We start from the raw sequence: 57086 nt of genomic DNA, 5'->3' as shown, positions 1-57086 counted from the left end.
GATCCGCCAGAAAGATGGGTTCGTCCGTCATCGAGCCTTGAGGAAAGGCGAATGTCCACTCGCCGAGCCAGTCGTCGGTGCCCGTGACACTGATGGCCGGGACTTTGAAGTGCTCCTCGATCGCTTCCCGTAGCGGCACACAGTTGTCGGTGATGTTGGGTCCGAACACCACCAGAGCTCCCTCGTCCACGAGTTCGCCGTAGGCGTCGATCACCGCCTTCACCGTGCCCTTCGGCAGCCCTTCCACCTCGCGGTAGATCATCTGCACCGGCCGGTCCATCAATCCTTGCTCTACGGCCTCCTCGAACACCAGGTCAAAGGTCTGCGTGAATGAAGCCCGTAGCTCGTCCGGAAAGCCTGGCGGCAATGTGAAGTCCATCAGGTAACCGACCTTGATGGGCTCCGCGGTGCTCTCGTATGACATCTGACCTCCATGGTACGGGCGTTCGTCGCAGGAACTCGGGGTCGACCTAATATTTGTTCTGAACGTAACCGGGGTGGTGCACTGCGTCAATCACCAGGTGCCGATCCGCCCAGGTAGACGTCGATCAACTCGTGCAGACCACGGCCCACCGCGACGTCATCGGTCAGCGGTCCGGCGATCGCAACCCTGGCGGCCATGGCAATGGACAGACCCTCGACGACCAAGCGCCCGGCCGCGATCAGCACGCGGGTCGACGCGACTTCGCGCAGGCCACCGGTCTCCAGGCGCCGGATCGCCTGCCCGAAGCGCACCAACTCGGCAGCGGTGGAATGACCCACTCCCGCCTCGTGCGCGATGATGCCCTCTTCGAGTTCGGGGGCCGGAAAACCGAACTCGATGGCCACCATCCGCTGGCGCGTCGAGTCCTTGAGGTCTTTGAGAACGCTTTGGTAGCCGGGGTTGTAGGACACAACCAGACCGAACCCCGGCGCCGCGTCCAGCGTGACACCGAGGCGCTCGATCGGCAGCTGGCGGCGATGGTCGGCGAGGGGGTGCAACACCACAGTGGTGTCTTGGCGGGCTTCGACCACCTCGTCGAGGTAACAGATCGCGCCCTCACGCACCGCGCGGGTCAGCGGGCCGTCCACCCAGACCGTCTCGTCGCCCTGCAGCAGAAACCGACCGACAAGGTCGGCGGTGGTGAGGTCGTCGTGGCAAGCGACGGTGATCAGCGGCCGGCCCAGGTCGTGCGCCATCGCCTCCACGAAGCGCGTCTTGCCGCACCCTGTCGGACCCTTCAAAAGCAGTGAAAGGCCTTGGCGGTAGGCCGCCTTGAACACCTCCTCTTCCTTGCCGACCGGCACGTAGTAGGGCCGGTCCGTAACGACCTGGGACTGCGTGCCGTCCTGACATGCGAGCCCGAGTGCAGACACTGTTTCGCTGGCCACGGCTTCCCTTCCTCGCCCCGCTCCGCAGCGGATATCGTTCATCAATTGCGTTCTGTGACAACGCATCTTCAGCAAACGTCAGGCCACCCTCCGCCGAACCTCAGCTGCCCGCAGAGCCGAACGAAACAGCGGGCCGATCACACCCGCAAGTTGGTCGGGGTGGCCGATCATCGCGTGTGCCGCGCTGCCGAACACTCTTCGCATGGCGGTGACGTCGGTGCTCGCACCCACAGTCAGGCACACGCAGCCGATTCCCCGGCGCCGTGCCTCGGCCAATGCGCGGCGGGCGTCCGCGGCGCCGTAGGACCGCTCGTAACCGTGGTCGTAGGCCAGCCCGTCGGATACCACCACCAGGAGCCGGCGGGAGGTACCGCCGCCGGACTCCAACACCGCCGAGCCGTGGCGAATTGCAGCGCCCAGCCGCGAGTAGGCCCCGGGCTCGAGGCTGTTGAGCTTCATGATCACCCGGGCGTCCAGGCGATCGTCAAATCGCTTGACGGGCACCATGCTCACGGCCTTGCGCCCCTGCGAGAAGTAGGCGTACAGCCCGACCCGGTCACCAAGGTCGTGTAACGCCACAGTCAGGTTGGCCACCGCATCCCGCTGCTGCTGATGCACGGTGCGCCCGAGGGTGCCCGGCTCGCCGGCGGAACCAGAGACGTCGAGCAACACCAGCACCGAAAGGTCGCGGCGGCGACGCAGGCTGTCAAGGTAGACGGCCTCGTCCGGCACCGTCCGCGCCCTCGCTTCTACCCGCGCCTCGATGGCGGCATCGATGTCGATGTCGTCTCCTTGCGACTGGCGATGGCGACGGTGCAGGCCCATGCCGAGGCGCGCGAGCGCCCGTCGTACTCCGATGGCGGTGTCGACGGCCTGCGAAGTCGACGCTTTCACCCGCGGCGCAACCTCCCGCACCGTGCACCAGTCCGGCCGGTAACTCTTGCGATTGACGTCCCACTCGGGATAGGTGACGCCATCGGTTTCGATGTCGGCTCCGTACTTTCCATCCTCGGCCTCAGCGGAAGCCAACGACGACACCGCGTTTGCGCCGCTCTTGGCCCGGTTGACGTGATGTGTCGGTGAGTCGGCGCCGGGTGGCCCACCACCGCTGCCGGTCTTCCGCACCGAGGACAACATCTTCTTCAGCCATTTTCCGATGGCACCGCCCCCTCCGACAGGGCTGGTGAACAGGTCGGGTTCGTCGGTGTCGTCGACCTCGCCGTCGTCAAGCTCGGCAAGTGCCCACTTGCTGTCGCGTCGTCGCGGGACATGGCCGGCCGTCTCGTGGTCTGCCTGGCGGACGGCACGACTGCTGGCAGCCAGCACTTTCTTCGGCCGGATGACGCCGAACACCGCGGGTGGATCGTCGAGCGCTTCCTTGCCCGAGGCGGTGGCCAACGAGCTTGTGGCCGAATCACTTCGACCGCCGATGGCGTGGTCGGCCAGCGCGCCGAGGCTACCCGGCAGCAGCGCGTCGTTCGCCACGAGTGCCCGGTGCCCCTCGACGGCCAGATAGCGCTTCGCCAACCGGGGACGGCGAACCATGGCGCCGACCACCGCCGGGGCCAGGCTGCCCGCAGCGATCAACGACGCCTGGATGGCCACTGATTCGAGTTGCCTGCGCGCCGGCACGGAAGTGTCGAGGAAGATGGTTTCGCCATCGGTCCACGGCGGGGCTCCCGTCTCGGCCGTAGCCACCGCAACTGGGCGGCCTGCGAGCGCGGACGCCAGCATGCCCAGACCGGAGAACCGGTCACCATTGCCGCTATCCGACACCCGACCACCTCCGGACCCACCAGATGACTCTTTGACCAAATATCTGTTCCACCGTAGAGTTCGCCGCGACCGGAGTCAATCAAACGCGATGCGAATCAACGAGGAGTGCAACATGATCGACTTCACCGGCCGGGTTGCCGTGGTGACGGGAGCCGGACGCGGACTGGGCAGGCTCTACGCCAGTGATCTGGCTCGCCGTGGCGCGTCGGTGGTCGTCAACGATATCGGCGGCACCATGCACGGCGTGGGGTCGGACACCGGTGTCGCCGACCGGGTGGTCGAGGAGATAACGAAAGCCGGCGGCCGGGCGGTCGCATCGTACGACTCGGTGGACAGTGCGGCAGGCGGCCAGGCAATCGTCGACTCGGCAATCGAGAACTTCGGCCGACTCGACGCCGTGGTCAGCAACGCAGGCATCTTCAACAGCATTCCGTTCGAGCAACTCAGCGCCGACGACTGGCGACACATGCTGCGAGTCCATCTCGACGGCGGCTTCTATCTGAGCCAGCCCGCATACAAAGTGATGCAGGAACAGGCTTACGGGCGGTTCGTTTTCATCTCCTCGTCGGCGGGTAATTTCGGCCAGCCGATGGAAGCCCACTACGCCGCCGCGAAAACCGGGCTCGTCGGCCTCTCCAATGTCATCGCCATCGAAGGCGCCGCACATGGCATCAGCTCCAATACCGTATTGCCCACAGGCTTTTCGCGGATGGTTACCGAGACCGTCGGAGACGAGAATTTCCTGGCCGAGTCCGGCTTCATGCGCGCCATACGCCCCGAGCTGGTCGTACCGCTGGTGACGTTCCTGGCAAGCAGCAGTTGCACGTTCACTCACCGCAATTACTCGGCGTGCGCCGGGCGCTACGCCCGCGTCTTCGTCGGGCTGAGCGACGGCTGGTTGGCCGACGCGGACAGCGAACCCGCGGCCGAAGACATCGAGAGTCATCTGGATGAACTGTCCTCCACTGACAGGTTCATCGTGCCGGACTCCATCGTCGACGAGGTCCTGCAGGTTTGTGATCGACGCGGGATCAGTGCCATGCCAGACAACGCCGATGTCACGTTCCCGGAGCACCGCAGCACGGTTGCCGATCGGTAAGATCGGTTTCCGGTCCCGCACCGACGCAGACGAAGGAGGAGCACAGTGCACCGATCATCGCACCTGCTCGGCTCGCCCCGTCTGCTCGCTCAGCGAAGCGTGTCTTAACGATGGCCGCCGACACTGTGGCGGGGAACGGTAAACGCGGCCGTCCTGCGGCCAAGAAGAGTCAGAGCGCGACCAAGCTGACCGACGCATCTGACTCATCTCCGGTCGATGCCACGCGGCGCACCGAGATTCTGAGGACCGCAAACTCCGTCATCGCCTCCACCGGGCTGCGCAGCTCACTGCAACAGATCGCCGATGCGGCAGGCATTCTCGCGGGCAGCCTCTATCACCACTTCGAATCGAAGGAAGCCATCCTTGTCGAGCTGATCCGGCTCTACCATGCTGACCTGGATCGCATCGGCGAAAGCGCTTTGCAACTCCTCGACGAGCCTGACGCCGGCCCCGCAGCCGAACAGATCACCGCGCTTGGATGTGCGATCGCTCGGTGCGCGGTCGAGCATCGGGCCGCCCTGCAGATGTCGTTCTTCGAGGGCCCCAGCAGCGATCCCGAACTCATCGAATTGACTGCCCGCCAACCGTCGAAGATCCAGGCCGCAATGTTGCAGGCGCTGCGTGCCGGCCGCTGGAGCGGTGACATTCGGTCCGATCTCGACCTTCCCACACTGGCAGACCGGCTGTGCCAGAGCATGCTTCATGTCGGCCTCGACGTCATCCGGCACAACGCCTCGACCGACCAAGTGGCTACGCTGAAGTGCCGGCTGGCTCTGCAAGGTCTCGCCGCAGCTCCGCCCTCGGACATAGATCTCGACCGGTCGGAAGCCTTCGCTGCGGCGCAAGCCGTCATCAACAGTTGGGACGAATCCGAGGACGACAGCGACCTCAAGGCCGCGCACCTGCGTGCGGTGGCGCGCACGGAATTCGGTCGACGCGGCTATGAGATGACGACGATCCGGGACATCGCGGCCGCCGCGGGATTGGGTACTGGGACCGTGTACCGCATCATCGGCTCGAAAGACGAGCTGCTGATGTCGATCATGTTGGAGTTCGGCCGCAAGGTCGGCGGCGCCTGGGGCGCCATCGTGCGGACGGACTCCACGACTGTTGAAAAGCTCGATGCGTTGAGCTGGTTGAACATCAACGCACTCGACCAGTTTCCCGACGAGTTTCGCATCCAACTGGCGTGGCTGCGTCAATCCCCACCGGATTCGGCAAATCCCGCATGGTCATTCACCACACGTATTCGCCAGATGAAAGCGCTTCTGTCCGAAGGGATTCGTGCCGGCGAGATCCGTATCGACAGCCCTACCGCCGACATGTTGACCCGCTGCATCATCGGAGAGCAGTGGATACCGGAGAACATCCTCCAGGAGATCGGCACGCGAAACGCGCTCATCCTGGCGCGCGACACCGTGCTGCGGGGGATCGCCGTCCGGGGTTCCTGACGTCGCGCGAGCAGACGCAAAACTGCCCATTTTCCAGAGAAAATGGGCAGTTTTGCGTCTGCTCGCGGAAGGAACTAGCGGCGCGGCAACCCCAGCACCTGGGTGGCGATGATGTTGCGCTGAATCTCGGAGGTTCCGCCGGCGATGGTGCCACCGAAGCTTCTGGCATAGCGCTCGAACCAGCTCGCGAAGTAGTGGTCGAGGTTCATGTGCTCATACGGACCCGAGGTGGTCGGGTGGATCAACCCATCGGGACCGGCCGCTGTCAGCGCGTTCTCGAACGCGTTGCGCTCAGCTTCGGATCCGAACAGCTTGAGCACCGACACCGAGGCGGTGTCGGCTTCGCCGCGTGAGGCCTTGGCCAGCGCGGCCGAGCCCATGGCCCGCAGGGCCTGGTAATCCATGATCGTGGTGGCGTACTGGTCACGCTCCAGCTCGGTCTTCGGCTGAAAGTCCGCCAGCATGTTGTCGATCCGATCGGCGAAGCCCAGCCACATCATGGTGCGCTCGTGACCGAGCGACCCGTTGGCCACACCCCAGCCGCCGTTGAGCGGGCCGACCAGGTTCTCGGCCGGTACGCGGGCATCGGTGAAGAAGACCTCGTTGAAGTCCAGGTTCTCCTCGCCGGTCATGTCGGCGAACGGCCGGCACACGACACCAGGGGTGTCGGTCGGGATGATCAGCACGCTGATTCCCTTGTGCTTGGGCGCATTCGGATCGGTCCGCACGAAGGTCAGCAGGAAGTCGGCATCGTGCGCGCCCGAGGTCCACACCTTCTGGCCGTTGACGACGAAGTAGGGCTCATCTGTATCCGAAACAAACTCAGCGCGCGTACGCAACGATGCCAAGTCCGAACCGGCGCTCGGCTCGCTCATACCCAGTGAGGCGGTCTTCTCACCGCGCAGCACCGGCACGGCCCAGCGGTGCTTCTGTTCCTCGGAACCGAACGTGAGCAGCGATGCCGCGATGATGTTGACGCCCTGGGGATTGAAGCTGTGATAGATCCGGCGGCGGCACAGCTCGTCGAGATGGACGAAGGTCTGCACCACAGTGGCATTGCGGCCGCCGAACTCAGGCGGCTGGGCCGGCAGCAGCCAACCGTTGTCGAAGAGCAGTCGCTGCCAGTCGCGGGCCCACTGAGGCATGTGCGACACCGAACGGGGTCGCTCCAGCGTGTCGGCCTCAGAAGGCAGATTGGCGTCAAGGAATGCGGAGAACTCGGCGCGGAACTCCTCGACATCGGCATCGTATGTCAGCTGCATGTCACAGTCCCCTGTAGTTCGTGCGGTACTCGGCGGCAATCACGGCTCGGTGCTCGGCGGCGCCGCCCAGGAGCAGCTCGCCGGCCTTGGCTCGCTTCAGCGCGAACTGCACGTCGTTCTCCCAGGTGAACCCCATCCCACCGAACAACTGCACGCCGTGGCGGAACACCACGGTCTGGCACTCCCCCGCCGCCGCCTTGGCCATCCTCGCCGCCAGTCGGCGCCGCGGATCGTCGGCGGCGATCGTCAGCGCAGCGAAATAGGCCAGCGCACGGGCTCTTTCGATGGCCACGTGCATGTCGACGGCCTTGTGCTGCACCGCTTGGAACGTCCCGATCGCCACGCCGAACTGCTGGCGCTGCTTCACATGTTCGAGGACGAGATCCAGCGCCCGCTGGCAGGCACCAACCATGGTGATCGCCAAACCGGTCAGGGCTAGATGGTGCGCCTTCTCTGTGTCCGCGTGGACCCGGTTGTCGTCGGAGATGTGCACGTCGTCGAACGACACCTCGGCCACGTGCAGCACCGGATCGAAGATCGGGCTGCGATGCACGACTGATTTGGCGACGTCGACCAGGAACACACCGCCGTCGGTCACAACGGCCAGGTTCTGTGCCCGGTCACCGTCGAGGACGTGATGCGCCGTTCCGGACAGTACCCAACCGGTGGCATCCCGGTTGGCCGACACACCGCTGTACACCGCGGTGCCCGCCTTGGCCGCATCGAACCGGTCCCCGGCCAGCGGCGCGTACTGCGTCATGGTCGCGAGGTAGGGCGTCAGGTCCGTCGCCCGACCGAGTTCCTCCAGCACGATGGCCAGTTCCACCGCGTTCTCGGAGTCGGTGAGCTCCGTCCAGCCCTGGTCGATATAGCTCTGCCACAGCGGTGTCGGGTCGACACCCTGTTCGGCCACTTCACGGACCAGCGTGGCCGGGCACTGCTTGGTCACCGCATCGCGCACGGTTTCCTGCCATAGCCGCTGATCGGCATCGAATTCGAGTAGCACCCGCCGCCTCCTGCTGCACTGTTGCGTCGTCAGGAGAATAGCATTCTCTTTCTATGGCGCACCCTTCTCCTCGGACAAGTACCGGTTCTCCAAAGCAGTGCGCTGTGCGACTGATCAGCACTGCCGCTTACCTGCGATAAAGGACGGAAGCGTTCTGAGAACTATGTTCTTGCCATAGAAGAATATGGATCTAGACTGGCTGTAAGGTCCGGCGTAACAAGCACGCCGTCGTAAGGGCGTGCACAGCTCGTTTCCGGACGGACATCGGAGGATAGCCTTGGCCATGAAAGACCCCGCGCAACCCGGCAGTGCGGGAACGCCCCTCATCGATGCGAGCGTGCACGTCTTCTGCGGTTCGAACAAAGACCTGCGCCAGAATTTCCTCAAGGAACCGTTCGCCAGCCGCGGCTTCCCCGACTACGAGATGAACTGGTACGGCGCACCCGGCGGCGAGTACGCCAAGAACACCAAGGGGCCCGACCGCCAGTACCCCGGCTCCGATCCCGATATCGCCGCGCAGCACCTGTTCACCGATCGCGGCGTCGACATCGCGATCCTCCACCCGATGACCCGCGGCATCATGCCCGACCGTCACCTCGGTACCGCACTGGCCGCGGCGCACAACGACATGATGGTGAGCCGCTGGCTCGAGCATGACGAACACGGTGAGCGGTTCCGCGGCACCATCCGGGTCAACCCGGACGACATCGTCGGCGCCCTGCGCGAGATCGACAAGTACAAGGACCACCCGCGCGTGGTGCAGATCGGCATTCCGATGCAGTCGCGCGAACTCTATGGCAAGCCACAGTTCTGGCCGTTGTGGGAGGCGGCCGCCCAGGCGGGACTGCCGGTGGCCGTCCACATCGAGGGCGGATCGGGCATCCAGTTCGCGCCGACGCCCTCAGGCAAGACCCGGACCTACGAGCAGTACCTGGGCTTCATGGCGCTCAACTACATCTATCACCTCATGAACATGATCGCCGAGGGCGTGTTCGAGCGGACGCCCACACTGAAATTCGTCTGGGCGGACGGCGCCGCGGACATGTTGACCCCGTTCATGTGGCGGATGGATTGCTTCGGCCGGCCCCACCTCGAGCAGACGCCGTGGGCGCCCAAGATGCCCAGCGACTATCTCCCCGGACACGTCTATTTCGTCCAGGGCACCCTCGACGGCCCAGGTGACACCGAGTTCGCCGGCGAGTGGTTGAGCTTCACCGGCAAGGAGGACATGGTGATGTTCGGCTCCAGCTACCCGCACTGGCAACTGAACGAACCGGAGATTCCTAGTGCGTTCAGCACCGAACAACGCGAGAAGTTGTTGTGGCGCAACGCTGCCAAGTTGTACGGCCTGGAGAACGAGTTCGCAGGCTCGGCCTCGTCGTCCGCGGTTGCGGCGCAGTAGGTATCGGAGGGAGACCGTCATGACCATCACGACCAACCCACGGGTGCCTGCGGCCGAGCGGATCGCGGTTCGGTGCGTCGACTCCGACGTCCACCCCATGCCGCGGCGCGGCGAGCTGATCGAGTACATCCCTGAACCGTGGCGCAGCAAGTACTTTCTGAGCCACAAGGTCGGCGAGCAGATCTACTACGATGCACCGGATTACGCACATGCCTACGCCATGCGCGTGGACGCGTTCCCGCCGGATGGCGAATTCGCCTGCAGCGACCCTGATATGGCGCTGCGTCAGCTCGTCATGGAGGCCGGCTCCGATATCGCCATCCTGGAACCGACCCACACCGAGAGCCGCCTCGGCGAAGCCACTGCCGCCTACTGCACGGCGGTCAACCATTGGTTGGCCGACAAATGGTTGGACTCCCACAACAACTGGCATGAACGGTGGCGGGGGTCCATCTGTGTAGCCATCGAAGAGCCGCAGACCGCGGTGGCCGAAATCGAGCAGTGGGCTGAACACCCTTACATGGCACAGGTTCTGATGAAGGCCGAGCCGCGGCCGTCATGGGGTGATCCGAAGTACGACCCGATCTGGGCCGCGGCCACCAAGCACGACATCACGGTGAGCTGTCACCTGTCCCGTGGAGAGTACGAGACGCTACCCACTCCCCCGGTCGGGCTGCCCAGCTACAACCACGATTTCATGGTCAGCTACTCGTTGCTGGCGGCCAACCAGGTGATGAGCCTGATCTTCGACGGGGTCTTCGACCGGTTCCCGACACTGCGCATCGTGTTCGTCGAGCACGCCTTCACCTGGATCCTGCCGTTGATGTGGCGGATGGATGCCATCTATGAGAAGCGCAAGAGCTGGATGGACATCAAGCGCAAGCCGAGCGAGTACGTCAAAGACCACATCAAGTTCACCACCCAGCCGCTGGACTACCCCGAGGACAAGACCGAACTGTCCCGCGCCCTCGAGTGGATGGAATGCGACAAGATCCTGCTGTACTCCAGCGATTACCCGCATTGGACGTTCGACGACCCTCGCTGGCTGGTCAAGCACCTACCTGAGCACGCACGTGAGGCGATCATGTTCCGCAACGGCATCGAAACCTACAAGCTGCCCGAGACGGTACCGGTCCTCGAGGGACAGGTGCGGGTCTTCTGATGAGCGAGCCAGACAAGCGCCCCCGGCTCGCGCAGGGGCGTGAGCACGTCGTCGCCACCGTGGACGAAATCCCGCCCGGCACACACAAGCTGGTGCCGATCGGCAGGCACGGCGTCGGCGTGTACAACGTCAACGGCACGTTCTACGCGATCGCGAACTATTGCCCGCACGAGGGCGGTCCGCTGTGTTCGGGCCGCGCGCGCGGCCGCACCGTGGTGGACGACAAGGTGCCCGGCGACGCGGTGATGGTGCGCGACAAAGAGTTCATCTACTGCCCCTGGCACCAATGGGGTTTCGAGTTGGCAACCGGCACCACCGCGGTGAAGCCGGAATGGAGCATCCGTACCTATCCGGTCCGTGTGGTTGGAGATGATGTGTTGGTGATGGCGTGATGAGCGAGCTTGCGAGCGAATCAACGGTTCTGGCCGCGGTTCCCGAACTCAAGCCGGGCGAGAAGACCATCGAGATCAACGGTGGCAATGTCGTCTACGAAATCCTCGGCGAAAAAGGCGATTTCATCGCACTGACGCCCGGCGGCCGCTTCAGCAAGGACATCCCGGGGCTGCGGCCGCTGGCAGAGGCCCTTGTCGAGGGCGGCTACCGGGTGCTGCTGTGGGACCGGCCCAACTGCGGGAAGTCCGACGTGCAGTTCTACGGCCAGAGTGAGTCGCACATGCGAGCCGAGACGCTCTACCGGCTGATCACCGACCTTGAGCTCGGCCCGTGCTACATCCTCGGCGGCTCGGGCGGCGCACGGGACTCGATGCTGACCACCATGCTCTATCCGGAGATCGTGCGAAAGCTGGTGGTGTGGAACATCGTCGGCGGTGTGTACGGCTCGTTCGTGCTCGGCGGCCATTACGTGACGCCGAGCATCCTGGCGGTACGCGGACTGGGTATCGAGGGCCTGCTGAAGGTGCCGGAATGGCGCGAGAGGATCGCGGAGAACCCGGCGAACCGCCAGCGCCTCCTCGATCTCGATGCCGACCAGTTCCTCAAGGTCATGCTGCGCTGGCTCAACGCATTCGTGTCGAAACCCGGCCAGACCATTCCCGGGGTGCCCGACGAGATGTTCGACAACATCACCGTGCCCACCCTGATCATCCGCGGCGGCGAGAACGACTGGGATCACCCCAAACGTACGTCGCTCGAAGTCAGCTGCCTGATCAAGGGCTCCAAGCTGATCGATCCGCCGTGGCCCGAAGATGCGTGGGAACGCGCCGGGGAGAAGTTCGCCCAGAGCGGTGGTAAGACGTTCTGCCTGTTCGACACCTGGGTGCAGGCCGCCCCGGCGATCATCGACTTCCTGAGGACAGCGTGACGTCCGGGACGGCCGGCGCCGCCTCACACCGTCCGGATGTGCACCTCGCAGTTCAGCGAAGCCTCCAGGGCGGTGTGGATGCGGCTTTCGGGGATACGTGCCAGGTCGGCCTTGTCCAGGGTCACCGTCACAATGTCGTATCCCAACCCATCCGTCTCTACGTCGACCGTCCGGTTGATCTCGCCGGTCAGTCCGAACCCGGCCAGCACACCGCGAACGTCCTCATCGGTGCCGCGGCTGACGAAGGTGACCACCCCGGGGGTGGGCGACGTGCCAAAAGCCTTGGCACACAATTGCATTGCGATGGTCTGCAGCTCTGGCGCGTCGTTGCCGGCGATCAGCACCTCGACCTCGCGGCGATGCGCGGGCAGTCCGGCGAGCTGGTTGTCCAGCACCTCGGCCCCACGTTCACCCAGCAACTCACGGAGCGTTGCCATGCCGTCGGATAGCTCCTGCGCCCCGAGCTCACCAGCCGGATCCACTCCGACGCGCACCACCGCAGTTCTCATGCCGGTAAGCCTAACCGGGGACGGGATGTGACCATGACAGCCGAACTGACGGTCGCGGCATGGCCGGGGATCACCCCGCGCCTGCTGCTCGACGGACCGGAAGGCCTTGCCGACTATCAGCGGGCCGGGGGCTATGGCGCCCTTACGGATCCGGATCAGCTGCTGTCCGAGGTCCAGGCAAGCGGGCTGCTCGGGCGCGGCGGTGCGGCCTTCCCGATGGCGGTGAAGCTGCGCACTGTGCGCGACAACGGGCAGCAGGGCGGCGGAGCCCCGATCGGCTCAGTGGTGATCGCCAACGGCGAAGAGGGCGAGCCGGCATCCATCAAAGACCGGTGGTTGCTACGCAACCGCCCACATGCGGTACTCGACGGCTTACGGCTGGCGGCCCGGATCGTGGATGCCGACCGTGCCGTGGTGTACGTATCCGACGCCCGGGCCGCCGAGAGCGTCGAGCATGCGATTGCTGAACTCCCCAAGGACCGGGACGCGGTGGCGGTCGAATTGCTCACCGTCACGCCGGGTTACGTCGCGGGTGAGGAGACGGCCGCTGTCCACGTGGTCAACGGCGGACCGGCCAAACCCACCGACAAGCCTCCTCGTCCGTTCGAGGAGGGCGTGGACGGGAAGCCGACGCTGATCAGCAATGTCGAGACCCTGGCACAGCTGGCCTACCTGCATCAGCACGGCGCACAGGCTTTTCGGGAACTGGGCACCGAGGGCTCACCCGGCACCTTCCTGGCCACGATCACAGGTGCCGGACGTCCGCCGGCACTGTACGAGCTGCCGCACGGCATCGCTTTCGCCGATCTGCTGACCCTGCACGGGGTGTCCGCGGAAAACGTTCGCGGTGCACTGATGGGCGGTTACTTCGCCGGGTTGGTCAACCACGACATCCTCGGCGCCACACTGGATCACGAATCCGTGCGCGCCTTGGGAAGCGGGTTGGGTTGCGGCGCGATCGGCATCCTCACCGATGAGTGTCCGGTGGCGGTCGCAGCGTCGGTGCTGGCGTACTTCGACCGGGAGAACGCAGGCCAGTGCGGTTCGTGCTTCAACGGCACCGCCGCGATGGCGGCGGCGGCGATCGGGCTGCGCGACGGTCTGGCCACCCAGGAGGATCTCGAACGGCTCAAGCGATGGTCGGTGGTGCTGCGCGGACGCGGCGCCTGCGCCACGCTCGACGGCGCGGCCAACGTGGCGGCCAGCCTGCTGAGCCAGTTCCCCGACCTGGTGCGGCGCCACCTGGAAAATGGTTGTCAGACCTGCCTTTCCGGTGCTTTCACCGCCGCGCGGCCGTACGAAGTGGAGTCTGTGGAGGCGGTGGTGGCGGTATGAAGGTCAAGCTTGATCGCACATTGTGCGATGGCTTCGGGTTGTGCACCAAGCACGCTCCCGAGTATTTCCCGCTGGACGACTGGGGTTACGCCTCACTTCACGGTGACGGCAACATCCCTGCGGCCGATGAGGAAGCCGTGCGGCGCGCCCTCTTGGACTGCCCGGTGCACGCGATCATCGAGTTGAAGGACAGCCGGGCGCAGCGCGAGGCGGGTTGAGCCCGCCTCCGACCTCAAGGTGCTGGATCACCCATCCCGGAAACTGGTAACGTGATTCTCCGCACAGAATAATTCGCTTACCACCGGAGTCGAGTTGTCAGAGATACCGGGGCGTCCGCTCCCGACGGTCACCGCGCTCAACGAGTACTTCTGGACCGCGGGCGCCGATGGGGTGCTGCGAATCCAGGAGTGCCGAGACTGCAGCGCACTCATCCATCCGCCCCAGCCGGTCTGCCGCTACTGCCGCAGCCACAACATGGGCGTGCGCGACGTATCCGGGCGCGCATCACTGGCCGGGTTCACGGTCAACCACCGGTTCGGATTTCCCGATCTCCCGCCGCCGTACGTGGTGGCCGAAGTGGCCATCGCCGAGGATCCCCGGGTCCGGCTGACGACCAACATCGTCGACTGCGAATCCGAGGACCTCAAACTCGGCATGCCGGTGGAGGTCGCGTTCCAACACATCGAGGACGTCTGGCTGCCGGTGTTCAAGCCGTCGACGGACACCACCTCCACCCCGCCAGTTGCCGAACCGATCGCACCTCAGGATGTCGGCAAGTACGTCCGGCCGATGCTGACCAAGGAGAAGTTCGAGGACCACTCGGCCATCACCGGCATCGGGATGTCCACCATCGGCCGGCGATTGATGGTGCCGCCGCTGTCACTGACCATCGAGGCCGCCGAAAAAGCCGTCGCCGATGCAGGTTTGACGTTCGACGACATCGACGGCCTGTCCACCTATCCGGGCCTCGACATCGCCGGCATGGGCGAAGGCGGCGTGAGCGCGCTCGAAGGTGCACTCGGGCTGCGGCCGACGTGGATCAACGGCGGCATGGACACGTTCGGTCCCGGCGGCTCGGTGATCGCGGCCATGATGGCCGTCGCCACCGGGATGGCCCGCCATGTGCTGTGCTTCCGCACCCTGTGGGAGGCGACATTCGGCCAGCTGGTCAAGGAGGGCAAGATGTCCCCTCCGATGGGCGGCCGCACCAACAGCTGGCAACAGCCGTTCGGATCCACCTCGGCGGCACATACGCTGGCTCAAAATGCCGGTCGGCACTTCGACAGGTACGGCACCACCCGGGAGACACTGGGCTGGATCGCACTGAACCAGCGGGCCAATGCCGCGCTGAACCCGACAGCCATCTACCGCGATCCGATGACCATGGACGACTACCTGTCGGCCCGCATGATCACGACTCCGTTCGGCCTCTACGACTGCGACGTTCCGTGTGACGGCGCGGTGGCCGTCATCGTCTCGGCCGTCGACGTGGCCCGCGATCTGCCCAAACCACCGATCCTGTTCGAGGCCGTCGGTACCCAGATCGTCGAGCGGCTCGACTGGGACCAGACCACGCTCACCCACGAGCCGCAGGTACTTGGCCAAAGCGCACACATGTGGTCGCGAACGTCGTTGCGCCCCAGCGATGTCGATGTCGCCGAGTTGTATGACGGGTTCAGCTTCAACTGTCTGTCGTGGCTGGAGGGGCTCGGCTTCTGCGGAATAGGCGAAGCCAAGGACTTCCTCGACGGCGGTCACAACATCGCCCGTGACGGCGTCATCCCGCTCAACACCCACGGCGGGCAGCTCTCGCACGGCCGCACTCACGGGATGGGCCTGATCCACGAGGCCGTCACCCAGCTGCGCGGTGAGGCCGGCGAACGCCAGGTCAAGGACGCTCGCGTGGCGGTGGCCAGCAGTGGAGGTCTGACACCGAGCGGTGTGCTGCTGATGCGCAGGGACGACTGAACCATGCGCACCCGATGAGTACGGCTCCGCACCCCAGAGTGGTGATGGTCGACGGCGTCCCGATGTCGGCGTTGGTCGCGGAGTCCCCCGACCCCCGCGCAGTTGTGGTCGCGCTGCACGGAGGGGCCACCACGTCGGCGTACTTCGACTGTCCCGGTCACCCGGAATTGTCGTTGCTGCGCAGCGCGGTCGACCACGGGTACACCGCGATCGCGCTGGATCGTCCCGGCTATGGCGCGTCGGCGGCCTACCCGGACGCCATGGCACGCGCCGAGCAGCGGGTCGCACTGGCGTTCGGCGCGGTCGAGCGCATCGCCGGTTCGGCGGACCTGTTCCTACTGGGCCATTCGATGGGCTGTGAGCTGGCCTTGCACCTGGCCGTGGCGCGCCCGGAGGTGCTCGGCGTGTCACTGGCCGGCACCGGCCGCCGCTATCACCCGGCCGCACAGCAGCTGCTCAAAGACGCGTCACCGGTGAACCGGCCACGCGGCCTGCGCGAGCTGTTGTGGGAGCCCGCCCGGCTCTACCCCTCCGATGTGATCGGCGCGGGATTGTCCGCAGGCGGCACGGCATACGAGGGCGACGTCATCAAAAGCTGGTCGCGACAGGACTTTCCGGAGCTGGCAGGACAGACGAAGGTTCCCGTGCAGTTCCTCGCCGGCGAGTTCGAGAACGTCTGGGAGTCAGATCCCGAGGCACTGGCAGGGATCGCGGCGATGTTCACCGCCTCACCGCGGGTGCAGACCGGTGAACTCGCCGACAGCGGCCACAACCTCAGTGTGGGGCTGACCGCTGCCGGTTATCACCGGTCGGTGCTGTCGTTCGCCGATGAGTGTGTGGCCGGCCGCGGCCTCGGGCCCGTGAAAGGCGCTGTGGAAACCGAAGTGGAAGTGGAGGCACGTTGATGCGAGTCGGATTTATCGGGCTGGGTAGCCAGGGGGCGCCGATGGCCCGGCGCATTGTCGAGGGCGGCTTCGAGACCACCTTGTGGGCGCGGCGGCCGGCATCCTTGGAACCCTTCGCCGATACCGGGGCCAAGACCGCCGGCTCCCCCGCCGAACTGGCCGCTGCAAGCGACCTGGTCTGCCTGTGTGTGGTCGGTGACGACGACGTCCGCCAGGTGCTCGACGGTGAGACCGGTGTGCTGGCCGGGCTAGCCCCGGGCAGCATCATCGCCATCCACTCGACAGTGCACCCGGACACCTGCCGAGAGCTCGCAGAAAAGGCTGCTGCCCAGGGCGTTTCGCTTGTCGACGCGCCGGTGAGCGGTGGTGAGCCCGCTGCCTCGGCCGGAACGCTGCTGGTGATGGTCGGCGGTGACGAGGAGGTCGTCGAGCGGGTGCGTCCCGTGTTCGCCACGTACGCCGACCCGATCGTGCACCTTGGTGGCGTCGGCGCCGGCCAGGTCGCCAAGATCCTGAACAACCTGCTGTTCAGCGCCAATCTGGGGGCCGCCATGAGTGCGCTGGAACTCGGTGAGGCGCTGGGGGTTCCGCGGCAGGCATTGTGCGAGGTGATCACGCGCGGTTCGGCTACGAGCAAGGCGCTCAACAGCATCGCGATGTTCGGCGGGACTCTGGAAAACCTGGCCCCGATCGCCGGTGCGCTGCTGCAGAAGGACTGCCGGCACGCGGCCAGCCTCGCCGACGACGCCTCCGCCCCACAGGGGGCAGTGTTTGATGCCGCCGACAATGCCCTGGCCATCATGAACCATCCCCGCTGATGCGCGTAGGTTTCATCGGGGCCGGCCGGATGGGCGCGCCGATGGTCCGTCGCCTGACAGAGGCCGGACACCAGGTTCGGTCGCTGGGGCGCGACGATGAAAAGCGCGCCGCATTGGCCGAACTCGGTGCAGAGCCGGTGGATTCCGCGAGCGCTGCCGTCGCAGGCGCCGACGTGACGATCGTGTGCGTGTTCACCGACGAGCAGGTGCGCGATCTCTGCCCGAAGCTGATCGACGAGATGCCGGAGGGTTCGGTGCTCGTGCTGCACACCACGGGCAGCCCCCGCACCGCTGAGGCGCTCGCCGAGCGGGGGGCGGCACGCGGCATCGCGGTCGTCGACGCTCCGGTCAGCGGCGGACCGCACGACATCGCGGCCGGGACCGTCACGGTGTTCGCGGGAGGCGATGACGATGCGGTGGCCCGCGCCCGCGAAGTGATCACCTCGTACGCCGATCCGATGTTGCACGTCGGTCCGGTCGGAGCCGGGCAGCGGGTGAAGCTGGTCAACAACGCATTGTTCGCCGCGCAGATCGGCGCGGTGGCCGAAGGTGTCCGGCTGGGCGATCGGCTCGGTATCGACGAGACCACGTTGCTGACCGCGCTCACCCACGGCAGCGCCGCAAGCCGGGCGCTCGGCGGGATCGCCGCCACCGGTTCGGCGGACGCCTTCATCGCGCGGGTCGGTGAGTTCATCGGCAAGGACGTGGCCGTCGTCCGCAGAACAGCCTCTGAACTGGACAGTGACCTCGGCCGACTCGAGGGTCTACTCGACGCCGCGCTCCAGTGATCCCGCTGGACATCCTGACCTGATCAGCACGCATTTCGCGCTTTTCAAACGATCTCAAACGGACTACTGTTAGCGTTACAGTTCCACAGTTTCCCGTAACGTGTCACAACACTTCCGGCCCAGCCCGCCGCGAAGGAGGAGCCCGCCAATGACCAAGGCCCAGGTGGTTTTCGATCCGTTCTCCGAGGAGTTCTTCAACAACCCGTTCGACATGTACCGGCAGATGCGCGAGGAGGCCCCGCTGTTCTACAGCGAGGAGCAGGACTTCTACGCCCTCACCCGGCATGAGGACGTTGCGGCGGCGTTGAAGGACCATGAGGCCTTCTCCTCGTCGCGCGGCTGCGATCTGGCCATGGTGCAGAGCGACGAGCCGCCGCAGAAGTCCATCATCTTCATGGACCCGCCCGATCACCGGCACATGCGCAGCCTGCTGAACAAGGCGTTCACCCCACGCATGATCCAGTCTCAGCGGGACACCGTCGTCGAGCAGATCGACCATCACCTCCGGTTGATCGACTCCGACGAATTCGATGTGGTGCAAGACTTTTCCGGTCCGTTCCCGGTCGAGGTGATCACCCGCATGGCCGGCGTCGAGCCCGAGTACCGCCAGCAGGTCCGGCACTGGATCGACACCAGCCTGTCCCGTGAGCCCGGACAGATGGTCACCTCTGAGGCCGGGATGCAGGCCAACATCGACACCGGCATCTACTACTACGGGCTGGTGCAGAAGCGTCGCGAAAACCCTCAGGACGACATGATCAGCCGGCTCATCGCCGCGGAGATCCCCGGCGAGGACGGCCAGATGCGCCGTCTCGACGATATCGAGATCACGGGGTTCGCCACGCTGCTCGGCGGGGCGGGCGCCGAGACCGTGACCAAACTCGTCGGCACCGCGATGGTGTTGTTCGCGCGCAACCCTGAGCAGTGGCAGAAACTGCTCGACGACCGGGACAAGGTCCCGGCCGCTGTGGAGGAATTGCTGCGCTACGAGGGGCCGGTGCAGTACAACGTGCGGTACACCCTCAAGGAAGCCCACGTGCCCAGCGGCACCATTCCGGCAGGCAAGGCGGTGTTTCTGATCAGCGCGGCGGCCAACCGCGATCCCGACGCGTTCACCGACGCCGACTCGTTCGACATCGACCGTGATCGCACCGAGGCGCAGAACCTGGGCCTGGGTTACGGCATCCACAGTTGTCTGGGGGCGGCGCTCGCCCGGATGGAGAGCACCGTCGCCATCGAGAAGCTGCTCGACTTCATGCCGCGTTACGAAGTGAAATGGGATCAGCTGAAGCGCGTTCAGATGCAGAACGTCGCGGGCTATTCCAATGTGCCGGTGAGGGTTCTGCGCTAATGGCAAAGAAGATTCACGTCGACTTCGAGATCTGCGAGAGCAACGCGGTCTGCATGGGACTCGCCCCCGAGGTGTTCGACCTCGACGATCAGGATTATCTACACATCCTGCAAGAGGATGTGACACCCGAGAACGAGGCGCTGGTCCGCGAGGCGGTGCGTCAGTGCCCACGGCAGGCCATTTCGATCACCGACGAGTAGCCTGTGCGATTCGTCTTCGTACACGGTGGTTTTCACGCGGCGTGGTGCTGGGAGCACACCATTGCCGAACTGCGAGGTCTGGGTCACGATGGCGTCGCCGTCGACCTGCCCGGACATGGTGTGCGGCTGGCCGAGGAGTCAACGCTGGCCAACCGCCGCGCCGCCATCCTTGAGATGATGCAGCCCGGCGATGTGCTGGTAGGGCATTCGGGCGGTGGATTCGACGCCACCCTCGCGGCCGATGCCGCCCCGGAACTGGTGGGCCACATCGTCTATCTGGCCGCGGCGCTGCCACGGGAGGGCAGGACGTATCCCGAGGCGATGGCCATGCGTTCGGCCGACGATTCGCTCGACGGTGATTTCGATGCGGATGTCGGGGAAATGCTGAGCTATCTGCGTTTCGACGAGGAAGGCGCGATGCATTTCGCCGACTTCGACGGGGCGTGGCGTTACTTCTACCATGACTGCGACGAGGCGACTGCCCGTTGGGCTTTCGACCGGCTGGGGCCCGAGCGATTCGGGGACACCACGGTGACGCCGGTTTCGGTCCCGCAGTTCTGGGCCGCAGACCTGCCTCGCAGTTTCATCCGTTGTCTTCAGGACCGTTCGATGCCGAGATGGTTGGCCGACACCGTCACCCAACGCCTCGGCGTCGATCAGTTGACCATCGACGCATCGCACTCGCCATTCTTGAGCCGTCCGCGGGAACTGGCGCAGTTGCTGGTGCACGCCACGACGACGACGCCGGTGTCGGCCCTCACCCCAGCCTGAATCGCACCCCCCTGCACCATTACGCCGCTTTCGACACCTGGGTCGCTTCGAGCGAAGAGTCACGACCTCAGTGTCGAAATCGGCGGAGCAGGCTATGCGGCGATGACCGTTTTGCCGAACTTCTCCGTGGCCTCCAGCGCATGAGCCAGGCTGTCGCCAGGAAGGGTCACATGTAGCCAGGTCACCCCCAGCGCCGCAAGCTTGTCCACGCCGGCCAGATACGCCTCGGCGTCGAAGTCGTCGTCACCAGGGCCACCGCCCTCGAAGTTGTTGAACACGATGTCGATTCCGTCCGGATCGCGACCGGCCGCGGACAACCGGGCCCTCAGATCGTCGATACCGGCGGCCAACGCGTCCAGCGAGTCGATCGCCGCCGTCCCCGCGGTCTTGGCCAAGCCCGCCGGCGCGGCGAACGGGCACCAGCCGTCACCGTGATTGACCACCCGCGCCCGTGCCGCAGAAGTGTTGCCGCCGATCCAGATCGGCGGATGAGGGCTCGACGACGGCCGGGGATGCGCGGTGATACCCCTGGCATTGAAGTGCTTGCCTTCGAAGGTGTAATCGTCGGTGGTCCAGATGCCGCGGATTACCGCGAGCGACTCGTCGAACAGCTCGGCACGCTCATCGTAGGACGCCCCGAGCGCAGCGAATTCCCGCTTGAGATAGCCGACTCCGACGGCCAGGGTGAATCGCCCGCCCGACAGCACGTCCAGAGTGGCGCCGGATTTGGCAACCACAAAGGGATTTCGGTACGGCAACACCACGATGTTGGGCACCAGGCGCAGTGTTGTGGTGTGCGCCGCGGCGAAGGCCATGGCCACGAACGGGTCCACCGCATCGTGACCACCGGCATCGAGCCACCGTTGTGACGGTGCGGGATGGTCGGTGAACCCGAAGCCGGCGAAACCCGCCGTCTCGGCCGCAGCCGCCAGTGCCGCAACTCCGCTGCCGCTCACCAGATCCGGATGGTACGGGTGAGTGTGCATCGGATAGGTGATGCTGTAGCGCACTGCGGCCGCCCCGGTCAGGCCGGGAAGCCGGACAGGATGACGCCGTTGCACTCCGCGGCGCCTTGTCGAACCTTGGCGGCCGCCTGGTAGGCGTCGGAGTAGTACCACTCGCGTGCGGCGTCGACGGATTCGAACTCCAGCACGACGGTCTGCGAGCCGTGCCACGAACCCTCGATCACTTCAGGCTTCTGGTCGACGGCCACGATCTTCGCACCGCCCATCGCCTTCGAGGCCAGCTTGGCGTACTCACCCATGCCCGCCGGGTCCTTGATGTCCTCGGTGATGATGACGTAGCCCTTGGCAGATGCCATTACGAATCTCTTTCTCTAATTGTTGATTTCGCTGATCGCCCGTTCCGGGCAGTTCTCTATCGCCTCGCGTGCCGCACTCTCGAGTCCGGCCGGGACATCCTCCGGATCGGCGACCGCCCAACCATCGTCCGACATCTCGAAGACCTCCGGGCACAGCGTCAGACACATGCCATGGCCGGCACAACGGTCCTCGTCGACCTTGACTCGCATCAGCTGTCGAACTCCAGGTGCAGCTCGGTCAGGCCGCGCAGAATGAAGGTCGGGATGTAGTTGTAGCGCCGGTCGCCGTCCGAACCGTGTTTGGCCTCGGAGATCCGGATATCGGTGGTCCGGTCCAGCAACCGCTCGATACCGACCCGAGTTTCGGCACGCGCCAACGGCGCACCGGGGCAGCTGTGGATGCCACGTCCGAAAGCCAGGTGCTGGCGGGCGTTCTTGCGTGCCGGGTCGAAGGTATCGGGATCGGAGAAGCGCCGCGGATCGCGGTTGGCCGCACCATTGAGCACCATCAACGTGGTCCCAGCGCTCAGCTCGGTGTCACCGATGGTGACGGGGCAGCGCGACAGCCGGAAGTCGCCCTTGACCGGGCTTTCGATCCGCAACGCCTCTTCGATGAAGTTCGGGATCAGGCTGCGGTCGGCACGCAGCCGCTGCTGGATCTCGGGCTGTTCACCCAGGACCTTCAATGCGGTGCTGAGCAGGCGCACCGTCGTCTCCTGCCCGGCCGAGAAGACGTTGGTCGCCACCCGTGCGACGTCGCCGACGTCGGGGATGCCGCCGTCGGGGAACGTGGCCTGGGCCAGCCCGGTGAGGACGTCGTCGCGTGGGTTGGCGCGACGATCCGACACGTAGTCGGAGAACTGACCGTAGAGGAACTCCAGCGGGCTGTGGGACAGCGATTCCTTGCCGGTGCTGCCTACGCCGCCGCCGGAGTTCTGCTTGATGCCGTTGACGAAAGCTTCGCGGTCATCGGCCGGGATACCGAGCAGGTCGGCGATCACCAGCAACGTGAAGGGGCCGGCGAAGCCCTTGATGAACTCTCCCCCGCCGGGCGCGAGGTAGCTGTCGAGCACTTCGTCGGCCAGCTGCCACATCGCGTCCTCGTTCTCCTTGAGGCGCTTGGGCGTGATCAGCCGCATGAGCAGCGAGCGATGATCGGTGTGGGTGGGCGGATCCAGCGTCGGCAGCTGATCACTGAACGGCAGTTCGTCGCGATGCTTGTCGATGAGCGCGGTGACCTCTTCGGCGCTACGCCCCTCCAACGGGACCGGGAACCCGGGGAAGGGTCCGGTGACCGAAAGGCAGGACGAGAAGGAATCCTCATCGTTGTAGACCTGAACGGCTTCGTCCCAGCCGGTCACCATGGTGACGTTGTACTGATCCTCGCGGGTGACCGGGCACTTGTTCCGCAGGGCCTCGAAGAACGGGTACGGATCATCGACCAATCGTTCATCGCGGAAAAAATCGATACCGGTTGGGTCGATCGCCATCTGCTGCTCCCGTTCCAGCCGCACATATGAGAATGCGGCTCTCATCTATGAATAGCAGATTTCCATAGCGCCGGTTGGCCGTCAACGTCGGCACCGACCGAACTGCGGCAAGCGGCAAGAATTGGATTCTCACCCGAGCGGCGGGCGTCGTCCCCAGGCGGAACACGCCAGCGCAGGCCGCTCTAGCAACACCTTGAGTTAGTTAGACATACGTCAACTATTTTCAACCAGCCGAACCGCTGCTACAGTGCCGATATGCCCAGAACAGCGGCCGCCGACACTGCTGACAGCAGTCAACGCCGCGCCTCGTTCCAACGGGCCCGCTCACACCAGACCAAGCGCGACCTGGTGCAGGCGGCGATGGCGCTCTGGCGGACGAACGGATACGGCAAGACCACGGTCGCCGACATCTGCCGTGCCGCGGGTGTATCCAGGGCCCTGTTCTACTTCTATTTCCCGGCCAAAGAGGACGTGCTGTTCGAGGTCGGCCTGACCTCCACCCGACTGGCACAGAAGCGGGTCAAGTCGATGCTGGTCGGCGATTACGACGTCATGGCCGTGATCGCCGAGGCACTGCGCAGCCTCGAACGGTCGATGGCGCGCAACCCTCCCGACCTGATCGTCGAGACCATCCTGGAGGGCTACCGGCACGAACACCGGATCCTGGCCGGCGACGTCGACCAGGAGACCCAGGATGCCGACATGTTCGGCGAGTTGTTCGCTCGAGCCCAGGCCGACGGCAAGCTGGGCGCCCACGTCGACGTGACGCACTTGTCTCGACTGGCCCAGATCCTCGTCAGCGAAGGCGTCCGGCACTGGGCCGGGGGCAGCTTCGGCGACCGCACCTTCACCGACGTGGTCGCACGTGACATCGGCGCACTGATCACCGGCTTCAACACCCCCAACTAGCTACCCCCAACAACTAGATCGGAGGAACCCCCGATGGCGTGGGATTTCGAGACCGACCCCGAGTATCAGGAATTACTGGACTGGGCCGACGACTTCGTGACCGAGCACGTCGAACCGCTCGACCTGGCCTGGCCGCACCTGCAGTTCACCCGGTTGGAGGGCAAGCGTCGGGAGGCGATCGATCCGCTCAAGGCACAGGTGCGCGAAAAGGGCCTGTGGGCAACGCATCTCGGGCCAGAACTCGGTGGACAAGGCTACGGACAGCTGAAGCTGGCCCTGCTCAACGAGATTCTCGGTCGTTCGCAATGGGCGCCGATCGTGTTCGGCTGCCAGGCCCCCGATACCGGAAACGCCGAGATCATCGCGCATTACGGCACCGAGGAGCAGAAGAAGCAGTACCTGCATCCGCTGCTCGAGGGTGAATTGTTCTCCTGTTATTCGATGACCGAACCGCACGCCGGCGCGGACCCGACCCTGTTCACCACCAGCGCGGTACGCGACGGATCCGGAAAAGGCGCAGACTGGATTATCAACGGATGGAAGTTCTTCTCCTCCAACGCCGCAACAGCATCGTTCCTGATCGTGATGGTGGTGACCAATCCTGAGGTCAGCGCCTACCAGGGTATGTCGATGTTCCTGGTTCCGACCGACACTCCTGGCGTCAAGATCGTGCGCAATGTCGGCCTCTACGGCGAACGGGACAACGAGGGCTCGCATGCTCTCATCCACTACGACAACGTCCGGGTGCCTGCCGAGGCACTGCTGGGCGGTGAGGGCCAAGCCTTCGTGATCGCCCAGACCCGGTTGGGCGGCGGTCGGATCCATCACGCGATGCGCACGATCGGCCTGGCGCAGAAGGCGCTGGACATGATGTGCGAACGCGCGCTCAGCCGCGAAACCCAGGGCAGCCGCCTGTCCGACAAGCAATTCGTCCAGGGCTACATCGCCGACTCCTACGCCCAGTTGCTGCAATTCCGGCTGATGGTCCTGTACACCGCATGGGAGATCGACAAGTACAACGATTACAAGAAGGTCCGCAAGGACATCGCCGCGGTCAAGGTGGCCATGCCCACCGTGCTCCACGACATCGCTTGGCGGGCAATGCAGGTCCACGGTGCGCTCGGTGTCACCAACGAGATGCCCTTCCTGGGCATGGTCACCGGCGCCGCGGTGATGGGACTGGCCGACGGCCCGACCGAGGTACACAAGACCACCGTCGCCCGGCAGGTGTTGCGCGACTACCAGCCGACCACCGACACGTGGCCCAGCGAGTGGATCCCGCGCAAGCGCGAAGCCGCGAAGGCGAAGTTCGCCGATTACCTCGAAGCCGAGGTGGGGAATCTGTGAGTGAGATAGACATTGCGCGCCTTGCCGATTGGATGGACAACGCCGGTCTGCCCGGCAAAGGCGAGCCGCTGGTAGCCCGGTTCCTCTCCGGCGGAACCCAGAACGTGATCTACGAGATCCGTCGTGGCGAGCACAACTGCGTCCTGCGTATGCCGCCACCCGGGGCACCGCCGGACCGGGACAAGGGCATCCTGCGGGAGTGGCGCATCATCGAGGCGCTCGACGGGACAGAGGTGCCACACACCGCCGCGGTCGGCGTGTGCGCCGATCCCGAGGTGCTCGGCCGGCCGTTCTATCTGATGGGCTTCGTCGACGGCTGGTCCCCCATGGACACCCATGGCCGCTGGCCCGAACCGTTCGACACCGATCTGAGCACCCGCGCGGGGCTGAGTTATCAACTGGCGGAGGGCATTGCGCTGTTGTCCAAGGTGGATTGGCAGGCCAAAGGCCTGAGCGATCTCGGCCGGCCCGACAGCTTTCACGAGCGTCAAGTCGACCGCTGGATCGGGTTCCTCGACCGGATCAAGAACCGTGAATTGCCGGGGCTTGAGGTGGCCACGGACTGGCTGCGGGCCCGCAAGCCGCTCGATTTCATCCCCGGCCTGATGCACGGCGACTACCAGTTCGCCAATGTCATGTACCGCCATGGCGCCCCGGCCACGATGGCCGCCATCGTGGACTGGGAGATGGGTACGGTCGGCGACCCGAAGCTGGACCTGGCCTGGATGGTGCAGTCGTGGCCTGCCGACGTGAACAACCCGGAGCCGTCCGAGATGGGCTATGTCGACATGCGCGGCATGCCGACGCGTGACGACGTGGTGGCCCACTATGCGGAGGTGTCCGGACGCCAGGTCGACGACCTGGACTACTACCTGGTGCTCGCCCGGTGGAAGCTGGCGATCGTGCTGGAGCAGGGTTTTCAGCGAGCCGGGGACGACGAGAAGTTGCTGGCCTTCGGACCGGTGGTGACCGACTTGATGGCCTCGGCCGCCGAACTCGCCGAGTCCAGCGATTACCGGTGAGAGCCGCGGTCTGCCCGGAATACGGGCCACCGGAAGTGGTTCGCGTCCATGAACTTCCCACTCCCCCCATCTCCCGGGGCCTGGTTCGGGTTCAGGTCGGCGCGGCCGCGGTGAACTTCCCCGACGTGCTGCTGGTCGCCGACCGTTACCAGATCACGGTGCCGGTGCCTTTCATCCCGGGCAGCGAGTTCTCCGGCGTCATCACCGAAGTGGCTGAGGACACCGGGGATTTCGCCGTGGGTGACCGAGTGACCGGCACCGGTTTGTTCGGCGCATTCGCCGAACAGGTGTGCGTGCCGACCGCCGGGCTGGCCCGGGTTCCCGACGGTGTGGACGACCGCACCGCGGCCGCGTTCGGTGTCGCCCACCGCACCGCTTATCACGCACTGCGGTCGGTGGCCCGGATCTCCTCGGGGGACGAGGTGATCGTGCTCGGTGCCGGTGGCGGCGTCGGTTTGGCCGCGGTGCAGCTCGCGGCGGCACTGGGCGCGCGGGTGACCGCGGTGGCGTCCTCGGACGAAAAGCTCTCGACCGCAGCACGATACGGCGCCGCCGAGCTCGTCGACCACGCACGAGGCGATCTGCGCGCGGGGCTGCGGGAAGCGTTGCCCGGCGGTGCGCACGCGGTGCTCGACCCCGTAGGTGGGGACCTGTCGGAGCCGGCCTTGCGGTCGCTGCGCCGTGGCGGCCGGTTCGTGACGATCGGATACGCTTCGGGTGTCATCCCCCGCATCCCGCTGAACCTGGTCCTGGTCAAAGGGATTCATGTCCTCGGATTTCAGTTTCAGGACATCGACCCCGACGAGTTCACCCGTAATGAGGCCGAACTACGCGAGCTGTTGGTCACCGGCGACGTGCGGCCTCACATCGGTGCGGTCTATCCGCTCGATACCACCGCCGCAGCACTGCGATGTGTCGCCGACGGACGAGCGGTCGGCAAGGTGGTCATCGATGTCGGTTACGCGGAATCCGACGAAAGATCCTTGGGCGGGTAGAAGTACTCCCGCCAGGCCGTGATCTTGCCGTCTTTCACTTCGTAGGCCCCCATCACCGGCCAGCTCATCTGCTTTCCGTCCACGACCCAATGATCGCTGCGCTCCATCAAAACGACATCCCCGTCGACGGCGAGATACCGGATTTCCAGGTCGACGCACTTCCCTCCGGCGAAGAACACCTTCATCATCTCGTGGATGGCATCGCGGCCGGCCAGTTTCGGCCACTCGGGACCGATGTCGAAGGTGGCGTCATCGGCGAAGTGACTCATGATTTCGTCGACGTCGTTGTTCCCCCATGCGGCGATCTCGGCACGCACGATCTCCTCAGCGGTCATCATTTTCCCGTCGGCTTGTTGTGAAAGCACATTGACACCTTTCTTCGAAATTGTAACGAGGTTCTGGTTCACGACACCACCATGGGCAGTTGCTCCCAGCCGCGGACGGTGGAGGTGGGCGACAGGCTCGCGGCCTCGAGATCTACGTCCCACTCCGGGAAGCGGGTCAGCATCTCCTCGAGCGCGATCCGCCCCTCGAGCCGGGTCAGCGCCGCGCCCAGGCAGAAATGCGCCCCCATCCCGAAGGTGAGCGGCGACGATACCTTGCGGTGGATGTCGAAGCGGTCCGGGTCGGCGTAGACCCGGTCGTCACGATTCGCCGCACCTGCCACGAAGAGGATTGCGCTGCCGGCAGGAACGGTCTGGCCGTGAAATTCCGCGTCGCTCGCGACATATCGGCCGATGTGCGGTGCGGGCGTTTCGTAGCGCAGGATCTCTTCGATGGCGTTGGGAATCAGGGAATAATCCTCGACGAGTTCACGACGCTGGTCCGGGTGTGCGGCAAGCACCTTGGCCGTCCAGCCGATCAGTCGCGTGGTGGTTTCGTTGCCCGCACCGGCGACCACCTGGACATAGGCAAGTATCTCGTCCCGGGTCAGTCGCCGCTCGGTACCGGTCTCATCGACGAACTCAAGGTGCAGAAGTTCGCTCATGATGTCGTCGGACGGATTGTCCACCCGCCAATCGAGGTACTCGGCGAACACCCCGCCCCGAACGAGAGTGTCTTGCTTGAACTTCATGGCCTTGCCGGGGGCAACTCGCAGATTCGCATCGCTGCGGTCGCGAATCTGCTCCTGGTCCTCCTCGGGAATGCCGAGCAGCATGCCGATGACCCGCATCGGCATCTTGGCAGCGAACTCGGCGACGAGGTCGAACCGATTCGATCCGACCAGCGGATCGAGACAGGCTGCGGAGAAGGCCCGGATCTTCGGCTCAAGTGACGCCACGGTCTTCGGCGTGAACATCTTCGAGACCAGCTTGCGATGGATGGTGTGCGTGGGGGCGTCCTCATAGATGACCAGCCCCGGCGGCATCTCGATCCCCGACTTGATCAGCTCGAGAATGTTGCCGCGGCCCGACGTGAACGTGTTGCGGTCCGACAGTCCCTTCGCCACATCCGCATGGCGGCTCACCGCATAGAAGTCGTGCCGCTCGTTGTGGTAGAGCGGTGCCTCGTCCCGCAGCCTGCGGAACGTCGGGTACGGGTCCCGGTTTATCTCCAGGTCATACGGGTCGTAATACACATCTCCGGCGGGCACTGACTGTTCAGTGGACACTTGGCTGGACACTTGGTCGTTCCCTTCGGTGGGCGTGCAGGATTCGACGCGGCTCATGCGCCCATACCGCCATCGACCGCGATCGCCTGGCCGGTGAGGTAGCCCGGGGCGTCATCGCACAACCACACAGCCGTGTCGGCGATCTCCGCGGCCTCGGCCAGACGGCCGACAGGGGTTGCGGCGAGCAGGTTTTCGATCACCTCGGGCGACATCGACGCGCGAAACATCGGGGTGTCGACCGTGCCGGGGCAGATGGCGTTGATGCGAAGGCCCTGGCTCGCGTACTCCCGCGCGGCCACCTTGGTCAATCCGACGACACCGTGTTTGGCCGCGGTGTAGGCCGACACGGTCGGCGCGGCGCGTAACCCGGCCACCGAGGCGCAGTTGACGATGGCGCCGCCTCCCGTCTCGATGATCGCCGGAATCTGATAGCGCATGCACGACCACGTCCCGGTCAGGTCGACGGCGATCACCCTGTTCCAGTTCTCCATGGTGCCTTCTGCGGTCGGTTTGCCGTGTTCGCCGTCGATTCCCGCGGAGTTGAACGCCGCATCGAGGCGACCGTACGTCGCGACGGTTCGGGCCACGGCGTCGGCGACGAGCGCGTCGTCGGTCACATCGCATGGGATGAACGTCGCTGTCCCCCAATGGTTCAACTCCGCCTCGACCTTGGCTCCGGCCTCCTCGTCGACGTCTCCGAGTGCCACCGCGTAGCCGCGGCGGGCGAACGCCTCTGCCGCGGCCCGTCCGATCCCGGAACCCGCACCGGTCACGAAAACAACCTTTTGATCTGTCACTGTGGACACAGTTCCTCGTTTCTGGAGTGCACGCGCTCGCTCATCCGGTCGATCACCACCGCGCCGTCGCGGATGACGGCGCGCAGGGCTTCGGCGGGACGGGCGAGCAACGAGAGGTCAGCGACGGGATCGCCGTCGACGATGATCAGGTCCGCCAGGGCGCCGGGCTCGATCACTCCCACCCGCGCCGGCGAATCCACCAGCAGCTGACCGGCGTTGAGGGTGCCCCAGCTGAGCACAACTTCCGGCGAAAGGCCGTCGATCTGGCCGTAGTACGCGAACTCGCGACCGTAGTTTCCGACCTGATGGTCCAGCGGATCGTCGTCCATCATGTCGCGGAAGACCCCGCTGTAATCGTCACCGATCAGGATGCGCACGCCGGCCTCCTGGGCCGCCGGCAGCATGGCGCGGACGTGGTCGTACTGCTCGCGGCGCACACCGAGGTTCTCGCCGAGGCCGAGCTCGAGCACACTGCGGAGAAAGATCAGGCTCGGCACCCAGAAGGTTCCTGCCTCCACCATGGCCGCGATGACTTCCGCATCGACCTCGTCGCCGTGATCGACGACATCGAGGCCGAGTTCGATGCACTCCATGATCATCGCCTTGTCGGCGACGTGCGCACGGACCTTGGCGCCGCGTTCGTGGGCGGTGTCGATGATCGCGGCGATCTCGTCACGCGACATGTTGCGGGTGGTCCGATTCGGCTGGCCGTGGCCGGCACTGGCGAAGATCTTGATGGTTTCGGCACCGCGGTTGATCTCTTGGCGCACCAGCCTGCGCAGGGCATCGGGACCGTCGGCGCAGACATCGGTTCCCGGTGTCTGATAGGCCTTCCACCATCGGCCGCCGTTGTTCATGTCACCCGTGGTACCGAGATGGTGTCCGCACGCGCGGATCCGTGGCCCCGGGATGATGTCTTCGTCGATGGCCATCTTGAGTTGCGCGTCGATGTCGTTGGAGCAGGAGGCGCCCGAGTATCCGGTGAACCCGCTCTCCAACAGCACCCGGCAGGTGCGGACCCCGATCGCCATCAGAACCCCCGGCGGGCGTTCCTTGCCGAGCCGGTCGCTGTCGGCGATGTCGAACTTGTAGAAGTCCGGGTGCAGATGGCTGCTGATCAGGCCCGGCATCAGGGTCATGCCCGCAGCGTCGATCACATCGTCGGCCGTGGCGGGCGGGGCGTCGATCGCGGCGATGGTGTTGCCGTCGAGCGTGACACTACGCAGGCCGGGAAGCAGTGTGCGGCCGTCGAAGACCTTGGCATTGGTGATCACCAACATGTCTGGATCTCCTAGCGGGCAGCCCGGCCCCGCCGGCTCAGGCGCCAGTCCGGGGGAAACTGACTGTCGTTGTCCTTGACCGTGTCGGTCAGGTTTTCCAGGGTCTCCGAATCCAGTTCCATGCCCCTGGTGTCGGGGTCGGGCCGGAGCTGATCCAGGGTGGACTCCAGGAGGCCGGCGACGATACTGCCCATGTATTCACCCTGATGCTGCTTGTAGATCTCGAAGAAGGTCTTCTGGGCGAACACCGTGTCGGTGGGACGACTGCGAGAACAGGCCAGCGCGTACTTGTCGGTCATCGCCTCGAGCTCGTCGAAGGGCACCACGGCGTTGATGAAATTGCACTCGTACATCTCCTTGGCGGTGAACGGCCGACCGGTGAACACCATCTCCATGAACTTCCGCGCGCCCATCGTGTTGCACCACTGCCATTGCCGCGCAGCGAATCCCGCGTAGCGCCAGGCGGCATGACCGAACAGTGAATCTTCGGACGCGACCACGATGTCGGCGTCGGCGGCCTGGTAGAAGTGCCACCCGTAGCAGTACCCACGAACCTCCAGGATGCTGATCTTCTTGAAGTCCTGAAGGCTGCGCATACCGGCGCTCGGATCGGTGTAGAACTGCACCGTCGACGCCCGGCGGCGGTAGGTCCCCACCGGCGGATAGACCACGTCGGCATCCTCGGGAACCCGAACCGCATGGTTCATGCTGCCGTCACCGCGGCCGGCCATGGTGTCCAACAGTTCGGTGAGATCGGCGCCGCTACCCAGGTTGGGTCCGTTCGCCCGGATCACCAGCACCTTCACGTCGTCATCGATGCTGGCGTTGTGGACGAGGTCCGCGTAGCGATGCTGGGCGTCGATCGTCATCGCGTTGAGTTCGTCGGCGCGGTCGAGGGTGATCGTGGCGATCTTGGTTTCCGGGTTCTTCTCATACAGCACAATCTCTTCCGCCGAAGGTCGCTGCTTGTGCTGTGCTTGCTCTACCTGCTCTGACATGTGCCGCGTCTCCTTGTCGGTGTTCACCCGCCGGCCGCAGTCACGTGATGGGTCCGTGCCTGTGCCGCGAGATGGGCTGTGATGAGTTCGGTCAGTTCGGAGAGCCGCACTTTTCCGGTCGGCGTCCTGGGCACGTCGTCGTGGGTGATGAAGACGATCCGACGCGGGATCTTGAAGCTCGACAGTGTTTCGCGCAACGCCGCCCGCAAGCCTTCCTCATCCGGTTCGCGGCCCGCCGCGGGAACAACTGCGGCCGCGACGATTTCGCCGAGCTCCGGATCAGGCAGACCGGCGACGAGCGACAACTCCACCTCGGACAGGGAGTTCAGCGCCGCCTCCACCTCGAGGCGAGACACGTTGGCGGAGTTGGTCTTGATCATGTCGCTGATCCGCCCGACGAAGAAGGCGTAACCGTCGGCATCGATCCGGACCAGGTCCCTGGTCGGGAAGAAACCGTCTGCGGTGAACACCTCGTGCCGCGGCACCTTGTAGAAACCCGTCATCAGCGCGCCACCACGCAGTTGCAGTTCGCCGACCTCGCCGGGCGCCACCTCGACGCCGGTGTGCGGATCGACCACCCGCCGTTCGATGCCGTTGACCGCACGGCCGGCGGCGCCGGCCTTCGACTCGGGCAGGCGTCTGTTCACGGGCTCCGCGCTGTGTGGCGCGAAGCTCTCCGACATCCCGAGCATCCGGGTCTGCAGGTGGCGCGGGATGGGGTCACCGTTCTCGTCCCACGTCGGCCCGGTGGTGATCTTGACGGCGTCGAGATCGATACCACGAGCTCGTGCGGCCGCCTGGAGTTTGGCCAACATGTGCCAGACCACGATGTTGGTGACCTGATGGCGTTCGATGGTGTCGAGCACGACGTCGATGTCCGGACTGGTGGCATACACCAATGTGCTTCCGGTACTGAGCACTTGCAGTGCCGCCGAGATGCCACCCATCCAGAAGGCGGGCAGTAGGCACAAGGTCCGATCGGCGGGTTGGACGTCGAAATACGTGGCCAGGACCGGGGGCTGGCGGGCGACTGCCCACTGGCCGTGGACCACGGCCTTGGGTGTGGCAGTGCTGCCCGACGTGTAGACGACGAATGCGTCGTCCCCTGGCACCACCTCGGTCTCGACGGCGGCCAGCAACGCGGCGTCCGGCGAGTCGGGAGTATCGGCCCGTTCCAGCAGATCTTCGACCGAACGGGCCCAAGGCAATCCGGCGACGTCATCGAGCCACACCGACCGCAGATACGGGGCGGCAGGCAGGCGCAGCCCCTCAGGCCTGGCGTCGGCGAGACCTGCCAGGGCCGCTTCGAGGTTGTGCCCGTAGTCACGAGTCAGGAACCGCCGGACCCCGATCAGAATCTGTGCATCGCTGGTCCGAACGATGTGGGAAAGCTCGTTGGGCGTGGTCAACGTGCTGATCGGGGTGACGAGTGCACCGATGCGCAACGCCGCGTAGAACGTGGTGATCAGCAGCGCGCTGTCGGGCGCCAACAGTGCGATCCGGGTTCCTTTCGCAGCGCCGATCGCCAGGAGGGCGCGCGCCATTCGCGCCGAACGCTGATCGAGTTCCCGGTAGGTGAACGTTCGCCCGGCGAAGATCAGCGCGTCGTGGTCCGCGCGCGCGGCGACGATCTCGGCGAACAGTTGCGGGAACGTCGAAGCCGGTGCGTCTTCCACGTCGTCAGAGTCGTCCATGTCGTCTGTGTCGTCCATCAGCCTTGTCCGCTTCAGAACCTGGTGATGGGATCGGCGCCGTCCCAAGACTGCGCGGCGGCACGCATCGCGGCGAATCCGGCTTCACGTGCCGGGCTGGGCTCGAGTAGTTCCACCATGAACCCGAGCGTGGGAGTGGTGTCGACCCAACACGTGCGGCTGTTGCCGATCTGCCCCTCGAACGCGAGTGCCGCTCCCCCGTCGATGTAGGCATCGCGCTCGGACTCATAGTCGGTACAGACCAATGCCATGTGGTGCAGACCGAACTGTCCCCGCTCGAAAACATCGCGGAACACCCCGGGGTCGTCGTTGTCCTGGCAGACGAGCTCGATCTGCAGGTCTCCCGCGTAGGCGATGGCGGCGGTCACCGCCGGAAAATCGGCGGGGGCACCCCGATGGCGACCCTCGACGCAGCCCACGCCGTCGAACCAGAAGAACGGCCCCACTCCCGCACTGCGGGACCAGGATTCGATGGCGAGACGAAGGTCCGGAACCACCCAGCACACCTGCATGAAGTTCCGGTTGGGAAAGCGTGAAACAGTGTTCAACAACGTGCCCTTCAGCCGATCAGCGGGAATCGCTCGTCGTTCAACGCGGTCCACTGCGCCATGTCCGTCGTGTCGAAGTTCGGGCACGGCGATCCGTTCCAGCAGACATCTTCGGGCTGCACGACCAGCAGGTAGCCCCACCGCGGACGGTCCATCACGTTCGCGCCTGCGCCGTGGATGGTCAGGTGGGTGTGCACGGTGATGTCGCCCAGCTCGTAGGTCATCTGCTCACTCATGTCGAGGTCGCGCAGCTCCGGAAATGCCTCCAGTGCGTCGCCACCGCCATAGGTGGTGTAGTCACCGAGCACACCGAGACGGTGTGACCCGTTGACGAACGACATGGTTCCGGCCTCTGGCCCATAGGGCTCCAACGGAATCCAGAACGTCATGCCACCGGTCCGGTCGACCGCAAAGGTGATGTAGTCCTGATGGAAGGCCGTCGCCCCATTACCACCGTGCCGGGACGACTTCGTGGAAGGCAGCTTGGGCACGAAGAAGTCGTTGTAGTACCTGACCCCGACAGCTGAGCCGCTGTTGGTGCGCCGGCCCAGCAGCAGTGTTGCGCTCTTGCCGATCTCGTCGATCAGTGGTCGCAGCACCGGGTTGCCCAGGCCACCACTGCGCTCGGCGTTGAAGTAAGCCAATACACCTTGGGCCTCACCGTCCGTGGGCGGGGCCAGACCCGCTTTCAACGGATTGCTGTCCGCGTCCTCACCCATCTTTTCGCGGGCGAGCTCGAGCATCCTCGCGAGCACGTCGGGATCGACGAACCGTTTGAGCTTCACCCACCCGTGCTCATTGAGATGCGCGACCTCCTCGGGCGTGACCAGCCGGCACGGCGCCTTGAGACCAGTGGTGTCGTCCATGGTGGGAATCCTCCTCCGACAGGGGAATTGGCTCTGGGATCAGACTGGGTTTGGATCAGACGAAGATTCCCGGCCCGGTCCGGAAGGCGTAGAGGCCGACAACGGCGTCCTCGGGAAGCGTGTACGGCGTCGCGACCTGATCGACCGTCGGACCGATCCGGTCGGCCACCTTCGTCAACTTCTCGCGATCCAGGCCGTACAGATCAAGAGCGGTCTCGCCCAGGAACTTCCGAGTGTGCGCGGGATCGACATCGGAGAAGGTGAAGCGCATGGCCTCGCGGGTGTCCGGAAAGGTTCCCTCGGCATGCGGATAGTCGTCGCCCCACATGACGTTGTCGACGAGGTCGTGCTCTACGGCCAGTTTGGCTTCACCGTTGGACATGAAACTCGCACCGATGAAGCAGTTCCGGCGGAAGTACTCCGATGGCGGCTTGGGCAGCTTGGCGCGGATCGCGGCGCCGGTCGGGCCGTGGTAAAGCCCATCCATGTTGGCCATCGCCTCCGGCGCCCAGTCCACCCATTGCTCGGTGAGCACCAGCTTGAGATTCGGGTAGCGCTCGAACACACCGCTGAAGATCATCACCCAAAGACCCCGGCGGGTCCGGAACGGCGTCTCCATCATGTACATCATCTGCGCACCCTGACCCTCGTACGGGTAGTGCTCACCGCCGCCGCCGTGCGTGTTCACCGACATTCCGGTCTCGTTACAGGCGGCCCAAATAGGTTCCCACGCAGGGTCATTGAGCATCGGGAAATCGCCTCGGGGGGCAGGCAGATTGATACCTTTCAGTCCCGCCTCGGCGGCCCACTCGATCTCCTGCGGGCACGCGCTCAGATCGGAGATCGGTATATGCGCGATGCCGGCGTGCCGTTCCGGCGCCAATGACACGAAGTCGGCCAACCATCGGTTGTAGATTCGGACCCCGACCCGCTCGAGATCGTTGTAGGCGGAATCCCCCCAGCTGATGAGCCCGGTGGTCGAGAACGGGATCGATTGACCGTTGAGGCCACCGTGGAAGATGACGTCCGCGGCAACACCCTGTTCGTCCATGTCGGCGATCCGCGCATCATGGTCCTGCAGTCCGGGCGCCAGACTGTGCTCGTAGCTGCGTTGCAGGAACCGCGCACCGACCTGGTCGGCGTTGCGGATACCGGCCTGCTTCCCGAACTTCTCGGCTTGGGCGTCGTCCAACTTCTCGGCCGCGGCCCTGCCCTGAGTGGTCGGCGCCTTTTCGGCTTGGGCCTTACCCCGTTCAGCCTGCGACTTCCCCAGTGACCAGCTCTGCTTCCCGCCGGAGTTCGCCTCCGACGACCGCCACGACAAGAGGCCCTGGCTCTCCATCTCGTTTACGAAGCGGTCGAACTCGTCGAGGTACTTCGCGTCGCAGTACGGGCGCAGCTGGTCTCTGACCGACGGGCCGACATGGCTGTCGATCGACACCGTGACGTAAGGCCGGCCATCGGAATCGGTGGCGACGGAACCGGACTGATCTTGCGACATGTCTTCCCCTTGGTCATCACTCGGGTGGGCAGATGTGAGCCGACGCGGAGCAGAGTGCCCCGCGCTTCGGGCGGTTCGTTGGGGAGATGTTAAGCACCATCGTGCGATTTTTGCAACGGTGTTGTGTTTTTACACCATCGTGGCAAAGTAATGCACCAACCAATGTGATCGACACATTGACCAGGACTTTCAACGTGGCGCCCCGGTGGTGCCCGAAGTTGCTGGCCGCCGATACCAATATGCGATGGAATGCGTTGCGCACCAGACGGATCTGGGCGTCAATCCGCCCGATTCCTTGACCGGGCGGCTGCCCGTCTGCTAGGCAGGTGCTCAGCACTTTCAATCCCTCCAGGAGATCACCCGTGCCCACATCACAACAACGTCAGCAAACTCGCGTCGCGGTGAAGCCGTCATGACCGCACCGGCCGCGGCCGATCTGTACTACGACCCCTACAGCGTCGACCTCAACATGAACCCGTATTCGGTGTTCGCCCGGATGAGGGAAGAAGCCCCGCTGTACTACAACGAGCAGCACGATTTCTATGCGCTGAGCCGCTACGACGACGTCAACAAAGCGGTGATCGATCACGAGACGTTCATCTCCGGCCGGGGAGCCGTACTGGAGATCATCAAGTCCGGGATGGAAATCCCCCCGGGGACATTGATTTTCGAGGATCCGCCGATCCACAACATCCACCGCAACCTGCTGTCGAGGATGTTCACGCCGCGCAAGGTGCTGGCCCTGGAACCGCAGATCCGCGAGTTCACCGCACGCTGCCTCGATCCGCTCGTGGGCGGGGACCGCTTCGACTTCGTCAACGATCTCGGCGAGCAGATGCCCATGCGCGTGATCGGCATGCTGTTGGGCATCCCCGAGGAACGGCAGCGACAGATCACCGACCACGGTGAGGAGATCCTGCAGGGCCAGACGGTCGACGCGCTGGCGACCGGCGAGGTGTTCGCCGAGTTCATCGACTGGCGCGCTGAACACCCCTCCGACGACATCATGACCGACCTGCTCAACGCCGAGTTCGAAGACGAGACCGGCACGGTGCGCAAGCTGCGCCGCGACGAGTTGCTGCTGTACCTGACCGTCATCGCCACCGCCGGTTCCGAAACCACCACCAGGCTGATCGGCTGGGCCGGCAAGACGCTGGCGGAATACCCTGAGCAACGCCGTGACCTGGTGGCGAACCCAGGGCTCATCCCCCAGGCGATCGAGGAGATCCTGCGGTGGGAGCCACCCGCCCTGCAGATCGCCCGCTACGTCACCCGCGACGTGGAGTACTACGGCCAGACCGTGCCCGAGGGGTCGGCGATGCTGATGCTGGTCGGCGCGGCCAACCGCGACCACCGCCGGTTTGCGCCCGATGGTGATGTCTTTGACATCCACCGGGAACAGCACGCGCACATGACCTTTGGCGCAGGAACGCACTTCTGCATGGGTAACGCGCTGGCCCGGCTCGAAGGACGCATCGCATTGGAGGAGATCCTCAAGCGCTTCCCGGAGTGGGAGGTCGACTGGGAGAACACGGTGCCGTCGGAAACCGCGGCGGTCCGAGGCTGGGCCGCGATGCCGACCCTCATTTCCGGGTAGGGCAAGTTCAGATGCATCGCATCCTTCTGAACACACTCATCATCGACGCTCCGTCCGACGCCCAAGGCGCAACCGCCGATTTCTGGGCCGGCGCTCTCGGCGCGGAGCAATACCGTCCACGCCAAGCTCCCGACTACTGCATCCTCCACGGTGCGTCGGAGGATTTCCGCGTCGTGGTCCAGAATGTGCACTCCGGCCAAGCCGGAGTCCATCTCGACATCCACACCGATGATCTGGATGCCGAAGTGGAACGCCTCAAAGGTCTGGGCGCCACGGTGATCGACGATTCCTTCGTTGATCATCCCGGGAAGTGGGTCATCATGGCCGACCCCGCCGGCAAGGAATTCTGCGTGGTCTACGCGCTGAATCCACTGCGCCCTCAGGCGGACCGCGACGCGTTCGAGCGAAAGGCGAAACCGGTCAGCTGACGCACCGGGTGATCCGTCGTCGTGCGGCGGATCGCGGTCAGTATTGAGCAGCAATCCGCCGCGTTGTGACCGTTTCCGCCTTCACAAGCCGAAAATGAGGCCCTGCTCGATTCCTCGAGCAGGGCCTCAGTTCGTTTCAGCCTGAACGGGTCAGAACGGAAGGTCCACAAAGCCGTTCGTGGTGTTGATCTCGTCGTGATTGTCGACGGTGTAGTGCGGCCCGACGGGCGAGGCGGGATCGGCCTGTGCCGGAGCGGCCAAGCCGAACACCGCCGCAGTCAGCCCACTGGCGATCAGGGTGGCGAAACCGATCTTCTTCATGGTGGTGCCCTCTTCCGATGTGTTCTCCGGGTGGCGTCGAGCGTCGCGCTACGGCTCCACAAGTCGACGACTCGGTACTGCATTTCGCCGATCTGACACATCAAACACCCTGGTCAGAGGGTTAATTCCGGTGGCAGGAATTGATCTGCTCTTGGCAGAATTCCGTTCTTGTCAGCTGGCCGGAATCAGGTCGGCCGGCACCGAGCGGCTGACCATCGTGCCGCATCGGAATGCCTCGGTATTTCCGACAAGAGCGGCCTCGGGATCGTTGACGGCAGCGAGTGCCTGCGCCTTGAAAGCCCGTGCCGCAGCGGACAGTTCGTGACGCACCGGGTCGACGCTGAGATCCGCCGGACACTCGTCGCCCCACAGCGTCACCTCGGTATGCCCCTGCTCGAGCGCGCCGAGCACGCCGCGTCTCACCCGCTCGTCGCTGTTGAACAGGTCTGCGGCCACCGCGACGGTCTGCGGATGGGGGCGGTCCTCCCACGACTCCAGCACGGACTCCAGGGCAATGGTTTCCACCCCGAGGATCGTCAGGGGCCGGACGTCTTCGTCGGCGCCGATCAGCACCGTGACATCCCACCCCGCCATCACCCGGTCCACCAGCCAGCCACCGGCGAACCGGACCGCGTCAACGACGCAGGGGGCGACCACATCAAGCCGATACCGCATGTCGTCCTCCAATCTCACTGGCCGGCCGCCCCGTTGCGGCCGTCCGGCTGCTCTGTGCCCCGCCCCAGGTCCCTCCCCAGCGTCTCGGCGTAGCCCTTGAACACGTCCGTCAACGGGAGCGAGGGATCGAGTAGCCATGAGGTCTCCATTCCATTGATGAATGCCAGGATCTCCACGGCCTTGGTGGCCGCGTCGAAGTCGGAGCGATAGCGGCCGCTGAGCTGGCCGCGGGTGATGATGTCGGTGACGATGTCGCGCGCCGCCTGTTGCCGTTTCAGCAAACGATCGTGCAGTGGCGCATCGGGTTGGATGTTCTCGACCAGGAGCACGGTGAAGGTGCCGACCAGCTCAGGCGCCCGGACGAACCGTTCGGCCACCCGCTTGATCTCCTGAGCGAGATCACCGGACCGGTCGGCATGGGTGTCGTCATCGAGATCGCGCGCATCGAGTACCGCGTTGAGCAGTTGCTCCTTCGACTCGAAATGGTGAAGCAGACCGGCCGGCGTGACGCCGACTTCCCTGGCGATCTGAGCCAGCGAGGTGTTGCGCCAGCCATTGCGAGCCAGCAGCTTCTCGGCCACGGAAAGTATCCGCTGCCTGCGGTCTTCCCCCTTGGCCAGGAGCGTCTCATAGGGCCGTGCACCCCCAGAAGACGCCTCTGCCCCTGCCACTGAAGTCACCGGACTCCTTCGTCAAACCAACCTAGTGAACACACAGTAGGTTGGTTTGACCGTCTGTGACAAGAGTCTCAGGAGAAGAATTTTCCGATGGCTGTCACAACCGCCGGATGCGCCCGCTCAGAGGCCGAGGGACTTGGCGATGATCACCTTCATGACCTCGCTGGTGCCGGCGTAGATGCGCGCCACCCGGGCGTCCGTATACAGCCGGGCGATGGGGTACTCCATCATGTAGCCGTACCCGCCGAAGAGCTGCAGGCAACGATCGACCACCCGCGCCTGCATCTCCGTGCAGAACAATTTCACCCTGGCCGCGTCGGCACCGGACAGCTCGCCGTCGACGTGCAGCGCTACCGCCCGGTCGAGCATCGCCTGGGCCGCTTCGACCTCTGTGGAGCACGAAGCGAGTTCGAACTTCGTGTTCTGAAAAGAGGCCACCGGCTGACCGAACGCCTTCCGATCCTTGGTGTAGCCGATGGCCGCGGCGATCGCCGAACGTGCCTGCGCCACCGAACCGACGGCCACGGTGAGCCGCTCCTGGGCCAGATTGTGTCCGAGGTAGCTGAACGCCTCGCCTTCGGCTCCGAGCACGTTGGCCACGGGCACCCGCACGTCGGTGAACGAGAGCTCAGCGGTGTCCTGCACCTTGCAGCCCATCTTCTCCAGCTCGCGACCGCGCTCGAACCCGGCCATGCCGTCCTCGACGACAAGCAGTGTCAGGCCTTTTCGTCGGTTCTCCGGGTCGGTGGAAGTCCGCGCCACCACGACCACCAGATCGGCCTGGATACCGCCGGTGATGAACGTCTTGGCACCGTTGAGCACAAACTCGTCACCGTCACGGACCGCGGTGGTGCGCATCCCGGCCAGGTCCGAACCGGTGCCCGGCTCGGTCATGGCGACCGCGGTCAACAACGTGCCCGCGGCCAGCCCGGGGAACCAGCGCCGGCGCTGCTCGTCGTTCGCGTAGTGCAGGAAGTACGGCAGGATCACCTCAAGTTGCGTACGCACCGTCGACAACGTCACCAACGCCCTGGCCGCCTCCTCCTGCAGCACCACGTTGTAGCGGTAATCGTCGACGCCCGCGCCGCCGTACTCCTCGGGGATCGCCATACCGAGCATGCCGAGCTCGCCCATGTGTTTGAAGACGTCACGCGGCATCCGGCCACCCTTCTCCCACTCGGGATAGGCGGGGACGACTTCCTTTTCGATGAAATCGCGCGCGAGCGCGCGGAATGCCTCGTGGTCCTCGGTGAACAGATTGCGTTGCACTACTTCTCCCTGACGTCAGTCGATGAGTTCGACCAGCGTGGCGTTGGCAGTGCCGCCGCCCTCACACATGGTCTGCAACCCGTAACGAATCCCGTTGTCGCGCATGTGGTTGATCATCCGCGTCATCAACACCGCCCCGGACGCGCCGAGCGGGTGCCCCAGCGCGATGGCACCGCCGAGCGGGTTCAATTTGGCGTCGTCGGCTCCGGTCTCGGCCAACCAGGCCAGCGGCACCGGGGCGAAGGCCTCGTTCACCTCGAACACGCCCACCTCGTCGAGACGCACACCGGCCTTGTGCAGCACCTTCTCGGTGGCCGGGATCGGCCCGGTCAGCATCAACACCGGATCGGCTCCCGTCACCGCACCCGCGCGGTACCGCGCGATCGGCGAAAGACCCATCGTGACAGCACTTTCGGCGGTCATCACCAACAGCGCCGCGGCACCGTCGGAGATCTGCGAGGAGTTACCCGCGTGGATCACGCCGTCCTCGGCGAATGCGGGCTTGAGGCCGGCCAGTTTCTCCACCGTGGTGCCGCGGCGCACGCCCTCGTCGGCGACCACCGGATCCACCTGATCGGCCGGGTCCGGGAACACCGTGATCATCTGGTGCTCGAAGGCACCGCGGTCCTGGGCGGCCGCGGCCCGCTCGTGCGAGGCAACGGAGTACTCGTCCAGCTGGGTCCGGCCGAAGCCCCACTTCTCGGCGATCATCTCGGCCGAAATGCCCTGGTTGAACGCGAAATCCCGATACCGCTCAAACACTTTCGGCCCATACGGGGTGCCGGTGGCCCGGGCCGCCCCCAGCGGGACCCGGCTCATCACCTCCACGCCGCCTGCGACCACCACGTCCTGCTGGCCCGACATCACGGCCTGCACCGCGAAATCCAGTGCCTGCTGGCTGGACCCGCATGCCCGGTTGACCGTGGTGCCGGGGATGTGTTCGGGCCAGCCCGCGGCCAGCACCGAGTAGCGGCCGATGTTGCTGGATTGATCACCGACCTGAGAGACGCAGCCCCAGACCACGTCGTCGATGATGTCGGGACTGATACCCGCCCGCTCCACCAGTGCGTTGAGCACCAGCGCCGACAGGTCGGCAGCGTGGAATCCGGACAGGCCGCCGTTGCGCTTGCCGACCGGGGTGCGGACGGCCTCGACGATGACGGTTTCGCGCATGGGAATCTCCGCTCTGTTGATCAGGACCGCGAGTAGGCCGGGCCGATGGCGCCCTGCTCACGGAGGCCGGCGATCTGCTCGGCGCTCAGGCCGAGCCCGCTCAGGATGACATCAGTGTGCTCGCCGAGCCCTGGCACGGCACCCATACCCAACTCCAGGCCGCTGATCACCGGGGGCGGCAGCAGCGCCGCGATCTCGCCCTCCGGTGTACCGACCTGGCGCCATCGGTCCCGCGCTGTCAGGTGCGGATGGGCGATGACCTCGCTGGGCAGGTTGTATCGCGAATTGCCGATGCCGGCCTTGTCCGCGGTCTGCTGGATGTCGTCGAGATCGTGTTCGGCACACCAGGATTCGATGGCCTTGTTCAGCACATCCCGGTGGGCACAGCGATCGGAGTTCGTGGCGAAACGCGGGTCGTCGGCGAGATCGGGGCGTTCGATGATCTCGCGGGCCAGCCGCTGCCATTCCCGGTCGTTGGTGGTCCCCAGTACCACCGTCTGCCCGTCGCGGGTATCGAAGGCACCATAGGGCGCCACCGCAGGGGAACTCATCCCGAGTGGGATCTGGTCGATGCCGGAGTGCTGGGTGTAGGTCAGCTGGTAGCCCATGATGTCGGTCATCGTGTCGAACAGGCTGACCGCGACGGCCGGTGCGGCACCGGTGTCGCCGTTACGGGCCCGGCCGAGCAGCAGCGCCATGATGGACAGCGCCGAATACAGACCGGTGGTGATATCCGCCACGGCCGCACCGGGTTTGGCAGGCATCCCGGCATGTCCCGTCGACGCGCATGACCCGGACTCGGCCTGCACCAGCAAGTCGTAGGCGCGCTTGTGCGACAGCGGCCCCCCGGGGCCGTAGCCGTCGATCTCGACCGGGATCACCTGCGGGTGACGCACTTCGAGGTCCTCGGGCCCGAGCCCCAGGCGCGCGGTGGCACCGGGCGCGAGATTGGACACGAACGCGTCGGCACCATCCAGCAACCGGTGCAGCACCTCCATCCCCTCCGGTGACTTCAGGTTGAGCGTGACCGATTCCTTACCCCGGTTCGCCCAGACGAAGTGGGCCGCCTGGCCCAGCACGACATCGTCGTAGTCACGGGCGAAGTCGCCGCCCTTGGGGTTCTCGATCTTGATCACCCGGGCGCCGAAGTCGGCGAGCACCCGGGTGCACATGGGCGCGGAGACCGCCTGCTCCATCGCGATGACGGTGATACCAGCCAGCGGAAGGCGGGAACCGCTCGTCGTCGAGGGTTCGCTCGTAAACTCGCTCACAATGTCACATAACCATGCCGCCATCGACCGGCAATACCTGCCCGGTGATGTACGACGCGGCGTCGGAGGCCATGAAGACGAACGCACCGGCGACCTCGTCGGCCTCGGCCCACCGTTTGAGCGGGATGCGGTTCATCATGTTGGCCGCGAACTTCTCGTTGGTACGGATGGTTTCCGTCATCGGTGTGGCGGCCAGCGGCGCCAGGGCGTTGACCATGATGTTCTTGGTCGCCAGCTCACGTGCCAGGGATTTGGTGATGCCGATCAGGCCGGCCTTGGCCGCCGAGTAGTTCACCTGGCCCAACGTCCCGGTGATACCCGCGGCCGAGGTGACGTTGATGATGCGCCCTGTGCCGTCGGTCGGGATGTGCGGCAGCGCGGCCTGCGTGACATGGAACGTGCCCATCACGTGGATGTCGAATGTGAGCCGAAACGTCTCGTCGGTCAGTTTGGGGAACATCGCCGGCGCGGTCACGCCGGCATTGTTGACGACGATGTGCAGGTTGCCCTCGGTGAGTGCGGCGGCCTGGGCGGCGGCGGCTTCCGCGGCGTCGCGGTCGCTGACGTCCAGCGCGGCACTATCGGCCTTGCCTGCCGCGGCGGTGCCGGATTTGCCGCCTCCGGCGGCGGTGCTGGATTTGCCGCCTCCGGCGGCGGCGTTGATCCGGTCTGCGACCTTGGCGGCCGCCTCACCGCTGATGTCGGTCACCAGTACGGACGCGCCGGCAGCGGCCAGCGCCTCGGAGACGGCGGCGCCGATCCCGGCACCGGCCCCGGTGACCAGCGCCGAACGCCCGGTCAGGTCGAAATAGGTCCTCATTGAACTCGATATCTCCTCAGTAGCTCTTCGGCAGGCCGAGAACGTTGGCGGCAAGGAAGTTCAGGATCATCTCCTGGCTCACCGGTGCGATCTTCATCAGTCGAGACTCCCGGAAGAACCGAGAGATGTTGTACTCCTCTGAGTAACCCATCCCGCCATGGGTCTGCAGTGCACGGTCCGCCGCACCGAATCCGGCGTCGGCGCAAAGGTATTTGGCCATGTTGGCCTCACGTCCGCACGGCTTGCCGTTGTCGTAGAGCCAGGTGGCCTTGCGCAGGATCAGCTCGGCGGCATCGAGGCGGGCCAGCGAGTCGGCCAGCGGGAACTGGATGCCCTGGTTCATGCCGATCGGCCGGTCGAACACCACGCGCTCGTTGGCGTACTTGACCGCACGGTCCAACGCCACCCGGCCGATGCCCAGCGCCTCGGCGGCGATCAGCATCCGCTCCGGGTTGAGCCCGTGCAGGATGTACTTGAACCCCTTGCCTTCCTCGCCGATCAGGTGTTCGGCGGGCACCCGCAAATCGTCGATGAACAACTCGTTGGAGCTCACCGCATTTCGGCCCATCTTGTTGATGGGTCGGATCTCGACGTGTTCGCGGTCGAGATCGGTCAGGAACAGCGAGAGGCCGTCGGTCGGCTTTCCTCCGCGCTTCGCCACGTCCTCGCGGGACTCGGTGCGCGTGAGCAGCAGAATCTTCTCGGACTCAAGGGCTTTGGAGATCCACACCTTGCGACCGTTGACGACATAATCGCCGCCATCTTTCTTGGCGAACGTGGTGATCCGCGAAGTATCCAGGCCTGCACCGGGTTCGGTGACTCCGAAGCACACGTGCAGATCACCGTTGACGATGCGCGGCAGCGTCTCCTTCTTCATCTCCTCGGAGCCATACACCACCACGGGCTGCATGCCGAAGATCGACATGTGAATGGCACTGGCCGCGTTCATCGCCCCACCGGACCGGGCCACCTCCTCGGCGAGGATGGTGGCCTCCGTGATTCCCAGCCCGTGGCCGCCGTACTCCTCGGGGATGGTCATCCCGAGCCAGCCCCCGCCGGCGACGGCGTCGTAGAACTCCTGCGGGAACTCGTGGGCCTGGTCCTTGGTCATCCAATAGTGATCGTCGAACTTGCCCGCCAGCTCCGCAACGGATTTGCGAATCAGCTGCTGGTCCTCGGTGAGTTCGAAGTTCATACCGCCCGACACTGTGTGCTCTCCTATTTTCGTGGGCCGTTCGTCTCGGCGTTCAGTCACGTGCGCCGGAAACGGCTTTGGCGTTGGCCTGGAAGTCGGCGAAACTGGTGCCGGTCTTCTCCTTGTGGCTCAGCGCACGGATGGCGACATCATGACCCTCGGCGGTCTTGCGTAACGCCCCGACGGTGGCCTGTTCCCTGGGCACGTGGACGAACGGGTCGAAGTGATACAGCCGCATGGCGTTCTCGTGGGTCATCTTGTTGATCTCGTCGTCGGGCACGTCGTAGGTGTCGAACACCGCGCTCAACTCTTCGGGGGCCCCCGGCCACATCGAGTCACTGTGCGGGTAGTCCATCTCCCAGCAGATGTTGTCGATGCCGATCATGTGACGGTTCTTCACCCCGACCGGGTCGGAGATGAAGCAGGTCATGAAGTGCTCGCGGAACACCTCGCTCGGCAGCTTGTCGCCGAAGTCCTGATGCGTCCAGGTCGAGTGCATCTCGTAGGTGCGGTCCACCCGGTCCAGGAAGTACGGAATCCAGCCGGTGCCGCCCTCGGACAACGCGATCTTGAGGTCGGGGTAGGCCTTGATCGGCGCCGACCACAACAGGTCCGCGGCGGCCTGCACGATGTTCATCGGCTGCAACGTGATCATCACGTCCATCGGCGCATCCGGCGCGGTGATCGCGAGCTTGCCCGACGACCCGATGTGCACGTTCATCACGGTGTCGGTGTCGACGAGGGCGTCCCACAAGGGCTTCCAGTACTCCAGGTCGTGGAAGGACGGGTAGCCCAGCGTCGACGGGTTCTCGGTGAAGGTCAGTGAGTGCACACCTTTCTTCGACACGCGCCGCACCTCGTCGGCACATAGTTGCGGGTTCCAGATCGCAGGGATGGCCATCGGGATGAAGCGCCCCGGGTTGGACCCACACCATTCGTCGATGTGCCAGTCGTTGTACGCCTGGACCAGGGCCAAGGAGAACTCGTCGTCGTCGGTGGCGAACAGCCGGGCGGCGAAACCCGGGAAGGACGGGAAGTTCATGGTGGCCAGCACGCCACCGGCATTCATGTCCTTGACGCGTTCATCGGGGTCGTAGCACCCCTTGCGGATCTCGTCGAGGCCCTGGGGCTCGAGTCCGTACTCCTCTTTGGGCCGGCCCGCCACGGCGTTGAGCGCCACGTTCGGGATCACCGTGTCGCGGAACTGCCAGGTATCGCTGCCGTCCGGGTTGTGCACCAGCCGCGGCGCCTCGTCGCGGTACTTCGCCGGCAGGTGATTCCGGAACATGTCGGGCGGCTCGATGATGTGGTCATCGACGCTGATCAAGATCATGTCGTCTTTGTTCACTGCCTCACTCCGTTCGATCCGCTGTCACATCGGTTCTCTATGAGAGAAAACTAGCTTCTCATCTGAAGAGAATCAATGTGTGGGCCCGCTGACGAGCAGATTTAGCCAGGTCATCGCACAACCTGACGTCTTCTTGTTGACCATCGCCACAAAAGATGGAAACCTCTTAGTCGGAAATGAGAACCTGATTCTCCTGATCGAGAGTCACCAGGGTCACCGAGAGGAGAACCGCCCCGTGCGCATGGCCCCCTTGCCCGCCGAGGAGTGGGACGACGATGTGCGCCGAGCACTGTCGGTCATGCTTCCGGAGGAGCGGCTCAATCCCGAGGGAGCGGGAACGGCGCTGTCGACACTGGCCCGCCACCCCGCGCTGACCAAGGCCTTCCTACGGTTCAGCAATCACCTGCTGTTCCGCTCGACACTCGACCCGCAGACGCGTGAGCTCGCCATCCTGCGGATCGCCCACCGCAAGCAGTGCGAATACGAGTGGACGCACCACGCATTCATCGGCAAGGCAGAGGGACTCACCGATGAGCAGATCGCCGGCAGCGCGAGCGGCGAAGGCAGCACTCCCCTCGATCAGCTCGTGCTCGACGCCGTCGACGAACTCGACGGGCAGGCGAAGATCTCGGACGCCACCTGGGCCGGGCTGTGCGAGCACCTCTCCGAACGCCAGCGGATGGACCTGGTTTTCACGATCGGCGGCTACGGCTTGATGGCCGTGGCTTACAACACCTTTGGAATCGCGCCGGAATCCGGCCACTAACTCAAGAAGAAAGTAGAGGTAGATGATGGCGTTCTTCCCGAAGCCAGATGCCGGCAGCTGGACAGAGAACTGGCCCGAGCTGGGCACCGGCCCCGTCAACTACGAGGATTCGATCGATCCCGAGCACTGGAAGCTGGAGCAGCAGGCCATCTTCCGCAAGACCTGGCTGCAGATGGGCCGAGTGGAGTTGATCCCCAAGAAGGGCAGATACATCACCCGTGAGCTGCCGTCGGTCGGCCCCGGCACCTCGATCATCATCGTCAACGACGGCGACCAGATCCGCGCCTTCTACAACCTGTGCCGCCACCGCGGCAACAAGCTGGTGTGGAACGACTACCCGGGCGAGGAGGTCTCCGGCAGCTGCCGGCAGTTCGTCTGCAAGTACCACGCCTGGCGTTACGACCTCAAGGGTGACCTCACGTTCATCCAGCAGGAGCAGGAGTTCTTCGACGTCGACAAGGCCGACTACCCGCTCAAGCCCGTGCGCTGCGAGGTCTGGGAAGGCTTCATCTTCGTCAACTTCGACGACGACGCGGTATCGCTCGAGGAGTACCTGGGCGAGTTCGCCGAGGGCCTCAAGGGTTATCCCTTCCACGAGATGACCGAGCACTACAGCTACCGTTCGGAGATCAAAGCCAACTGGAAGCTGTTCATCGACGCGTTCGTCGAGTTCTACCACGCGCCGATCCTGCACATGAAGCAGGCGGAGAAGGAGGAAGCCGAGAAGCTGGCCAAGTTCGGCTTCGAGGCGCTGCACTACGACATCAAGGGCGATCACTCGATGATCTCGTCCTGGGGTGGCATGAGCCCGCCGAAGGACCTGAAGATGGTCAAGCCCATCGAGCGCATCCTGCACAGCGGTCTGTTCGGGCCGTGGGATCGCCCCGATATCAAGGGCATACTGCCCGACGAGCTGCCGCCGGCGATCAACCCCGGCCGGCACCCGACGTGGGGCCAGGACTCGTTCGAGTTCTTCCCCAACTTCACCCTGCTCTTCTGGGCGCCGGGCTGGTATCTGACCTACAACTACTGGCCCACCGGTGTGGACAGCCACATTTTCGAGGCCGACCTGTACTTCGTGCCGCCGAAGAACCTGCGCGAACGCCTTTCTCAGGAACTGGCCGCGGTCACGTTCAAGGAGTACGCGTTCCAGGACGCCAACACGCTGGAGGCCACGCAGACGCAGATCGGCACCCGCGCCGTTCTCGACTTCCCGCTGTGCGATCAGGAAATCCTGCTGCGCCACCTGCACCACACCGCACACAACTACGTCGACCGGTACAAAGAGTCCAAGACGAACGGGAATGGTTCAACGAACGGCAAGCACGCCCCCGCGAGTGCCAAGTCCGCAGAAAAGGATGCCGCAAATGTCTAAGTTGCCTGAAGAATTCGCCGACCTGGAGCGGTTCAGCGACTGGTGCCTGCCCACCGAGGAGGAGCGCTATCAGAAGCGTCTGAACTCCACGATGGACGAGATGCAGGAACTCTACGACGCCGGCTTGGCGCGCCTCGAGGACATCATGGTCTACGTCGATGCCCGCTTCCCGCTGGCGAGCATGCCCGACGATGCCAAGGCGCTGGTACACCTCGGACAGTCGATCGTCATGGTCAGCTTCCCGATCGAGGTGTGGAAGCAGCCGCGGGTGCTCGACAGCGGTGCGGCCTACATCAATCTCATCAAGGAGCCGGTGGTTTAGTCGTGTCGGACGTACTGACCCTCAAGGCTGCGGGTCTGGTCGACGTCGATGCCGGGACGATCATTCGTCCCGGCATCGTCCGTGTCGACGGCGACCGCATTGTTTCAATCGGAGGTGAACCGGATCAATCGGAGTCATCGACTGTGATTGATTTAGGCGACTCCTACCTCCTGCCCGGCCTGATGGACATGGAAGTCAACCTGCTGATGGGTGGCCGGGGCGAGAACCCGGGGCTGTCCCAGGTGCAGGACGATCCGCCTACCCGGGTGCTGCGCGCGGTGGGTAATGCCCGCCGCACCCTGCGCGCCGGGTTCACCACGGTGCGCAACCTCGGGTTGTTCGTCAAGACCGGCGGATACCTGCTCGACGTCGCTCTGGGCCGGGCCATCGACGCGGGTCTGATCGACGGTCCCCGCATCATCCCTGCCGGCCATGCCATCACCCCAACGGGCGGACACCTGGATCCGACCATGTTCGCCGCGTTCATGCCTGGCGTGCTGGAACTGACCATCGAGGAGGGCATCGCCAACGGGGTCGACGAGATCCGCAAGGCGGTGCGCTACCAGATCAAGCACGGCGCCCAGCTGATCAAGGTGTGCTGTTCGGGCGGTGTCATGTCCCTCACGGGTGAAGCCGGCGCACAACACTATTCGGATGAAGAATTGCGCGTCATCGTCGACGAGGCGCACCGGCGCGGGTTGCGGGTGGCCGCGCACACCCACGGTGCCGAGGCCGTCAAGCATGCCGTCGCCTGCGGCATCGACTGCATCGAGCACGGATTCCTGATGGACGACGAGGCGATCCAGATGCTGGTGGACAATGACCGGTTCCTGGTCACCACCCGGCGCCTGGCCCAGGCCATGGACGTGTCGAAGGCTCCGAAAGTGCTGCAGGACAAGGCCGCCGAGATGTTCCCGAAGGCCGAGACGTCGATCAAGGCGGCATATGAGGCCGGAGTGAAGATCGCGGTCGGTACCGATGCGCCCGCCATTCCGCACGGCAAGAACGCCGACGAGCTCGTCACCCTCGTCGAGTGGGGTATGCCTCCGGCCGCGGTGCTGCGCGCCGCGACCGTGGTGGCCGCCGACCTGATCAACGTCACAGACCGGGGCCGGCTGGCCGAGGGCCTGCTGGCCGACATCATCGCGGTGCCGGGCAATCCACTCGAAGACATCACCGTTACACAACATGTGGATTTTGTAATGAAAGGCGGTAAGGTCTTCCGCAATGAGCACATCAACTGATTCCCCGACGCGGACCGAGGATCTCATCGAGATCCAGCAGGTGCTCGCCAAATATGCGGTGACCATCACCCAGGGCGACATCGACGGTCTGATCAGCGTTTTCACCCCTGACGGCACCTACAGCGCATTCGGCGAGACCTACACGCTCAACCGCTTCCCGGTCCTGGTCGATGCCGCCCCCAAGGGACTGTTCATGACCGGCACCGCCCTGATCGACCTGGTGGAAGGTGCCGATACAGCTTCGGGAACCCAGCCGCTGTGCTTCATCGAGCACTCCAAGCACGACATGCGGATCGGCTACTACCGCGACACCTATGTCCGGACTGCCGAGGGCTGGCGGCTCAAGACCCGCGCGATGACCTTCATCCGGCGCAGCGGTGACCACGACCACGGCCGGCCGCACGCGATCGGCAGGCCGGAAGCCGGATGAGCGAGCGTAGCGTGCGATTCGCAGGTCTGAAATGCGGGAGCCGAGCTTGCGCGGCAACCGCATGAACGACCTGTTCGAACCGGCGACATTCCGCACGGCGCTTCAGGTTTGGCTCGCCGAGAACGACCTGACACCGCCGGATGACCATTCGCTGGAAAGCCACATGCGCCAGTTCGCCCGGGTGCAGAAGGCCCTCTACGACGGCGGCTGGAGCCGCTACGGCTGGCCTGAGCACGCCGGCGGACTCGGCGGTCCGGCGATGCTCCGGGCCATCGTCGGCGAGGAAGTGGTGGGCCGCAGGCTGGTCGAACCCGGCCCGTATTCGATGCTCGAAGTGCTGACGCCGACCATGATCGACTACGCGCCCAAAGAACTCGCCGCCGAGATGGTGCCGAAGCTGCTGTCCGGCGAAGAGCAGTGGTGCCAGGGATTCTCCGAGCCGGGTTCGGGCAGCGACCTGGCCTCGTTGACCACCAGAGCGGTGCAGCGCGGTGACAAATGGGTGATCAATGGCCAGAAGGTCTGGACCAGCTTCGCGCAGTATTCGCACCGGTGCATTCTGCTCACCCGTACCGGCGATGCGGATACCCCGAACCACCAGGCGATCACGGCGTTCTTCGTCGACACCGATTCACCGGGCATCACAGTGCGTCCGCTGCGCACCATGCACGATGTCGACGAGTTCTGCGAGGTGTACTTCGACGATGTCGAGGTTGACGCCGACCGGATGCTCGGCAAGCCCGGTGACGGCTGGCAGTTGGCGATGGACCTGTTGCCCTATGAACGCTCAACCTGCTTCTGGCAGCGCATCGCTTACCTCTACTCACGGTTCGACGTGCTGGTCGAAGCGGTGAAACGGCAAGGGCAAGGCGTGGATTCGGAACTGGGCGATGTCTACCTGGCCCTGCACACGCTGCGCTGCCGTTCGGCGGCGACACAGCACCGGTTGGCCGAGGGCCACAAGCTGGGACCGGACACCTCGATCGACAAGGTCCTGCTGGCCAGTGCCGAGCAACTGCTCTATGACGCCGCGCGCAATCTCATGCCCGGAGTCATCGAGCTCGAAGATTCCGAATGGCGTACCGAGTACCTGTATTCGCGCGCCTCGACCATCTACGGCGGCACCGCCGAAGTGCAGCGCAACATCATCGCGCGCCGCCTGCTGGACCTCGGGAAGGAGTGAGGCGTGGATTCCACAACTGCTACGGGACTCGATGCCGATTCGCTCGGCCTGCTCGAGGAAACCCTGCGCAAGACCATGCTGTCCGCCTCGGGCGCCAAGCTCGATGCCGCACTGGCCGAACTCGGCTGGGCCGAGATGCTGACCGACATGCCCGAGGTCGCCTTGCCGCTGGTGTTCCGGCTCCTGGGCGAAACAGGCTCACACGCCTCGGTTGTCAATGATGTGCTGCTGGAGACCATCGGTGGACTGCCCGGTGGCACTCCGCCGATGCCCTATGCCGGTGGCACCTGGGTGGTATGGGAACGCGGCGAGAATCCAGCAAGCGCCGGCCAGACAATGGGTGGCCTGCCACTGCGGGAGGTACCGGACGGCCAACTGCTCCGGATATCCGAGGCGCGCCGTGCGCTCGGCTGGTGGCTGGTCGGCTCGGCTCGCGCAATGCTGGCCCTGGCCCGACAACATGCCCTCGACCGTGTTCAATTCGGCAAACCGATCTCGTCCTTCCAGGCCGTGCGGCACCGCCTGGCCGAGACGCTGGTGGCGATCGAGGGTGCAGAGGCCGCACTGAGCCTGCCCAGTGCGGACAACGTCGACCTCAACTCGTTGTTGGCCAAGGCAGCCGCGGGTAAGGCCGCCTTGACCGCGGCCAAGCACTGCCAACAGGTGCTCGGCGGCATCGGTTTCACTGCTGAGCACGAACTGCACCACCATGTGAAGCGGGTCCTGGTGCTGGACGGATTGCTGGGCAGTTCAAGAGAACTCACCCGTAAGGCCGGAGCGGGACTGCGTGCTCGCGGAACCGTGCCGCGTTTGGTCCAGCTGTAACCTTTGGCTGCCGAGCAGACGTAGAACTGCCCCTTTTCGCTCGAAAAGGGGCAGTTCTGCGTCTGCTCGGGCTAAGGGGTGATGGGTTCGGCGAAGACCGTGGCCGTCGAGCGGCCGCGCAGAACCGTCGAACCGCGCACGACCCAGTGCTCGCCTTCATCGGCATCGGCATGCGCCAGCGCACTTCCCGAGCACAGCACCGTCGACTCGCGGTCCTTCGCGTGGTCGGCGAGTCGCGCCGCCTCGTTCACCGCGTCACCGATCACCGTGTACTCGTAGCGATTTTCGGCACCGATGTTGCCTGCGAACACCGAGCCGCACGAAATGCCCACGCCGAACTCGATATCCGGCAGTAGGTGCAGCCGAGGCACCAGTGCCCGCGCGGTGGCCAGCGCCGAGGACGCCGGATTGTCCAGTCGCAGAGGCGCACCGAACACGGCGAGTACGGCGTCGCCCTCGAACTTGTTGATGAGGCCGTGATGCCGCTCGACAGTGTCCACCACGATCTTGAAGAACCCGTTGAGTAACTGGGCCACCTCCTGAGGCGGGCGCGAGGCACCCAATGCCGTCGAGCCGACCAGGTCGACATACAGCACGGCCGCCTCCCGGACATCACCGGCGACCGCGCTCCCCTGCTCCAACGCGTGGCGGGCCACGTCGACTCCGACGTAGCGACCGAAGAGGTCGCGCAATCTGTTCCGCTCGGCCAGGCCGGCGAGCATTCGGTTGAAGCCGTATTGAAGCCTGCCGATCTCCGATGACTCGTACACCTTCACCGACACCCCGGACCAGCCCTGTTCGACAGCCTTCATCGCGAGCACGACTTCCCCTACCGGATCGGACACCGACCGTGCGACCAGAAACATCGACCGGAGACCGAACACCAGCGAGACGAGCGCGAGCACCAGTACCGCGGCCTCGACGGGCGCCGTCTTCTGCACGAACCAGCCGCTGGCGCGGGCCAGCACGATCAGGGCGATACCCATGATGGGCAGCCCGCTGAACAGGGTCCAGATGGTGATCAGCCGGGCCAGCACACCGGGCATCCTGACCAGAACGGTCGACGAGGCAGTCAACGACGCGGCGACGATCGGACGCAACATCCGTTGGGTGACCAGAAATCCCATGCACGCCGCCGCGATCCCGCCGAACAGGATCGCCGCACCCATCACGTAGGCGACGCCTCCCCCGGCATCGAGGTTCAGCAGCGTGTACACGAGCGCGCTCACCGCCCAGGTGGTGAACTGGATGATGGTCTGCCGGGGTGCGATCCGCATGGCGGCCCGCTGCTGTTGCGCCGTCGGGACATCGCCCGCCGCAAACCATTTGAAGGTCGGGTAGACGTTGACGCTGCCCACCACGGTATCGACGATCGCCGCCGCGACCATCAACGCGATCAAGGCGATCAGGTTGGCTTGGGTCATCAATTGGCGAGCGTCGCCCACCGTGTTGCGGCTCAGCGCCAGTACCACGAAGATCACCGCGACTGCGGCCGTGGTCTGCGCGTAGATCTGTCTCGCCGCGTAACTCGCGCTGAGCCGGATCGCCCCCATCGTCAGAGGCCCAGGCCTACTTGATGTTCTGTTTCATTCCATCGATATCCATCAGAACCGGCCAACCGCTGACGCTCAGCGCATTCCCGTGACCGGTCTGGTGGATATCGAACACCGATTGGATCGCGGCGTAGAAGCCCTGTACGTCGAGAGTCTGGTTGACCGCGCGCTTGGCCTGGCGGAGCGCGAAGGCAGGCATCTGGGCGATCTGCGCGGCGAGTTCAGCTGCCTGGGCGTCGAGTTCGTCGCGCGGCACGACCCGGTTGACCATGCCGGTGCGCTCAGCCTCTTCGGCGGTCAGTGCCCGGCCGGTGAACAGGATCTCCTTGGCCTTGCGGGCACCCAGTTCCCAGGTGTGGCCGTGGTATTCGACGCCGCCGATGCCCATCAGTGCCACCGGATCGGAGAACAGGGCATCGTTGGCGGCCAGAATCAGATCGCAGGGCCAGCAGAGCAGCAGACCGCCGGAGATGCAGCGTCCCTGCACCGCCGCGATGGACGGCTTCGGGACGTTACGCCACCGCAGCGTGTATTCCAGGTAGCGCCGCGACTCGTGTTCGATGAGGAATTCCAGCGTGATCTTGTCGGGTACCGGCCCACCCCCGCGCAGGTCGTGGCCCGCGGAGAAGTGCTTGCCGTTGGCCCGCAGCACGATCACCTTCACATCCCGATCGTCGGCGGCCCTGGTCCAGGCGGCGTCGAGCTCATCGAGCAATTCTGGGTTCTGGGCATTGGCCGCTTCGGGCCGGTTCAGCGTGATCGTGGCGATCGAATCGGCGACGTCGTAGTCGATGTACACGTGTTTCCTTCTGTTCACAGCTGCCACGCGACAGTCGCCTCAGCGACCGCGGCAGCCACCCGCAAACAGCGCCCGGGGCGGCGCCAAATTTGATGCGAAACCCTTCTTCTCAAAGGACTTCTATAATTCCCATCATGAGAATACTATTCTCATACTACGAAAGTTACAATCTCCGACACGTTGGCCGCGAGGGGGTCTGGCACCACAATGGCAAGGCGTTCTCCGGTACAGTCAGTTCATGTTCTCCCCACTCGACAAGCGTCGGAGCAGCCAGTGACGACCGCTGGCGAAGAACCGGCTTGGAAGCAAAGAGCTGTCGAGCGGTCCATCAAAACCGCGAAGTTGCGCGCCGCGCAGCGCGTGCAGCGGTTCCTCGATGCAGCCCAGGCGATCATCATCGAGAAGGGCAGCACCGACTTCACCGTGCAAGAGGTCGTCGACCGCTCCCGGCAGTCGCTCCGTAGCTTCTACCTGCAGTTCGACGGTAAGCACGAGCTCCTGCTCGCACTGTTCGAGGACGCCTTGAGCCGCTCGGCCGATCAGATCCGGGCCGCCACCTCGACGCAGGGCGAGCCGATCGAGCGACTGAAGGTCGCCATTCAGCTGCTGTTCGAATCCTCCCGGCCCGATCCGGCCGCCAAGCGGCCGCTGTTCACCGACTTCGCACCCCGTTTGCTGGTTTCGCACCCGTCCGAGGTCAAGGTCGCCCACGCTCCCCTGCTGGCCCTGCTCACCGAGCTCATGGAAGAGGCCTCAGAGGCCAACCAGCTGCGCGCCGGGATCAATCCGCGACGGATGGCTGCGATGACCATGCAGACGGTGATGTTCGTCGCGCAGTCGAGCGGAGGCGCCGACGAGGCATCGGTTCATCCGATCACCGCGGACGAGGTCTGGGACTTCGTCGCCAACGGATTCGCCGCCA

Annotated in this window: 59 protein-coding genes (2 of these 59 only partly in view); 29 read left to right on the top strand and 30 right to left on the bottom strand. The window is 64.9% G+C overall.

From position 1 onward, the window contains the following. The 3 genes from H977_RS0122685 to H977_RS0122675 form a co-directional block, all read right to left on the bottom strand. On the bottom strand, positions 1-424 hold the start of the coding sequence (locus tag H977_RS0122685; RefSeq protein ID WP_029110017.1) for an ABC transporter substrate-binding protein. Its footprint begins 692 nt before the window's first position; the window shows 424 of its 1116 coding nt (coding positions 1-424); its start codon is at positions 422-424; the stop codon falls past the left edge of the window. An 86-nt stretch (positions 425-510) separates the two neighbouring features. Beyond that, positions 511-1371, bottom strand: a complete 861-nt coding sequence (locus tag H977_RS0122680) for a CbbQ/NirQ/NorQ/GpvN family protein (RefSeq protein ID WP_029110016.1) — start codon at positions 1369-1371, stop codon at positions 511-513. A 78-nt stretch (positions 1372-1449) separates the two neighbouring features. Then, positions 1450-3147, bottom strand: a complete 1698-nt coding sequence (locus H977_RS0122675) for a nitric oxide reductase activation protein NorD (protein ID WP_029110015.1) — start codon at positions 3145-3147, stop codon at positions 1450-1452. A 112-nt stretch (positions 3148-3259) separates the two neighbouring features. Here H977_RS0122675 and H977_RS0122670 point away from each other — a divergent pair, with 112 nt between their 5' ends. Further along, positions 3260-4246 (top strand): SDR family NAD(P)-dependent oxidoreductase, encoded by a 987-nt coding sequence (locus tag H977_RS0122670; RefSeq protein WP_029110014.1) that lies wholly within the window; start codon positions 3260-3262, stop codon positions 4244-4246. A gap of 110 nt (positions 4247-4356) precedes the next feature. Beyond that, positions 4357-5697 (top strand): TetR/AcrR family transcriptional regulator, encoded by a 1341-nt coding sequence (locus tag H977_RS0122665; RefSeq protein ID WP_036476805.1) that lies wholly within the window; start codon positions 4357-4359, stop codon positions 5695-5697. 74 nt (positions 5698-5771) lie between these two features. Here H977_RS0122665 and H977_RS0122660 read toward each other — a convergent pair whose 3' ends face one another. After that, the gene (locus H977_RS0122660) at positions 5772-6959 is read right to left on the bottom strand and encodes an acyl-CoA dehydrogenase family protein (protein ID WP_029110012.1); all 1188 of its coding nucleotides are present in this window, start codon (positions 6957-6959) and stop codon (positions 5772-5774) included. 1 nt (position 6960) lies between these two features. Then, positions 6961-7965, bottom strand: a complete 1005-nt coding sequence (locus H977_RS0122655) for an acyl-CoA dehydrogenase family protein (protein WP_029110011.1) — start codon at positions 7963-7965, stop codon at positions 6961-6963. A 283-nt stretch (positions 7966-8248) separates the two neighbouring features. Between H977_RS0122655 and H977_RS0122650 the strand changes: the two genes are divergently transcribed. Genes H977_RS0122650 through H977_RS0122635 form a run of 4 tightly spaced genes read left to right on the top strand, consistent with a single transcriptional unit; the run spans position 8249 to position 11850 of the window. Then, complete coding sequence (locus tag H977_RS0122650) at positions 8249-9367, top strand: amidohydrolase family protein (protein WP_029110010.1); 1119 nt, start codon at positions 8249-8251, stop codon at positions 9365-9367. Positions 9368-9386: 19 nt separating this feature from the next. Beyond that, positions 9387-10529, top strand: a complete 1143-nt coding sequence (locus H977_RS0122645; RefSeq protein WP_029110009.1) for an amidohydrolase family protein — start codon at positions 9387-9389, stop codon at positions 10527-10529. Continuing rightward, positions 10529-10921, top strand: coding sequence for a Rieske (2Fe-2S) protein (locus tag H977_RS0122640; protein ID WP_029110008.1), 393 nt, complete (start codon positions 10529-10531; stop codon positions 10919-10921). Before H977_RS0122645 ends, H977_RS0122640 begins: the two co-directional genes overlap by 1 nt. After that, the gene (locus H977_RS0122635) at positions 10921-11850 is read left to right on the top strand and encodes an alpha/beta fold hydrolase (protein WP_051289008.1); all 930 of its coding nucleotides are present in this window, start codon (positions 10921-10923) and stop codon (positions 11848-11850) included. Before H977_RS0122640 ends, H977_RS0122635 begins: the two co-directional genes overlap by 1 nt. Before the next feature lie 23 nt (positions 11851-11873). On the opposite strand, the gene H977_RS0122630 is transcribed toward H977_RS0122635, so the two are convergent. Continuing rightward, a complete protein-coding gene (locus H977_RS0122630; protein WP_029110006.1) occupies positions 11874-12359 on the bottom strand; it encodes a hypothetical protein in 486 nt (161 codons plus the stop codon). A 33-nt stretch (positions 12360-12392) separates the two neighbouring features. On the opposite strand from H977_RS0122630, the gene H977_RS0122625 reads away from it, so the two are divergent. The 9 genes from H977_RS0122625 to H977_RS0122585 all read left to right on the top strand — a co-directional run bounded on the left by H977_RS0122625 (position 12393) and on the right by H977_RS0122585 (position 20495). Continuing rightward, a complete protein-coding gene (locus tag H977_RS0122625; protein ID WP_036476801.1) occupies positions 12393-13694 on the top strand; it encodes an NADH-ubiquinone oxidoreductase-F iron-sulfur binding region domain-containing protein in 1302 nt (433 codons plus the stop codon). Next, a complete protein-coding gene (locus H977_RS0122620) occupies positions 13691-13912 on the top strand; it encodes a ferredoxin (RefSeq protein WP_029110004.1) in 222 nt (73 codons plus the stop codon). Before H977_RS0122625 ends, H977_RS0122620 begins: the two co-directional genes overlap by 4 nt. Before the next feature lie 94 nt (positions 13913-14006). Then, complete coding sequence (locus H977_RS0122615; protein ID WP_029110003.1) at positions 14007-15662, top strand: thiolase C-terminal domain-containing protein; 1656 nt, start codon at positions 14007-14009, stop codon at positions 15660-15662. A 14-nt stretch (positions 15663-15676) separates the two neighbouring features. Next, on the top strand, positions 15677-16567 hold the full coding sequence (locus tag H977_RS0122610; RefSeq protein WP_029110002.1) for an alpha/beta fold hydrolase: 891 nt from the start codon (positions 15677-15679) through the stop codon (positions 16565-16567). Continuing rightward, positions 16567-17385 (top strand): NAD(P)-dependent oxidoreductase, encoded by an 819-nt coding sequence (locus H977_RS0122605; protein WP_029110001.1) that lies wholly within the window; start codon positions 16567-16569, stop codon positions 17383-17385. Before H977_RS0122610 ends, H977_RS0122605 begins: the two co-directional genes overlap by 1 nt. Further along, positions 17385-18173, top strand: a complete 789-nt coding sequence (locus H977_RS0122600) for an NAD(P)-dependent oxidoreductase (protein ID WP_029110000.1) — start codon at positions 17385-17387, stop codon at positions 18171-18173. The genes H977_RS0122605 and H977_RS0122600 overlap by 1 nt, the downstream gene beginning before the upstream one ends. Before the next feature lie 148 nt (positions 18174-18321). Further along, positions 18322-19524 carry a cytochrome P450 gene (locus H977_RS0122595; RefSeq protein WP_029109999.1) on the top strand — a complete coding sequence of 401 codons (1203 nt, stop codon included), beginning with the start codon at positions 18322-18324 and terminating at the stop codon, positions 19522-19524. Further along, complete coding sequence (locus H977_RS0122590) at positions 19524-19724, top strand: ferredoxin (RefSeq protein WP_029109998.1); 201 nt, start codon at positions 19524-19526, stop codon at positions 19722-19724. Before H977_RS0122595 ends, H977_RS0122590 begins: the two co-directional genes overlap by 1 nt. Before the next feature lie 3 nt (positions 19725-19727). Continuing rightward, the gene (locus H977_RS0122585; RefSeq protein WP_029109997.1) at positions 19728-20495 is read left to right on the top strand and encodes an alpha/beta fold hydrolase; all 768 of its coding nucleotides are present in this window, start codon (positions 19728-19730) and stop codon (positions 20493-20495) included. Positions 20496-20587: 92 nt separating this feature from the next. Here the strand turns inward: H977_RS0122585 and H977_RS0122580 are convergent, their stop codons facing one another. Genes H977_RS0122580 through H977_RS0122565 form a run of 4 tightly spaced genes read right to left on the bottom strand, consistent with a single transcriptional unit; the run spans position 20588 to position 23306 of the window. Beyond that, a complete protein-coding gene (locus tag H977_RS0122580; protein ID WP_029109996.1) occupies positions 20588-21505 on the bottom strand; it encodes an LLM class F420-dependent oxidoreductase in 918 nt (305 codons plus the stop codon). A gap of 14 nt (positions 21506-21519) precedes the next feature. Then, on the bottom strand, positions 21520-21816 hold the full coding sequence (locus H977_RS0122575; RefSeq protein ID WP_029109995.1) for a DUF1330 domain-containing protein: 297 nt from the start codon (positions 21814-21816) through the stop codon (positions 21520-21522). 15 nt (positions 21817-21831) lie between these two features. Continuing rightward, positions 21832-22026, bottom strand: coding sequence for a ferredoxin (locus H977_RS0122570; RefSeq protein ID WP_029109994.1), 195 nt, complete (start codon positions 22024-22026; stop codon positions 21832-21834). Beyond that, on the bottom strand, positions 22026-23306 hold the full coding sequence (locus H977_RS0122565; protein ID WP_029109993.1) for a cytochrome P450: 1281 nt from the start codon (positions 23304-23306) through the stop codon (positions 22026-22028). The genes H977_RS0122570 and H977_RS0122565 overlap by 1 nt, the downstream gene beginning before the upstream one ends. 255 nt (positions 23307-23561) lie before the next feature. Here H977_RS0122565 and H977_RS0122560 point away from each other — a divergent pair, with 255 nt between their 5' ends. The 4 genes from H977_RS0122560 to H977_RS33730 are packed head-to-tail and all read left to right on the top strand — an operon-like array spanning position 23562 to position 27579. Next, positions 23562-24215 carry a TetR/AcrR family transcriptional regulator gene (locus H977_RS0122560; protein ID WP_029109992.1) on the top strand — a complete coding sequence of 218 codons (654 nt, stop codon included), beginning with the start codon at positions 23562-23564 and terminating at the stop codon, positions 24213-24215. 33 nt (positions 24216-24248) lie between these two features. Next, the gene (locus H977_RS0122555) at positions 24249-25562 is read left to right on the top strand and encodes an acyl-CoA dehydrogenase family protein (RefSeq protein WP_029109991.1); all 1314 of its coding nucleotides are present in this window, start codon (positions 24249-24251) and stop codon (positions 25560-25562) included. 32 nt (positions 25563-25594) lie between these two features. Continuing rightward, positions 25595-26584, top strand: a complete 990-nt coding sequence (locus H977_RS0122550) for a phosphotransferase family protein (RefSeq protein WP_051289007.1) — start codon at positions 25595-25597, stop codon at positions 26582-26584. Next, entirely contained in the window at positions 26581-27579 is a 999-nt protein-coding gene (locus H977_RS33730; protein ID WP_051289006.1) for an NADPH:quinone oxidoreductase family protein, read from the top strand. The genes H977_RS0122550 and H977_RS33730 overlap by 4 nt, the downstream gene beginning before the upstream one ends. Here H977_RS33730 and H977_RS33725 read toward each other — a convergent pair. From H977_RS33725 to H977_RS33710, 9 genes are read right to left on the bottom strand one after another with little or no spacing between them, the layout of a single operon-like run. Then, the gene (locus H977_RS33725) at positions 27543-27986 is read right to left on the bottom strand and encodes a limonene-1,2-epoxide hydrolase family protein (protein ID WP_231396041.1); all 444 of its coding nucleotides are present in this window, start codon (positions 27984-27986) and stop codon (positions 27543-27545) included. The genes H977_RS33730 and H977_RS33725 overlap by 37 nt on opposite strands. Next, a complete protein-coding gene (locus H977_RS0122535; RefSeq protein ID WP_231396040.1) occupies positions 27983-29191 on the bottom strand; it encodes a cytochrome P450 in 1209 nt (402 codons plus the stop codon). The genes H977_RS33725 and H977_RS0122535 overlap by 4 nt, the downstream gene beginning before the upstream one ends. Before the next feature lie 53 nt (positions 29192-29244). Further along, positions 29245-29964, bottom strand: coding sequence for an SDR family oxidoreductase (locus H977_RS0122530; RefSeq protein WP_196808303.1), 720 nt, complete (start codon positions 29962-29964; stop codon positions 29245-29247). A gap of 20 nt (positions 29965-29984) precedes the next feature. Then, entirely contained in the window at positions 29985-31268 is a 1284-nt protein-coding gene (locus H977_RS33720) for an amidohydrolase family protein (protein ID WP_051289004.1), read from the bottom strand. An 11-nt stretch (positions 31269-31279) separates the two neighbouring features. Beyond that, positions 31280-32266 carry an enoyl-CoA hydratase/isomerase family protein gene (locus H977_RS0122520; RefSeq protein ID WP_036476876.1) on the bottom strand — a complete coding sequence of 329 codons (987 nt, stop codon included), beginning with the start codon at positions 32264-32266 and terminating at the stop codon, positions 31280-31282. Positions 32267-32289: 23 nt separating this feature from the next. Continuing rightward, positions 32290-33978, bottom strand: coding sequence for a class I adenylate-forming enzyme family protein (locus H977_RS33715; protein WP_196808302.1), 1689 nt, complete (start codon positions 33976-33978; stop codon positions 32290-32292). 14 nt (positions 33979-33992) lie between these two features. Continuing rightward, positions 33993-34526, bottom strand: coding sequence for a VOC family protein (locus H977_RS0122510; RefSeq protein ID WP_155946775.1), 534 nt, complete (start codon positions 34524-34526; stop codon positions 33993-33995). Between the two features lie 11 nt (positions 34527-34537). Next, complete coding sequence (locus tag H977_RS0122505; protein ID WP_029109985.1) at positions 34538-35392, bottom strand: phytanoyl-CoA dioxygenase family protein; 855 nt, start codon at positions 35390-35392, stop codon at positions 34538-34540. Positions 35393-35447: 55 nt separating this feature from the next. After that, positions 35448-36893 carry an amidohydrolase family protein gene (locus H977_RS33710; protein ID WP_051289003.1) on the bottom strand — a complete coding sequence of 482 codons (1446 nt, stop codon included), beginning with the start codon at positions 36891-36893 and terminating at the stop codon, positions 35448-35450. A gap of 412 nt (positions 36894-37305) precedes the next feature. Here H977_RS33710 and H977_RS0122495 point away from each other — a divergent pair, with 412 nt between their 5' ends. Together H977_RS0122495 and H977_RS33705 are read left to right on the top strand one after the other, a co-directional pair. Beyond that, complete coding sequence (locus H977_RS0122495) at positions 37306-38490, top strand: cytochrome P450 (RefSeq protein ID WP_029109984.1); 1185 nt, start codon at positions 37306-37308, stop codon at positions 38488-38490. Between the two features lie 11 nt (positions 38491-38501). Next, positions 38502-38918, top strand: coding sequence for a VOC family protein (locus H977_RS33705; protein ID WP_051289002.1), 417 nt, complete (start codon positions 38502-38504; stop codon positions 38916-38918). A 150-nt stretch (positions 38919-39068) separates the two neighbouring features. Here H977_RS33705 and H977_RS35665 read toward each other — a convergent pair whose 3' ends face one another. The 9 genes from H977_RS35665 to H977_RS0122445 all read right to left on the bottom strand — a co-directional run bounded on the left by H977_RS35665 (position 39069) and on the right by H977_RS0122445 (position 47667). After that, positions 39069-39239 carry a hypothetical protein gene (locus H977_RS35665; protein ID WP_196808301.1) on the bottom strand — a complete coding sequence of 57 codons (171 nt, stop codon included), beginning with the start codon at positions 39237-39239 and terminating at the stop codon, positions 39069-39071. Positions 39240-39410: 171 nt separating this feature from the next. Beyond that, entirely contained in the window at positions 39411-39914 is a 504-nt protein-coding gene (locus tag H977_RS0122480) for a hypothetical protein (protein WP_029109983.1), read from the bottom strand. A gap of 14 nt (positions 39915-39928) precedes the next feature. After that, entirely contained in the window at positions 39929-40594 is a 666-nt protein-coding gene (locus H977_RS33700; RefSeq protein WP_502691195.1) for a TetR/AcrR family transcriptional regulator, read from the bottom strand. Between the two features lie 117 nt (positions 40595-40711). Continuing rightward, positions 40712-41860: an acyl-CoA dehydrogenase family protein gene (locus H977_RS0122470; RefSeq protein WP_029109982.1), complete on the bottom strand. Its 1149-nt coding sequence runs from the start codon at positions 41858-41860 to the stop codon at positions 40712-40714. 15 nt (positions 41861-41875) lie between these two features. Beyond that, positions 41876-43033, bottom strand: a complete 1158-nt coding sequence (locus H977_RS0122465) for a thiolase family protein (RefSeq protein ID WP_029109981.1) — start codon at positions 43031-43033, stop codon at positions 41876-41878. A 20-nt stretch (positions 43034-43053) separates the two neighbouring features. Continuing rightward, positions 43054-44304: a CaiB/BaiF CoA transferase family protein gene (locus H977_RS0122460; RefSeq protein WP_286162668.1), complete on the bottom strand. Its 1251-nt coding sequence runs from the start codon at positions 44302-44304 to the stop codon at positions 43054-43056. Positions 44305-44308: 4 nt separating this feature from the next. Continuing rightward, complete coding sequence (locus tag H977_RS0122455; protein ID WP_029109979.1) at positions 44309-45124, bottom strand: SDR family NAD(P)-dependent oxidoreductase; 816 nt, start codon at positions 45122-45124, stop codon at positions 44309-44311. A gap of 16 nt (positions 45125-45140) precedes the next feature. Next, positions 45141-46319 carry an acyl-CoA dehydrogenase family protein gene (locus tag H977_RS0122450; RefSeq protein WP_029109978.1) on the bottom strand — a complete coding sequence of 393 codons (1179 nt, stop codon included), beginning with the start codon at positions 46317-46319 and terminating at the stop codon, positions 45141-45143. Positions 46320-46371: 52 nt separating this feature from the next. After that, complete coding sequence (locus tag H977_RS0122445; protein WP_029109977.1) at positions 46372-47667, bottom strand: amidohydrolase family protein; 1296 nt, start codon at positions 47665-47667, stop codon at positions 46372-46374. Positions 47668-47902: 235 nt separating this feature from the next. Here H977_RS0122445 and H977_RS0122440 point away from each other — a divergent pair, with 235 nt between their 5' ends. The 7 genes from H977_RS0122440 (at position 47903) to H977_RS0122410 (ending at position 53812) form a co-directional block, all read left to right on the top strand. Beyond that, entirely contained in the window at positions 47903-48433 is a 531-nt protein-coding gene (locus H977_RS0122440; protein WP_029109976.1) for a carboxymuconolactone decarboxylase family protein, read from the top strand. A gap of 25 nt (positions 48434-48458) precedes the next feature. Further along, positions 48459-49808, top strand: a complete 1350-nt coding sequence (locus tag H977_RS0122435; RefSeq protein WP_029109975.1) for an aromatic ring-hydroxylating oxygenase subunit alpha — start codon at positions 48459-48461, stop codon at positions 49806-49808. Beyond that, on the top strand, positions 49801-50130 hold the full coding sequence (locus tag H977_RS0122430) for a hypothetical protein (RefSeq protein WP_029109974.1): 330 nt from the start codon (positions 49801-49803) through the stop codon (positions 50128-50130). The genes H977_RS0122435 and H977_RS0122430 overlap by 8 nt, the downstream gene beginning before the upstream one ends. A 2-nt stretch (positions 50131-50132) precedes the next feature. Further along, positions 50133-51374 (top strand): metal-dependent hydrolase family protein, encoded by a 1242-nt coding sequence (locus tag H977_RS0122425; RefSeq protein ID WP_029109973.1) that lies wholly within the window; start codon positions 50133-50135, stop codon positions 51372-51374. Further along, positions 51358-51804 (top strand): nuclear transport factor 2 family protein, encoded by a 447-nt coding sequence (locus H977_RS0122420; protein ID WP_029109972.1) that lies wholly within the window; start codon positions 51358-51360, stop codon positions 51802-51804. The genes H977_RS0122425 and H977_RS0122420 overlap by 17 nt, the downstream gene beginning before the upstream one ends. Before the next feature lie 61 nt (positions 51805-51865). Beyond that, positions 51866-52987, top strand: a complete 1122-nt coding sequence (locus H977_RS0122415; RefSeq protein WP_029109971.1) for an acyl-CoA dehydrogenase family protein — start codon at positions 51866-51868, stop codon at positions 52985-52987. A gap of 75 nt (positions 52988-53062) precedes the next feature. After that, the gene (locus H977_RS0122410; protein WP_155946786.1) at positions 53063-53812 is read left to right on the top strand and encodes an acyl-CoA dehydrogenase family protein; all 750 of its coding nucleotides are present in this window, start codon (positions 53063-53065) and stop codon (positions 53810-53812) included. 71 nt (positions 53813-53883) lie between these two features. Here the strand turns inward: H977_RS0122410 and H977_RS33695 are convergent, their stop codons facing one another. Beyond that, a complete protein-coding gene (locus H977_RS33695; RefSeq protein WP_036476792.1) occupies positions 53884-55365 on the bottom strand; it encodes an adenylate/guanylate cyclase domain-containing protein in 1482 nt (493 codons plus the stop codon). A gap of 16 nt (positions 55366-55381) precedes the next feature. Then, positions 55382-56164: an enoyl-CoA hydratase gene (locus H977_RS0122400; RefSeq protein WP_029109969.1), complete on the bottom strand. Its 783-nt coding sequence runs from the start codon at positions 56162-56164 to the stop codon at positions 55382-55384. 207 nt (positions 56165-56371) lie between these two features. On the opposite strand from H977_RS0122400, the gene H977_RS0122395 reads away from it, so the two are divergent. After that, positions 56372-57086, top strand: partial view of a TetR/AcrR family transcriptional regulator gene (locus H977_RS0122395; protein ID WP_081681804.1) — the 5' portion only. It continues 5 nt past the right edge of the window; only the first 715 of its 720 coding nucleotides appear in the window; its start codon is at positions 56372-56374; its stop codon lies beyond the right edge, outside the window.

The sequence above is a fragment of the Mycobacterium sp. URHD0025 genome (genome assembly GCF_000426065.1).
Taxonomy (GTDB): domain Bacteria; phylum Actinomycetota; class Actinomycetes; order Mycobacteriales; family Mycobacteriaceae; genus Mycobacterium.
This window is presented reverse-complemented; position numbering and strand designations above follow the sequence as displayed.

Bases quoted from the DNA above. Each gene is read 5' to 3' on its own strand.
- H977_RS0122410 (WP_155946786.1), top strand. From the start codon at position 53,063: ATGCTGTCCGCCTCGGGCGCCAAGCTCGATGCCGCACTGGCCGAACTC.
- H977_RS0122565 (WP_029109993.1), bottom strand. From the start codon at position 23,306: ATGGCGATCGACCCAACCGGTATCGATTTTTTCCGCGATGAACGATTG.
- H977_RS0122670 (WP_029110014.1), top strand. From the start codon at position 3,260: ATGATCGACTTCACCGGCCGGGTTGCCGTGGTGACGGGAGCCGGACGC.
- H977_RS33710 (WP_051289003.1), bottom strand. From the start codon at position 36,893: ATGTCGCAAGATCAGTCCGGTTCCGTCGCCACCGATTCCGATGGCCGG.
- H977_RS0122635 (WP_051289008.1), top strand. From the start codon at position 10,921: ATGAGCGAGCTTGCGAGCGAATCAACGGTTCTGGCCGCGGTTCCCGAA.
- H977_RS0122665 (WP_036476805.1), top strand. From the start codon at position 4,357: ATGGCCGCCGACACTGTGGCGGGGAACGGTAAACGCGGCCGTCCTGCG.
- H977_RS0122595 (WP_029109999.1), top strand. From the start codon at position 18,322: ATGACCAAGGCCCAGGTGGTTTTCGATCCGTTCTCCGAGGAGTTCTTC.
- H977_RS0122640 (WP_029110008.1), top strand. From the start codon at position 10,529: ATGAGCGAGCCAGACAAGCGCCCCCGGCTCGCGCAGGGGCGTGAGCAC.
- H977_RS0122590 (WP_029109998.1), top strand. From the start codon at position 19,524: ATGGCAAAGAAGATTCACGTCGACTTCGAGATCTGCGAGAGCAACGCG.
- H977_RS0122570 (WP_029109994.1), bottom strand. From the start codon at position 22,026: ATGCGAGTCAAGGTCGACGAGGACCGTTGTGCCGGCCATGGCATGTGT.
- H977_RS0122465 (WP_029109981.1), bottom strand. From the start codon at position 43,033: ATGCGCGAAACCGTCATCGTCGAGGCCGTCCGCACCCCGGTCGGCAAG.
- H977_RS0122420 (WP_029109972.1), top strand. From the start codon at position 51,358: ATGAGCACATCAACTGATTCCCCGACGCGGACCGAGGATCTCATCGAG.
- H977_RS33695 (WP_036476792.1), bottom strand. From the start codon at position 55,365: ATGGGGGCGATCCGGCTCAGCGCGAGTTACGCGGCGAGACAGATCTAC.
- H977_RS35665 (WP_196808301.1), bottom strand. From the start codon at position 39,239: ATGAAGAAGATCGGTTTCGCCACCCTGATCGCCAGTGGGCTGACTGCG.
- H977_RS0122620 (WP_029110004.1), top strand. From the start codon at position 13,691: ATGAAGGTCAAGCTTGATCGCACATTGTGCGATGGCTTCGGGTTGTGC.
- H977_RS0122645 (WP_029110009.1), top strand. From the start codon at position 9,387: ATGACCATCACGACCAACCCACGGGTGCCTGCGGCCGAGCGGATCGCG.
- H977_RS0122480 (WP_029109983.1), bottom strand. From the start codon at position 39,914: ATGCGGTATCGGCTTGATGTGGTCGCCCCCTGCGTCGTTGACGCGGTC.
- H977_RS0122560 (WP_029109992.1), top strand. From the start codon at position 23,562: ATGCCCAGAACAGCGGCCGCCGACACTGCTGACAGCAGTCAACGCCGC.
- H977_RS0122435 (WP_029109975.1), top strand. From the start codon at position 48,459: ATGGCGTTCTTCCCGAAGCCAGATGCCGGCAGCTGGACAGAGAACTGG.
- H977_RS0122605 (WP_029110001.1), top strand. From the start codon at position 16,567: ATGCGAGTCGGATTTATCGGGCTGGGTAGCCAGGGGGCGCCGATGGCC.
- H977_RS0122455 (WP_029109979.1), bottom strand. From the start codon at position 45,124: ATGAGGACCTATTTCGACCTGACCGGGCGTTCGGCGCTGGTCACCGGG.
- H977_RS0122660 (WP_029110012.1), bottom strand. From the start codon at position 6,959: ATGCAGCTGACATACGATGCCGATGTCGAGGAGTTCCGCGCCGAGTTC.
- H977_RS0122575 (WP_029109995.1), bottom strand. From the start codon at position 21,816: ATGGCATCTGCCAAGGGCTACGTCATCATCACCGAGGACATCAAGGAC.
- H977_RS0122625 (WP_036476801.1), top strand. From the start codon at position 12,393: ATGACAGCCGAACTGACGGTCGCGGCATGGCCGGGGATCACCCCGCGC.
- H977_RS0122495 (WP_029109984.1), top strand. From the start codon at position 37,306: ATGACCGCACCGGCCGCGGCCGATCTGTACTACGACCCCTACAGCGTC.
- H977_RS0122555 (WP_029109991.1), top strand. From the start codon at position 24,249: ATGGCGTGGGATTTCGAGACCGACCCCGAGTATCAGGAATTACTGGAC.
- H977_RS33720 (WP_051289004.1), bottom strand. From the start codon at position 31,268: ATGTTGGTGATCACCAATGCCAAGGTCTTCGACGGCCGCACACTGCTT.
- H977_RS33715 (WP_196808302.1), bottom strand. From the start codon at position 33,978: ATGGACGACACAGACGACATGGACGACTCTGACGACGTGGAAGACGCA.
- H977_RS0122505 (WP_029109985.1), bottom strand. From the start codon at position 35,392: ATGGACGACACCACTGGTCTCAAGGCGCCGTGCCGGCTGGTCACGCCC.
- H977_RS0122415 (WP_029109971.1), top strand. From the start codon at position 51,866: ATGAACGACCTGTTCGAACCGGCGACATTCCGCACGGCGCTTCAGGTT.
- H977_RS0122430 (WP_029109974.1), top strand. From the start codon at position 49,801: ATGTCTAAGTTGCCTGAAGAATTCGCCGACCTGGAGCGGTTCAGCGAC.
- H977_RS0122450 (WP_029109978.1), bottom strand. From the start codon at position 46,319: ATGAACTTCGAACTCACCGAGGACCAGCAGCTGATTCGCAAATCCGTT.
- H977_RS0122520 (WP_036476876.1), bottom strand. From the start codon at position 32,266: ATGTCAGAGCAGGTAGAGCAAGCACAGCACAAGCAGCGACCTTCGGCG.
- H977_RS0122550 (WP_051289007.1), top strand. From the start codon at position 25,595: ATGGACAACGCCGGTCTGCCCGGCAAAGGCGAGCCGCTGGTAGCCCGG.
- H977_RS0122600 (WP_029110000.1), top strand. From the start codon at position 17,385: ATGCGCGTAGGTTTCATCGGGGCCGGCCGGATGGGCGCGCCGATGGTC.
- H977_RS0122610 (WP_029110002.1), top strand. From the start codon at position 15,677: ATGAGTACGGCTCCGCACCCCAGAGTGGTGATGGTCGACGGCGTCCCG.
- H977_RS33705 (WP_051289002.1), top strand. From the start codon at position 38,502: ATGCATCGCATCCTTCTGAACACACTCATCATCGACGCTCCGTCCGAC.
- H977_RS0122650 (WP_029110010.1), top strand. From the start codon at position 8,249: ATGAAAGACCCCGCGCAACCCGGCAGTGCGGGAACGCCCCTCATCGAT.
- H977_RS0122630 (WP_029110006.1), bottom strand. From the start codon at position 12,359: ATGAGAACTGCGGTGGTGCGCGTCGGAGTGGATCCGGCTGGTGAGCTC.